Source organism: Mesorhizobium sp. WSM4828 (assembly GCF_055811175.1).
Genome location: NZ_JBVVQK010000008.1, coordinates 55,974 through 113,644, shown reverse-complemented (window position 1 = coordinate 113,644; position 57,671 = coordinate 55,974). Strand labels below are relative to the sequence as shown.

Annotated in this window: 49 protein-coding genes and 2 pseudogenes (1 of these 51 only partly in view); 17 read left to right on the top strand and 34 right to left on the bottom strand. The window is 62.4% G+C overall.

The window, feature by feature from the left end:
• Positions 1–9 precede the first annotated feature (9 nt).
• Positions 10–1,164, bottom strand: coding sequence for a ceramide glucosyltransferase (locus AC0L2X_RS11960; protein ID WP_352488228.1), 1,155 nt, complete (start codon positions 1,162–1,164; stop codon positions 10–12).
• 228 nt (positions 1,165–1,392) lie between these two features.
• Between AC0L2X_RS11960 and apaG the strand changes: the two genes are divergently transcribed.
• Positions 1,393–1,785 (top strand): Co2+/Mg2+ efflux protein ApaG, encoded by a 393-nt coding sequence (gene apaG / locus AC0L2X_RS11955; RefSeq protein ID WP_254816331.1) that lies wholly within the window; start codon positions 1,393–1,395, stop codon positions 1,783–1,785.
• Positions 1,786–1,862: 77 nt separating this feature from the next.
• Here the strand turns inward: apaG and AC0L2X_RS11950 are convergent, their stop codons facing one another.
• The 3 genes from AC0L2X_RS11950 to AC0L2X_RS11940 form a co-directional block, all read right to left on the bottom strand.
• Complete coding sequence (locus tag AC0L2X_RS11950; RefSeq protein ID WP_352488227.1) at positions 1,863–2,873, bottom strand: Hsp33 family molecular chaperone; 1,011 nt, start codon at positions 2,871–2,873, stop codon at positions 1,863–1,865.
• Between the two features lie 162 nt (positions 2,874–3,035).
• The gene (gene argF, locus AC0L2X_RS11945) at positions 3,036–3,947 is read right to left on the bottom strand and encodes an ornithine carbamoyltransferase (protein ID WP_254816329.1); all 912 of its coding nucleotides are present in this window, start codon (positions 3,945–3,947) and stop codon (positions 3,036–3,038) included.
• 14 nt (positions 3,948–3,961) lie between these two features.
• Positions 3,962–5,161, bottom strand: coding sequence for an acetylornithine transaminase (locus AC0L2X_RS11940; protein ID WP_473556291.1), 1,200 nt, complete (start codon positions 5,159–5,161; stop codon positions 3,962–3,964).
• Positions 5,162–5,516: 355 nt separating this feature from the next.
• On the opposite strand from AC0L2X_RS11940, the gene AC0L2X_RS11935 reads away from it, so the two are divergent.
• Complete coding sequence (locus AC0L2X_RS11935) at positions 5,517–6,041, top strand: GcrA family cell cycle regulator (protein ID WP_023677348.1); 525 nt, start codon at positions 5,517–5,519, stop codon at positions 6,039–6,041.
• 145 nt (positions 6,042–6,186) lie between these two features.
• Here AC0L2X_RS11935 and AC0L2X_RS11930 read toward each other — a convergent pair whose 3' ends face one another.
• The 3 genes from AC0L2X_RS11930 to AC0L2X_RS11920 form a co-directional block, all read right to left on the bottom strand.
• The gene (locus tag AC0L2X_RS11930; protein WP_023677347.1) at positions 6,187–7,194 is read right to left on the bottom strand and encodes a magnesium and cobalt transport protein CorA; all 1,008 of its coding nucleotides are present in this window, start codon (positions 7,192–7,194) and stop codon (positions 6,187–6,189) included.
• 116 nt (positions 7,195–7,310) lie between these two features.
• A complete protein-coding gene (gene phoU / locus AC0L2X_RS11925) occupies positions 7,311–8,036 on the bottom strand; it encodes a phosphate signaling complex protein PhoU (RefSeq protein WP_473556293.1) in 726 nt (241 codons plus the stop codon).
• 117 nt (positions 8,037–8,153) lie between these two features.
• A complete protein-coding gene (locus AC0L2X_RS11920; protein ID WP_473556294.1) occupies positions 8,154–9,419 on the bottom strand; it encodes a sensor histidine kinase in 1,266 nt (421 codons plus the stop codon).
• Between the two features lie 198 nt (positions 9,420–9,617).
• Here AC0L2X_RS11920 and ppk2 point away from each other — a divergent pair, with 198 nt between their 5' ends.
• A complete protein-coding gene (gene ppk2 / locus AC0L2X_RS11915; RefSeq protein ID WP_473556295.1) occupies positions 9,618–10,520 on the top strand; it encodes a polyphosphate kinase 2 in 903 nt (300 codons plus the stop codon).
• 24 nt (positions 10,521–10,544) lie between these two features.
• On the opposite strand, the gene AC0L2X_RS11910 is transcribed toward ppk2, so the two are convergent.
• From AC0L2X_RS11910 to AC0L2X_RS11900, 3 genes are all read right to left on the bottom strand, one after another.
• The gene (locus AC0L2X_RS11910) at positions 10,545–11,294 is read right to left on the bottom strand and encodes an enoyl-CoA hydratase-related protein (protein WP_473599829.1); all 750 of its coding nucleotides are present in this window, start codon (positions 11,292–11,294) and stop codon (positions 10,545–10,547) included.
• 15 nt (positions 11,295–11,309) lie between these two features.
• Entirely contained in the window at positions 11,310–11,948 is a 639-nt protein-coding gene (locus tag AC0L2X_RS11905) for an acyl-homoserine-lactone synthase (RefSeq protein ID WP_473556300.1), read from the bottom strand.
• Between the two features lie 97 nt (positions 11,949–12,045).
• Positions 12,046–12,777, bottom strand: a complete 732-nt coding sequence (locus AC0L2X_RS11900) for a helix-turn-helix transcriptional regulator (RefSeq protein WP_023677341.1) — start codon at positions 12,775–12,777, stop codon at positions 12,046–12,048.
• Positions 12,778–13,048: 271 nt separating this feature from the next.
• Between AC0L2X_RS11900 and AC0L2X_RS11895 the strand changes: the two genes are divergently transcribed.
• A complete protein-coding gene (locus tag AC0L2X_RS11895; RefSeq protein WP_473556302.1) occupies positions 13,049–13,900 on the top strand; it encodes a transporter substrate-binding domain-containing protein in 852 nt (283 codons plus the stop codon).
• Positions 13,901–13,914: 14 nt separating this feature from the next.
• Here AC0L2X_RS11895 and AC0L2X_RS11890 read toward each other — a convergent pair whose 3' ends face one another.
• Positions 13,915–14,325, bottom strand: coding sequence for a tellurite resistance TerB family protein (locus AC0L2X_RS11890; RefSeq protein ID WP_473556305.1), 411 nt, complete (start codon positions 14,323–14,325; stop codon positions 13,915–13,917).
• A gap of 246 nt (positions 14,326–14,571) precedes the next feature.
• Between AC0L2X_RS11890 and AC0L2X_RS11885 the strand changes: the two genes are divergently transcribed.
• Positions 14,572–16,227: a lysine--tRNA ligase gene (locus AC0L2X_RS11885; RefSeq protein ID WP_473556307.1), complete on the top strand. Its 1,656-nt coding sequence runs from the start codon at positions 14,572–14,574 to the stop codon at positions 16,225–16,227.
• Here AC0L2X_RS11885 and AC0L2X_RS11880 read toward each other — a convergent pair.
• The 7 genes from AC0L2X_RS11880 to AC0L2X_RS11850 form a co-directional block, all read right to left on the bottom strand.
• On the bottom strand, positions 16,190–17,026 hold the full coding sequence (locus AC0L2X_RS11880; RefSeq protein ID WP_473556310.1) for a thermonuclease family protein: 837 nt from the start codon (positions 17,024–17,026) through the stop codon (positions 16,190–16,192). The two genes, AC0L2X_RS11885 and AC0L2X_RS11880, sit on opposite strands and share 38 nt — an antisense overlap.
• Before the next feature lie 11 nt (positions 17,027–17,037).
• Positions 17,038–17,682, bottom strand: coding sequence for a S24 family peptidase (locus tag AC0L2X_RS11875; protein ID WP_352488213.1), 645 nt, complete (start codon positions 17,680–17,682; stop codon positions 17,038–17,040).
• 81 nt (positions 17,683–17,763) lie between these two features.
• Positions 17,764–19,983, bottom strand: coding sequence for a 3-hydroxyacyl-CoA dehydrogenase NAD-binding domain-containing protein (locus AC0L2X_RS11870; protein WP_473556312.1), 2,220 nt, complete (start codon positions 19,981–19,983; stop codon positions 17,764–17,766).
• A 12-nt stretch (positions 19,984–19,995) separates the two neighbouring features.
• The gene (locus tag AC0L2X_RS11865; protein WP_473556314.1) at positions 19,996–21,204 is read right to left on the bottom strand and encodes an acetyl-CoA C-acetyltransferase; all 1,209 of its coding nucleotides are present in this window, start codon (positions 21,202–21,204) and stop codon (positions 19,996–19,998) included.
• A 31-nt stretch (positions 21,205–21,235) separates the two neighbouring features.
• The gene (locus AC0L2X_RS11860) at positions 21,236–22,405 is read right to left on the bottom strand and encodes an acyl-CoA dehydrogenase family protein (RefSeq protein WP_473556316.1); all 1,170 of its coding nucleotides are present in this window, start codon (positions 22,403–22,405) and stop codon (positions 21,236–21,238) included.
• Positions 22,406–22,644: 239 nt separating this feature from the next.
• Complete coding sequence (locus AC0L2X_RS11855; RefSeq protein WP_473556318.1) at positions 22,645–24,441, bottom strand: acyl-CoA dehydrogenase; 1,797 nt, start codon at positions 24,439–24,441, stop codon at positions 22,645–22,647.
• Between the two features lie 237 nt (positions 24,442–24,678).
• Complete coding sequence (locus AC0L2X_RS11850; protein WP_352488568.1) at positions 24,679–25,140, bottom strand: MerR family transcriptional regulator; 462 nt, start codon at positions 25,138–25,140, stop codon at positions 24,679–24,681.
• Positions 25,141–25,690: 550 nt separating this feature from the next.
• Here AC0L2X_RS11850 and AC0L2X_RS11845 point away from each other — a divergent pair.
• The 4 genes from AC0L2X_RS11845 to AC0L2X_RS11830 all read left to right on the top strand — a co-directional run bounded on the left by AC0L2X_RS11845 (position 25,691) and on the right by AC0L2X_RS11830 (position 32,820).
• The gene (locus AC0L2X_RS11845) at positions 25,691–29,551 is read left to right on the top strand and encodes a peptidoglycan-binding protein (RefSeq protein ID WP_473556320.1); all 3,861 of its coding nucleotides are present in this window, start codon (positions 25,691–25,693) and stop codon (positions 29,549–29,551) included.
• A 191-nt stretch (positions 29,552–29,742) separates the two neighbouring features.
• Complete coding sequence (locus AC0L2X_RS11840; protein ID WP_023676949.1) at positions 29,743–30,666, top strand: sulfite exporter TauE/SafE family protein; 924 nt, start codon at positions 29,743–29,745, stop codon at positions 30,664–30,666.
• The gene (locus AC0L2X_RS11835; protein ID WP_352464879.1) at positions 30,666–31,457 is read left to right on the top strand and encodes a TIGR02186 family protein; all 792 of its coding nucleotides are present in this window, start codon (positions 30,666–30,668) and stop codon (positions 31,455–31,457) included. Before AC0L2X_RS11840 ends, AC0L2X_RS11835 begins: the two co-directional genes overlap by 1 nt.
• Before the next feature lie 106 nt (positions 31,458–31,563).
• Complete coding sequence (locus AC0L2X_RS11830; RefSeq protein ID WP_473556323.1) at positions 31,564–32,820, top strand: Hsp70 family protein; 1,257 nt, start codon at positions 31,564–31,566, stop codon at positions 32,818–32,820.
• A 5-nt stretch (positions 32,821–32,825) separates the two neighbouring features.
• Here AC0L2X_RS11830 and AC0L2X_RS11825 read toward each other — a convergent pair whose 3' ends face one another.
• Positions 32,826–33,728: a LysR substrate-binding domain-containing protein gene (locus AC0L2X_RS11825; RefSeq protein ID WP_473556324.1), complete on the bottom strand. Its 903-nt coding sequence runs from the start codon at positions 33,726–33,728 to the stop codon at positions 32,826–32,828.
• Between the two features lie 281 nt (positions 33,729–34,009).
• On the opposite strand from AC0L2X_RS11825, the pseudogene AC0L2X_RS11820 reads away from it, so the two are divergent.
• From AC0L2X_RS11820 to AC0L2X_RS11810, 3 genes and pseudogenes are all read left to right on the top strand, one after another.
• Positions 34,010–36,939: pseudogene (locus AC0L2X_RS11820) on the top strand (molybdopterin oxidoreductase family protein).
• Complete coding sequence (locus tag AC0L2X_RS11815; protein WP_473556329.1) at positions 36,936–37,670, top strand: 4Fe-4S dicluster domain-containing protein; 735 nt, start codon at positions 36,936–36,938, stop codon at positions 37,668–37,670. Before AC0L2X_RS11820 ends, AC0L2X_RS11815 begins: the two are co-directional and overlap by 4 nt.
• A 10-nt stretch (positions 37,671–37,680) precedes the next feature.
• Positions 37,681–38,616, top strand: a complete 936-nt coding sequence (locus AC0L2X_RS11810; protein ID WP_473556331.1) for a dimethyl sulfoxide reductase anchor subunit family protein — start codon at positions 37,681–37,683, stop codon at positions 38,614–38,616.
• A 2-nt stretch (positions 38,617–38,618) separates the two neighbouring features.
• Here the strand turns inward: AC0L2X_RS11810 and pdeM are convergent, their stop codons facing one another.
• From pdeM to AC0L2X_RS11785, 5 genes are all read right to left on the bottom strand, one after another.
• Complete coding sequence (gene pdeM / locus AC0L2X_RS11805) at positions 38,619–39,335, bottom strand: ligase-associated DNA damage response endonuclease PdeM (protein WP_473556333.1); 717 nt, start codon at positions 39,333–39,335, stop codon at positions 38,619–38,621.
• Entirely contained in the window at positions 39,332–41,854 is a 2,523-nt protein-coding gene (locus AC0L2X_RS11800; RefSeq protein ID WP_473599828.1) for a ligase-associated DNA damage response DEXH box helicase, read from the bottom strand. The genes pdeM and AC0L2X_RS11800 overlap by 4 nt, the downstream gene beginning before the upstream one ends.
• Positions 41,855–41,921: 67 nt before the next feature.
• Complete coding sequence (locus AC0L2X_RS11795; protein WP_473556337.1) at positions 41,922–42,782, bottom strand: C40 family peptidase; 861 nt, start codon at positions 42,780–42,782, stop codon at positions 41,922–41,924.
• 30 nt (positions 42,783–42,812) lie between these two features.
• Complete coding sequence (locus AC0L2X_RS11790) at positions 42,813–43,163, bottom strand: MarR family winged helix-turn-helix transcriptional regulator (protein WP_023676939.1); 351 nt, start codon at positions 43,161–43,163, stop codon at positions 42,813–42,815.
• A gap of 69 nt (positions 43,164–43,232) precedes the next feature.
• The gene (locus AC0L2X_RS11785; protein ID WP_473556340.1) at positions 43,233–44,597 is read right to left on the bottom strand and encodes a leucyl aminopeptidase family protein; all 1,365 of its coding nucleotides are present in this window, start codon (positions 44,595–44,597) and stop codon (positions 43,233–43,235) included.
• 123 nt (positions 44,598–44,720) lie between these two features.
• Here AC0L2X_RS11785 and AC0L2X_RS11780 point away from each other — a divergent pair, with 123 nt between their 5' ends.
• Positions 44,721–45,542, top strand: coding sequence for a tetratricopeptide repeat protein (locus AC0L2X_RS11780; RefSeq protein ID WP_352488566.1), 822 nt, complete (start codon positions 44,721–44,723; stop codon positions 45,540–45,542).
• A 115-nt stretch (positions 45,543–45,657) separates the two neighbouring features.
• Here the strand turns inward: AC0L2X_RS11780 and AC0L2X_RS11775 are convergent, their stop codons facing one another.
• From AC0L2X_RS11775 to AC0L2X_RS11735, 9 genes are all read right to left on the bottom strand, one after another.
• Positions 45,658–46,674 carry a type II secretion system F family protein gene (locus tag AC0L2X_RS11775; protein ID WP_292654024.1) on the bottom strand — a complete coding sequence of 339 codons (1,017 nt, stop codon included), beginning with the start codon at positions 46,672–46,674 and terminating at the stop codon, positions 45,658–45,660.
• A 9-nt stretch (positions 46,675–46,683) separates the two neighbouring features.
• The gene (locus tag AC0L2X_RS11770) at positions 46,684–47,697 is read right to left on the bottom strand and encodes a type II secretion system F family protein (RefSeq protein WP_352488193.1); all 1,014 of its coding nucleotides are present in this window, start codon (positions 47,695–47,697) and stop codon (positions 46,684–46,686) included.
• A gap of 29 nt (positions 47,698–47,726) precedes the next feature.
• On the bottom strand, positions 47,727–49,235 hold the full coding sequence (locus AC0L2X_RS11765) for a CpaF family protein (protein WP_473556342.1): 1,509 nt from the start codon (positions 49,233–49,235) through the stop codon (positions 47,727–47,729).
• 29 nt (positions 49,236–49,264) lie between these two features.
• On the bottom strand, positions 49,265–50,548 hold the full coding sequence (locus tag AC0L2X_RS11760) for a CpaE/TadZ family protein (RefSeq protein ID WP_352488190.1): 1,284 nt from the start codon (positions 50,546–50,548) through the stop codon (positions 49,265–49,267).
• A gap of 55 nt (positions 50,549–50,603) precedes the next feature.
• Positions 50,604–51,338 (bottom strand): CpaD family pilus assembly protein, encoded by a 735-nt coding sequence (locus AC0L2X_RS11755; RefSeq protein WP_473556343.1) that lies wholly within the window; start codon positions 51,336–51,338, stop codon positions 50,604–50,606.
• Positions 51,339–51,352: 14 nt separating this feature from the next.
• Positions 51,353–52,879, bottom strand: coding sequence for a type II and III secretion system protein family protein (locus AC0L2X_RS11750; protein WP_352488188.1), 1,527 nt, complete (start codon positions 52,877–52,879; stop codon positions 51,353–51,355).
• Complete coding sequence (gene cpaB / locus AC0L2X_RS11745; RefSeq protein WP_352488187.1) at positions 52,876–53,691, bottom strand: Flp pilus assembly protein CpaB; 816 nt, start codon at positions 53,689–53,691, stop codon at positions 52,876–52,878. Before cpaB ends, AC0L2X_RS11750 begins: the two co-directional genes overlap by 4 nt.
• A 189-nt stretch (positions 53,692–53,880) precedes the next feature.
• Positions 53,881–54,399 carry an A24 family peptidase gene (locus AC0L2X_RS11740; RefSeq protein WP_473556345.1) on the bottom strand — a complete coding sequence of 173 codons (519 nt, stop codon included), beginning with the start codon at positions 54,397–54,399 and terminating at the stop codon, positions 53,881–53,883.
• 157 nt (positions 54,400–54,556) lie between these two features.
• Entirely contained in the window at positions 54,557–54,727 is a 171-nt protein-coding gene (locus AC0L2X_RS11735) for a Flp family type IVb pilin (protein ID WP_352488184.1), read from the bottom strand.
• Positions 54,728–55,070: 343 nt separating this feature from the next.
• On the opposite strand from AC0L2X_RS11735, the gene AC0L2X_RS11730 reads away from it, so the two are divergent.
• The 3 genes from AC0L2X_RS11730 (at position 55,071) to AC0L2X_RS11720 (ending at position 56,857) form a co-directional block, all read left to right on the top strand.
• Entirely contained in the window at positions 55,071–55,493 is a 423-nt protein-coding gene (locus tag AC0L2X_RS11730) for a pilus assembly protein N-terminal domain-containing protein (RefSeq protein WP_352455128.1), read from the top strand.
• Between the two features lie 152 nt (positions 55,494–55,645).
• Positions 55,646–56,206 carry a TadE/TadG family type IV pilus assembly protein gene (locus tag AC0L2X_RS11725; protein ID WP_352664241.1) on the top strand — a complete coding sequence of 187 codons (561 nt, stop codon included), beginning with the start codon at positions 55,646–55,648 and terminating at the stop codon, positions 56,204–56,206.
• Between the two features lie 30 nt (positions 56,207–56,236).
• Positions 56,237–56,857, top strand: coding sequence for a TadE/TadG family type IV pilus assembly protein (locus tag AC0L2X_RS11720; RefSeq protein WP_023676926.1), 621 nt, complete (start codon positions 56,237–56,239; stop codon positions 56,855–56,857).
• A gap of 89 nt (positions 56,858–56,946) precedes the next feature.
• Here AC0L2X_RS11720 and AC0L2X_RS11715 read toward each other — a convergent pair.
• A pseudogene (locus AC0L2X_RS11715) lies at positions 56,947–57,075 on the bottom strand (phosphate/phosphite/phosphonate ABC transporter substrate-binding protein); the annotation flags it as partial.
• A 160-nt stretch (positions 57,076–57,235) separates the two neighbouring features.
• Here AC0L2X_RS11715 and AC0L2X_RS11710 point away from each other — a divergent pair.
• Positions 57,236–57,671: the 5' portion of a phosphopentomutase gene (locus AC0L2X_RS11710; protein WP_473556445.1), read on the top strand. 806 nt of this gene lie beyond the right edge of the window; 436 of the gene's 1,242 nt are visible here — the first part of the coding sequence; its start codon is at positions 57,236–57,238; its stop codon lies beyond the right edge, outside the window.

Sequence of the window (57,671 nt, the reverse complement as noted above, 5' to 3'; positions counted from 1 at the left end):
ACGCGCCGATCAGGCGCCGGACGGGGTCTCCTCCAGCTCCGCGACGGCCTTGGTCTGGATAGTCATCACATTGCCTCGCCAATCGACGGCGCCGCTCAGCCATCCGCGCGCCCATATCGCCGGCAGCATGCAGTCGCGAACCATCATCGCCGGGATGGTGCGCAGCGACAGGTGCCACCCCTTGGCCGAGGCCAAGGCGCATTCCGGCAGGTAGGCCGCGGCCAGCACGGCGGTGGCGGTGGCCGGCAGGCTGACGCCGGCATCAGCCGCGGCAACCAGCGCAAGCACCAGCGGCGGCGCCGCGCCGATCAGGATCTCGGGGGCAAAGAACAGTGCAAAGGTGACGCGGCGCAGCCGCGCCCAGCGCGCCTGCCGCGACCAGATCTCGCCAAGCGTGCGCCGGCCGAGCGGCTGTTCGAATGGCGAGGCGACAAGATTGACCCGCAGTCCGAGTCGGTTGACGAGCTTGGTCGCGGCGGCGTCCTCGGCGATCTCGGCGGCAAGCGCGCGGATGCCGCCATTGGCGTCGAGCATCGGCTTGTTCCACAACATGCTCTTGCCCTGGGCGAAGCCGAGGCCGAGCGCCTCTCCAGCGTACTGCCAGCGTGCCTGCAGCGTGTTGAGAAAGGCGCATTCGACCTCCCCCCAGAAACCGTCCGGCCGCGAGCCGATCGGCGTCGAGCAGACGAGGCCGGTGTCGTGCCGCCAGGCCGCCAGCAGCTGCTGGACGTAATCGCTCGGCATAAGCACGTTGGAATCGGCAAGGATGACCCAGCGATAATGCGCCGCCTCCCAACCCTTCACGCAATTGTTGAGTTTTGGATTGCCGCTGATGCGGTCGTCACCGACTAGAAGACGGGCGCGAATAGCTGGAAAGCGCGCCATTGCGGCGTTGATCGGCTTGACTACCGGGTCGTCGGCATGGGCGACGCAGAAGATGAGTTCGTAGCGCGGCCAGTCGAGGGAGAAGGCGCGCTCCAGCGTCTCTTCGGCAAACGGCTCGACGCCGCGCGCCGGGATGACGATCGATACCGGCGGCGCGTTGGCCGCGGGCGGTGCAATCTTGGCTGGTCGCTTCAGCTTCAGCGAGGCTAACAGGATGCTGGCGAGATTTGAAAGAAGGAGGGCTATGGAAAGGAGAGCGGCTGCGAATGTCGGTTCCATCGAGATCTGGTCACTCCAGAAATGCCGGCCGCATGACGGCCGTTTTCAACAATTCGACAAAACGCTGAGTCGCCCGGCACAAGCCTGCACACCATCATTGTCATGTGTCACTCAAATGACATTGTTTTTCGGCACCTGCGCTTGAGATCGGGCAAGAAGATGCCGCGCATCGTTGACCAAACTGCGCTGAGCATCGAAAGTTCCATCTACATTGCTTTGGAGCAGTTTATGTACAGCGCCGTCACCCGCAACATCGAAGTGCAGGTCAGGCCGTTCTATCTGGAGGATCACTCCGACCCGCCGCAAAACCGCTATGTCTGGGGCTACCAGGTGACCATCGACAATCAGTCGGACGAGTTCGTGCAGCTTCTGTCACGCTACTGGCACATTACCGATGGCACCGGCAAGGTCGAGGAAGTGCGCGGCCCCGGGGTCGTCGGCGAGCAACCCGGACTCAACCCCGGCGACAGCTATCAGTATACGTCTGGATGCCCGCTCTCGACCCCGTCCGGCATCATGGTCGGGCACTACACAATGCGCAACAAGCGGGGCGAGACGTTCGACGTCGCCATCCCCGCCTTCTCGCTCGATTTGCCGGGCACGCGGCGCACCGTCAATTGACGTTCACTTGGATTCCTCTCCCCGCCTTGCGGGGCGAGGGAATCCAAGTTCTGCGAAGGCAGCCGCACTGACGCTCGTTATTGAGCCGCTGCAAATTCCGCCGGATCGAAGTCATATTGTTTCGAGCAGAATTCGCAGGCCACGTGAATGCTGCCATCCTCGGTGCTGTCCCTGATCTCCTCGGCGGAGAAGCCTTCGAGGATGCCGCGGATCTTCTCCCTCGAGCATGAGCACTGGTCGGCGACCGGCACCCCGCCGAAGACGCGGACGCCATGCTCGTGGAAAAGCCGGTAAAGCAGCCGTTCGGCGCCGATCGTCGGATCGATCAGCTCGGTCGGTTCAATAGTACCAAGCAGCGCCAGCAACTCCTGCCAGGAATTGTCGGTCGGGTCGTGGATTTCCTCACGCGGATCGCCGTCGCCACCGGGAAGGTCGGGTACGCGCATGCGCTCCGCCGACTGCGGCAGGAACTGTGCCAGCAGGCCACCGGCCCGCCATTGCTCGCGGGCACCGCCGACGCCGGGCGTCAGAAGCTTGGCAACCGAAAGCCGGAGGTCGGTCGGAATCTGCTCCGACTGGCGGAAATAGGTGCGTGCGGCATCTTCCAGCGTGACGCCGTCGAGCTGGACGATGCCCTGGTAGCGTTGCGTGTGGGCGCCCTGGTCGATGGTCAGCGCCAGGACACCGCTGCCGAGCAGCGTCTGCGGTGACGTCTCACCGGCAGAAGTCAAAGCCTGCAGCCGGTCGGCATCGAAGCGGGCATAAGCGCGCAGCGCGTGCGGCGTGGAGAAATCCGCGACCAGCATGTCGACCGGCCCGTCGGTACGGGTCTGCAGAATGAACTTGCCCTCGAACTTCAGCGAAGTTCCGAGCAATACCGTCAGCACACAGGCTTCGGCCAGGAGCCGGGCGACCGGCTCTGGATAGTCGTGGCGGCTGAGAATAGCGTCGAGCATCGACCCGAGCTGGACGGTGCGGCCGCGCACGTCGAGCGGGCCGACCTCGAACGGCACGACATGGTCGTCGCCAGCGTAGCCGAATTCGCCGAGCTTGGGTTTATGTTCAGCCAATTGATGAGTTTCCAACATGACAAAGCTCCGGGGCGCGGCGATGCCGCCCTCCGGGGCGCATGCGACGAGACGCGCTCGATTTGCGTGATGCGCCTGAGATAGGCACCACCCACTCCCGGATCAAGGCGGCCCGGATCAACGCGGCGCAGATCAGGCCAGCCCGGATCAAGGCGGCCCTTATCAAGCGCCCAGGCACCAGGCCAAGACCGCCTTCTGGGCATGGAGCCGGTTCTCGGCCTCATCGAACACCACAGAATGCGGTCCGTCGATGACCTCGTCGGTAACCTCTTCACCGCGATGCGCCGGCAGACAGTGCATGAACAGCGCGTCCGGCTTGGCTTTCGCCATCAGTGCCGCATTGACCTGATACGGCAGGAAGACATTGTGGCCGCGGGCACGGTGCTCCTGGCCCATCGACACCCAGCAGTCGGTGACGATGCAATCGGCCTCGTGAACGGCCTCCTCGGGCGAACGGGTGAATTTCAGCTTGCCGCCATTGGCTTTCGACCAGTCGACATGCTTCTGGGCCGGTTCGCTGCCCTCGGGCACGGCGACGTTCAGCTTGAAATGGAAGCGCGCAGATGCCTCCAGCAGCGAATGCAGCACGTTGTTGCCGTCGCCGGTCCAGGCGATCGTCTTGCCGGCCACCGGACCGCGGTGCTCTTCGAAGGTCATGATGTCGGCCATCAGCTGGCAGGGATGGGTCTCGTCGGTCAGCCCGTTGATGACGGGGACCGTAGCGTTTTCCGTCAGTTCCAGCAGCCGGTCATGCGAGGTGGTGCGGATCATGATGGCATCGACATAGCGCGACAGCACCTTGGCCGTGTCGGCAATGGTCTCGGAGCGGCCAAGCTGCATCTCGGTGCCGGTCAGCATGATCGTCTCGCCACCCAACTGCCGCATGCCGACGTCGAACGACACGCGCGTGCGCGTCGACGGCTTGTCGAAGATCATCGCCAGCACCTTGCCTTCGAGCGGCTTGCTGCGTTCGCCGGCCTTGAGCCTTGCCTTTCGCACAGCTGCGTCGTCGAGCATGAAGCGCAGATCGCCTTCAGAAACGGCGGAAAGATCGGTGAAATGGCGAAGGGACATCAGGAATTCCAGGATTACTTCGCAGCGGCAGCGACGATGGCATCCGCCAGGCTCTTGGCGCCGGCACGAATGCGCTCGAGCGCTTCGTGGATCTCGGCGTCGGTGACGGTGAGAGGCGGCAGCAGGCGGATAACGTTGTCGCCGGCCGGAACCGTCAAGAGATGCTGGTCACGCAGTGCCACCGTGACTTTGGTGTTGGGCATCGCGCATTTAAGCCCGAGCATCAGGCCGGTGCCCCTGATGCTTTCGATAACATCCGGAAATTCGTCGGCGACACCGGCAAGCCCCTGCTTCAACAGCAGTGCCTTGCGCCGGACGTCCTCGAGAAAGCCGTCCTCCAGCACCACATCGAGCACGGCGTTGCCGACCGCCATCGCCAGCGGATTGCCGCCGAAGGTGGTGCCGTGCACGCCGGCGGTCATGCCGACCGCCGCCTCGTCGGTGGCGAGGCAGGCACCCATCGGGAAGCCGCCGCCGATGCCCTTGGCCACCGCCATGAGGTCGGGGGTGACACCCGCCCACTCATGCGCGAACAGCTTTCCGGTGCGGCCGACGCCGCATTGGACCTCGTCGAAAATCAGGAGCAGCCCGTGCTGATCGCAGAGCTGCCTGAGGCGCTTCAGCGATTGCGTCGGCACTTGCCTGATGCCGCCCTCGCCCTGCACCGGCTCGATCAGGATCGCCGCGGTCTCAGGCGTGATCGCCTTTTCGGCGGCATCCATATCGTCGAAACCGACCTGGTCGAACCCGTCGACCTTGGGGCCGAAACCTTCCAGATACTTGTACTGGCCGCCGGCGGCGATGGTCGCCAGGGTGCGGCCGTGGAAAGCGCCTTCGAAGGTGATTGTGCGGTAGCGCTCGGGATGGCCGTGGACGAAGTGGTAGCGCCGCGCCGTCTTGATGGCGCATTCGAGCGCCTCTGCGCCGGAATTGGTGAAGAACACCTTGTCGGCGAAGCTGGCATCGGCCAGCCGCTCGCCGAGCCGGCTCTGTCCCGGAATCTCGTACAGATTGGAGACGTGCCAGAGCTTGGCGGCCTGCTCGGTAAGGGCCGCGACCAGATGCGGATGGCTGTAGCCCAACGAATTCACAGCGATGCCGCCGGCGAAATCGAGATATCGCTCGCCGTTGTCGGTGACCAGCCAGGTGCCTTCACCGTGGTCGAAAGCCAGGGGTGCGCGAACAAAGGTCTCGAAAAGCGCCGAACCGCTCATTATATGCGTCTCCGGAACCGGAAAAATCAAAAAGCCGCCAAAGCGGCGGCCCTTGTGGCTTATCGTGTTTTTCGGCCGTGAAGTCAACGAAAAGGTCGCGCAAGGACGTGCGGCAAGCCCTCCAGCATAACGCCGGCTCATAAGTGACCGGGCAAGTTGGGGAAAACCGAAAAAACCGATTCGTGTTGGCCTTGGGACTCTTGTCACCGAGTCAGCGCATAAGGTAATTGTAGTAGAGAAATAACTAGATTTCGTGCGGCGGACCTAATCACCCGATATATGTGGTGTCTGCCCGGCAGAAGCCGGGTCGGGAATGGATTCCGATTGCCGCATGTTTCAGCAGGAGCGCGGTCTCATGAACTGGACTGACGAGCGAGTCGAACTTCTCAGAAAATTGTGGTCGGAGGGCCTCAGCGCCAGCCAGATCGCCGCACAGCTTGGCGGGGTCAGCCGCAATGCGGTCATCGGCAAAGTGCACCGGCTGAAACTGTCCGGTCGCGGACGCACGACCGCCTCACCGGCACGCCAGAAGAAGACGGTACAGGGATCGACGATCCAGAAATCGGTGTCGCGGGCAGCAAGCGCCACCCGCCATGCCACGACGTCGATGTCGATCGGTGCGACCGCGCTCAAGGCGCAGTTCGATGCCGAACCGGTGGCGCGCCACTATATCCGCCCGGTCGAGAACGTCGTCGTGCCGATCTCGCGGCATCTGCAACTTGTCGAGCTCAACGAGCGCACCTGCAAATGGCCGAACGGCGATCCGCTTTCGGAAGACTTTCATTTCTGCGGCAACGACGCCGCCGAAACCGGGCCCTACTGCAAGTACCACGCCCGCGTGGCGTTCCAGCCGGCATCGGAGCGGCGGCGGAGCAGATAGTTAGGGGAGTTAGGGAGTAGGGCAGTACGGCAGTATGTGGTGAATTGCGGAGAAGCGTGCTCGGAAGCGATATCCTACTGCCCTACTGCCCTACTGCCCTACTGCCCTACTGCCCTACTGCCCTACTGCCCTACTGCCCTACCCTTCATAGCCACCCATTCTTGCGAAACCGCCAGTAAAGAAACGTGCAGATCAGGGCAATCGCCGCCAGGACGGCCGGGTAGCCATATTCCATCCTCAGTTCCGGCATGTCGCTGAAATTCATGCCGTAAATGCCCGCGAACGCCGTGGGCACCGCCAAGATGGCGGCCCATGAGGCAAGCTTCTTGGAGATCGCCGTCTCCTGGCTTTGACCGACCAGAAGGCTCGCCTCGAAGGCGAAGGCGAGAACCTCACGCAGGCTGTCGATCTTTTCCTGGACAGTGCGGATGTGGTCGGTGACGTCGCGAAACAGCGGGTGCATGGCTGTGTGGATTTGCGGCAGATCGGCGCTGGTCAGCCGCCGGCAGACCTCCACCAGCGGCAGGGCCGCATTACGCAGGCGCAAGAGATCGCGGCGCAGCATATAAAGCCGTTCGATATCGGAGCCGGTCATCGGTTTCAGCAGAACCTTGTCCTCGATCGCCTCGACCTCGTTTTCGATCTGCTCGAGCACCGGCATGTAATTGTCGACGATGAAATCGAGAATGGCGTAGAGGACGAAATCCTCGCCCTTGGCAAGGGAATGCGGGCAGCTTTCCCAGTGCTGGCGAACGGCTGCGTAGGAGGTCGACGGGCCATGCCTGACGCTGACGATATAGCCGGCGCCGACGAACAGATGCGTCTCGCCGAAGGTGACACGGCTGTCGATCAGCTGCGCCGTGCGGGCAACGATGAACAGGGCATCCCCATATTGCTCGATCTTCGGTCGCTGGTGCGGATGCTCGGCGTCCTCGATCGCCAACTCATGCAGATGGAATTGCGCCTGGACGCGCAGCAACAAATTGCGGTCGGGCTCCAGCAGTCCGATCCAGACCACGTGGCCCGGCTTCCCGGCCCATTCGCCGGCTTCCTCGATCGGAATGTCGGCGATGCGCCGCCCAGCCGTATAGACGCCGCAAGCGATTATGCCCGACATCGGCGGCGCAGGAGCAAACTCGCGGACATATTCCATCGCAGCCTCCTGAAGGCGGGGCCTTCATCGCGGAACTGAGAAGTCGGCGCGTCGAAAGCTTAGCGCAATTTTCTGTCAGGTGGCGAATCCGAAATTCGCATCGGTGTCGGGAGAACTCACTTCGCCGGTGGCGTTGCAGGAAGAATAATCTTGTCCGTCTTGTCGCCCTTTGGACGATCGGCCGGCATCTGATCGCCGGTGACGATATAGTAGATCGTCTCGGCGATGTTGGTGGCGTGGTCGCCGATGCGCTCGATGTTCTTGGCGCAAAACAGGAGATGTGTGCAGGGCGTGATGTTGCGTGGGTCTTCCATCATGTAGGTCAGCAACTCGCGAAACAGCGAGGTGTACATGGCATCGATCTGGTCGTCGCGGTCGCGTACGAAACTGATTTTTTCCACCGACCGCGATGCGTAGACGTCGAGTACTTCCTTGAGCTGGGTCAGTGCCAGATTGGCCAAAGCCTCGAGGCCGCGGAACAGGCTGTTCGGCTGGCGCCCGTCTGCGACGGCAACCACCCGCTTGGCGACGTTCTTGCCGAGGTCGCCTACCCGTTCGAGGTCCGCCGAGATGCGGATCGCGCCGACGATCTCGCGCAGATCCGTCGCCATCGGCTGGCGCTTGGCGATGATGATGATCGCCTTGTCGTCGATCTCGCGCTGTCCCTCATCCAGAACCAGGTCGTCTCGAATGACTTTCTGGGCAAGCCCCGGATCCGCATTGACCAGCGCCGCGACTGCCTGCTCGACCATGCGCTCGGCATGCCCGCCCATCGCCGCGATGCGCTTCGACAGATATTTCAGCTCCTCGTCATAGGCGCTGACGATATGCACGGACTGCATGGACGAAATGCCTTCCCGGGATCTTGTGGTTGAGTCGTTCCCTCGAATCCCCGCTGATACGCTAGCCGGATGACAGAAAAAAGAAACGGCCCATTATGTGGTAGAGATAGTACCGCGTCAGCGAGCCGGCAAATGGACCGTGAACGCCGCACCCTTGCCGAGCTCCGACCTGATGGAGAGCCTGGCGTTGTGGCGCGTCAGGATATGCTTGACGATGGACAGGCCAAGGCCGGTGCCCTTTTGGCTCCGGCTGTTCTCGACGTCGACGCGGTAGAACCGCTCGGTGATGCGCGGGATGTGTTCTTCGGGGATGCCGGGGCCGAAATCCCTGATGGTGACGTCGATGCCCGGTTCGGGATCGCTGTCGCTGAGTATGATCGACACCACGACGCGTCCGCCCGACTGACCATATTTGCAGGCGTTTTCCAGCAGGTTTTCGAAGACCTGGAAAAGCTCGTCCCGATCGCCGGGCACGTCGAGCGGCCCTTCCGCGAAATCACGCTCGATGACGACGCCGTTTTCCTTTGCGAGCGGCCCAAGCGAATCGATGACGCTGTCGATGGCCTGGCGCAGGTCGACCTCGGTTCCCGGCTTGAGATAGGGCTTCATCTCCAGGCGCGACAGCGACAGAAGGTCGTCGATGAGGCGCGCCATGCGGCTGGTCTGGTTCTGCATGATCTGCAGGAACTGCTCGCGCGCCTCGGGGTCGTTGCGGGCCGGCCCGCGCAGCGTCTCGATGAAGCCGGCGATCGAGGCGAGAGGCGTGCGCAGCTCGTGGCTGGCATTGGCAATGAAGTCGGCACGCATTCTGTCGATCCGGCGCGCCTCACTCTGGTCCTTGAACACCAGCACGTAGAGATCCGTGGCATGGCCGACTGAAGACGCGCTCACCCGATAGGCTCGTTCGACCGGCAGCTTTTCTATGTAGTCGACGCTGTCCGAAGCGACGTTGCCTGCCAAGATACTATCCAGCAAGGCCTGCATTTCCGGCGCGCGGAATTTCAGCGACAGCGACATACCGGGGGCAATCCCGCCAAAGGCGGCAAAGGCGGCGGCGTTGGCATGGACGATGGCGGCGGAGCGATCGAAAATGATCAACGGATCGGCAACCGCCGCCGCGAGATATTCGCCGGAAAGCCGCTGCAGGCCGCTCGCCTCGATGGCCGCGGCATTTTCGGTCGATTGACGCGCGACGCCGGCCGGCAGCATCGCAGCGGCAACCAGCAACGCGCCTGCCAGCAGCACCACATAGCCGGACATGCCGGCAAAACCATAGACCATCAGAACCGCAACGAGGCCGGCCGCCAGCAGCCAGCGGCTGTTCCACAGCCGCATGGCGACACATTGCGCCCTGCCTTTCCGCTTTGTGCCGATGTCGGCCATTTGCGCTCCGTCTGCGGCCAACTTCAAGAACTTCCTGCTGGACCGGCGCTAGAGCACAGTGCGTTCAATTGGACGCACAAAGGACGCTCTACCACTTTATCTGCTGCATTGTTCTTTCCGAAAATCGATTCCGATTTCCGGGCCGATGCAGTAAGGCTCCCAATAGCATGAGTCCGGAAGCTGGAAAGGTTCGCCTCGATGAAAAACACCAAGGAAAGTCCGGCCATACCTTCATCGGGTCCGCTGAAGATCATCATCGACGGCAAGGAGCGGGAGTTCGACATCGAGGCCCCGACGCTTCCCGACTGGGTCGAGGACCGCAAGCTGACCGCCGGCGGCTATCCCTACGACAAGAAGATGAAAAGCGGGGAGTATGACGAGAAGCTTGAGAAGCTGCAGATCGAGCTGGTCAAGGCGCAGGCGTGGCTGCAGTCGACAGGCAAGCGGGTAATGTCGCTGTTCGAGGGCCGCGACGCCGCCGGCAAGGGCGGCACGATCTTCGTTTTGCGCCAGTATCTGAACCCTCGCACGGCGCGCAACGTGGCGCTGACCAAGCCAACACCCACCGAGCTTGGACAATGGTACTTCCAGCGCTACGTCGACCACTTCCCGACGTCGGGCGAATTCGTCACTTTCGACCGCTCCTGGTATAACCGCGCCGGCGTTGAACCGGTGATGGGATTCTGCACGCCCGAGCAGCACGAGCAATTTCTGGACGAGGTTCCGCATTTCGAGCGGATGATCCGCAACGAGGGCATACATTTCTTCAAATTCTGGCTGAACATCGGCCGGGAAACGCAGCTCGAGCGATTCCATGACCGCCGCTGGAGCCCGCTGAAGAGCTGGAAGTTTTCGCCAATCGACATCGCCGGCATCACCAAATGGGACGAATACACCAAAGCGCGCGACCTGATGGTCGAGCGCACGCACAAGGAGTTCGCGCCCTGGATCATTGTGCGGGCGAACGACAAACGGCGCGCGCGGCTGGCCGTCATGCAGCGCATTCTCCTTTCGCTTCCCTATGACGGCCGCGACCTCGACGTCATCGGCAAGGAGGACAGGAAGATCATCGGCGAAGGGCCGACTTTCCTCGAAAAATAAGCTCACCTCATCGATACGCGGCTCTCATGCCGCCAGCCGGGCAATCCGCTGCAGTCGCTTCAGCGTTGTGTCGTCCTGCAGCGCCTGCTGGAAAAGCGAGATCTCCTGGTCGATGCGGTCGCAGAGCGCGCCGGTGTCGCCCCTAAGCAGGTCGCGCGTCTGCAGCAGCGCCGCGACAGGCTTCTTGGCGAGTTGCCTGGCTCTTGCCAACGTGGCTTCCTCGACGCTGCCGTCCGTCACGATCTCGCCGACAAGGCCCAGTGCCCTGGCATCTTCGGCGGCGAGCGTGTCGCCCAGGCAGAAGAAGCGGAACGCCCCGGCATAGCCGAGCTTCTGCGGCGCCAGAATACTGGTCGCCGCGTCCGGCACCAGGCCGAAATCGACGAACGGCACCCGAAACGTGCTCTTGCTCGAGGCGATCACCATGTCGCAGTGGAACAGGATGGTGCAGCCGACGCCGACGGCGTCGCCGTCGACACAGGCAAGGACCGGTTTCGGGAACGTCGCCAGCGTGCGGAACATATCGGTGACGGCGTCGATCAGTCGCCGATGTTTGGTGGCGTCGAGAAATTCGGAGAAATCGGCACCGAGGCAGAAGCACCCGGCCAGGCCGCGCAGGACCACAACGCGGACGTCGTCGTCGATGGCGGCTTCATGGAATGTCCTGGCCAGGCTTTCGTAGGCCCGCCTGTCCAGCACCGGGCGGCCGTCACCCGACGATACCGTGACGATCAGCGTGTGATTGCGGAATTCTGCTTTTGAGTGAACGTTCATGGCCTCTCTCCAATCTCACGAGGCGCGTCTCTGTCCGAGCATGTCCGGGTATCCTCTGGCCAGCACCGGCGCAAAGTGGTTGCGGCGCGAACGCACCACGTCGAGCGTGTGCTCGTTGAAGGTGAGCAGTGTGGCGACCACCTGCTGGTTGCCATAGGTACGCTGGTAACCGAGCGGTGTTGCCAGGAAATGCAGCTGCAGAGCGCGAAGCACCCACATCGGCTCGAATTCGATGATCACCTGGTTGACGTTGCGCTTCAGGCCCCACTCGACGAAGCCAGCGATCAGCTCCGTGCCCACCGTCGACACGCCGCGCCGACCGTCGCGGAACCCCGGCGCAACCGCATAGCGGGTCAGTTCATAGACATTCGGGCCCGACGGTGGGGTTCCCTCATAAAGGTCCGCCAGCACATCGGTTAGAAGATGTGCCCGGGTCGTCGGCAACATCCGCTGGTAACCGGCGATCTCGCCATTGCGGATGACGATCTGATGCACTGCCTCGTCGTGGTCGAATTGATCGATCTCGAGACCATCGGGGCGCTGCAGATCGGTCCATCCCATCTCTTCGACGAAAATCTTGTAACGCAAACGATGAACTGACTCCCAGAGGTCGGGCCGTTCCATCAATTCCTGGGTCGTGAGGGAAAAAAGCATCTTGCCGTCTCCTGTTTCAATAGGAAGATACGGCCGTGCTTTCCCAAAAAAATTACGCGATCACGCAAGCAAGAATTTCTAGGCCGGCGCGGCCGACCTAGTTAATATAGCCGCGCCTTATCGCTTCCGCGACGGCCTGGACCCGGTTGACGGCACCGAGTTTGCTTTTGGCGTTAAGAAGGTGTTTCTCTGACGTGTGTTCCGAAATGCCGAGAATTTGTGAGATCTCCCATTCGGACTTGCCAACGGCGGCCCATTGCAGGCATTCGCGCTCACGCGGCGTTAATTCGACATGATCGATGGTTTTGCCCGCCATGGTGTGGAGCTGCATTGCGCGGCCAATCGCATAAGTCGAGACCAGCGACACCAGCCCAAACTCGGCGCTCGACAATTCGACAGCCTCGCCGCCAAGTGACACCATGACGATCTGGCCATCGAGCGTGATTAGCGGGAAGGCCAACCCGTCGCGCAGCTTGAATTCGCCGGCATCGCCCATCACCTCGCCGCCGCTCTTGCCGATGCGGATGCCCTGAGACGCTTCCCGCCACTGGAATGGCGCTTGAAGCTGCTTCATGTGACTGACGACGGGGTCGTGATCGACGTAGTTGCGCGCAACGTAGCGCTCAAGCCATTCAGCCGGCCAGTCGCAAAGCAGCACATGGTCCTTTTGCTGGTTTCTCGGCGTGCCAGGTTGCGGAACCGTGCCGGCCATCAGCGCCGTCAGCCCGAACCCGCTTGTTACCCCCAGCAGTTTTTCGCAGACGGCGGCCGCAGTGCCGGCGTGCTGCAACTGATCTATCAGTTCCAGGGTACGATCGAAATGACCCATCGCAACATCTACCCCATGTTGCCTTCCGCTCTTGAGGCCAATGGCAGTGATCAACCCGCACCACGCCATCAACCCCGGACTGCAAAGCTGCTTCCCCTGTGCGTCCTACTGCTCCTCTTCAGCCGGCATCACGCAGTCATTTGCAAACTCACTAAACAATATCCCTAAATCGTCACGATGAAACCAAAAACCGTTGTACCTGTGTTATTTTCGTACAAAAACCTGTGTTATTTCGTACTAAAGTCGGTGCAAGACCGGGCGGAGTCGTCGCGTGGCGTTTCGGCGCATATCCATTTCATTGATCTCGATACTGATCGGAGCGCAATTGCTTGCGGCTGCTGCGCCCGCCGCGGAGCCGCAGGTGCCGGTGTTTTGGGACGCCAAGGAGCGGCTGCCAAAGCCGGACCTTTCGATGCTGCCGCGGCTGCGTTTCCTGACCACCACGGATTTCCCGCCGTTCAATTTCCTCGATGGGGCAGGCCGGCTGTCGGGCTTCCATGTCGACCTGGCGCGCGCCATCTGCGCCGAGCTCGGCATTGCCGAAAAATGCCAGATCCAGGCGCTGCCCTGGGCCGAGCTCGAAGGTGCGCTCGGGAAAGGCGAAGGCGAAGCGATCATCGCCGGCATCGCCGCGACGCCGGAGTCGCGGTCGAAATACGCGTTTTCACGCTCCTACCTGCAATTTCCGGCGCGCTTCATCATGCTGAAGACAAAGGCACTGACCGAACCAATGTTCGACAGGCTGCGCAGCAAGCGTGTCGGCGTGATCGCCGGCTCCGCGCATGAGCGGATACTGCGCGACTATTTCGGCGACGTCCAAATCGTCCCCTTCGCAAAGCCGGAGGAGCTTTATGGCGAGCTGAAAGCCGGCAAGATCGACGCCGCCTTCGGCGACGGCATGCGCTTCGCCTTCTGGCTCGGCGGATCCGATGCGGCGGGCTGCTGCCGCTTTGCCGGCGGCCCCTATCTGGCGCCCGAATATCTCGGCTCAGGCATGGCGATCGCCACCAGGGCCGACGATCCGGCACTGGCCGCCGCTTTCGACTACGCGCTGCAGGAAATTTCGGTGAAAGGAACGTTCGCCGAGTTCTATCTGCGCTATTTTCCGGTCAGCTTTTTCTGAGCTTGGCTGCCGGCTCAGGTCAGCGTGCGAAGGCGGGCCTTGGCGGCTCGCGCAATGGCGGCGACCGTCAGCGCATCGAGGTCGAGTGCCCGGCGGACGAGCTGCAGCACGCGCACCTCCTCCAGGCGCATCTCGAGATCGACGGCTGCGACCTCGAAGGCGGCCGCATAGGCGGTGTCACGCAGGCGTTCGGGCAGCGCCTCGGCGACACGCGCCAGGACGCCCTCCAGCCCGTCCTTTTCCTGCAGCATTTTCTGGCAGGCCTGGGCGACTTCGACCAGCCGCTCCTGGTTGAAATCCTCAAACACCGGCCAGGATCGAACGACGTCGCCGATCCGCGCCAGTTCGACGTCGGTCATGTCGCGGTCTGACGCCGAGGTGATGACCATCAGGTAGATCATGGCTTCGTGTGGCGACAATGGCATTTACAACTCCTTGAGATGGTCCCGAAGTTAGGAACGAGGGACCGGCGCCGCAAGGAAAAACAGCCGCGATCGTTGGCGCTCCGGTCACACCTTGGAACTTGATCCATCCTGACTATCGGGACGGGGGCTCTTAATCTTCTTGCCTGATCACGGTCCTGCCCGGAAACCGGGTTCCACTTTTCGGGATCATGGTCTAGAGCATGCGGCTGCCAGCATGGATGCCGGCAAAGTTGCAGGAATAGCATCATGGCCGAACAACAGCCGATCGATCTCAGCCCGGAAGTCCTCACCGCCGCCGCCGAAAGCAAGGCGTGGCCATTCGAGGAAGCGAAAAAGATCGTCGCCCGTTACGCGAGCAGCGGCTACCCGGAAACGGTGCTGTTTGAGACCGGCTACGGCCCGTCGGGGCTGCCGCATATAGGCACGTTCGGCGAGGTGGCGCGCACGTCTATGGTGCGCCACGCCTTCCGCGTGCTGACCGAAGACAAGGTCAAGACGCGGCTGCTGTGCTTCTCCGACGACATGGACGGATTGCGCAAGGTGCCGGACAATGTGCCTAACAAGGACATGCTGCGCGCCTATCTCGGCAAGCCGCTGACCAGGATACCGGACCCTTTCTCCAATGAGTATCCGTCGTTCGGCGCCGCCAATAACGCACGGCTGCGCGCTTTCCTCGACCGTTTCGGCTTCGATTACGAATTCGCTTCCTCGACCGACTATTACACTTCCGGCCGCTTCGACGCGACGCTGCTCAAGATGCTCGAGCGCTTCGATAAGGTGATGGCAATCATGCTGCCGTCGCTGCGCGAGGAGCGGGCGCTGAGCTATTCGCCCTTCCTGCCGATCCATCCCAAGACCGGCATCGTCATGCAAGTCGCGATCGACGAGCGCAAGCTCGATGCCGGCACCATCGTGTGGCGCGACCCTGACACCGACGAGCGCTTCGAGACGCCGGTGACCGGCGGTCATGCCAAGCTGCAATGGAAGCCCGATTGGGCGATGCGCTGGGCAGCGCTCGGCGTCGATTACGAGATGTCCGGCAAGGATCTGATCGATTCCGTCAAGCTCGCCGGGCAGATTTGCCGCGCGCTCGATGCTCCGGCACCGGAGGGCTTCAATTATGAGCTGTTCCTCGACGAGCATGGCCAGAAGATCTCGAAGTCGAAGGGCAATGGGCTGACCATCGACGAGTGGCTGACTTACGCGCCGACCGAGAGCCTTAGCCTTTATATGTTCCAGCGCCCGCGAACCGCGAAGAAGCTTTATTTCGACGTCATCCCGAAGGCGGTAGACGAATATTACACGTTCCTCTCTGCCTATCAGAGGCAGGACTGGAAGGAGCGGCTGGGCAATCCGGTCTGGCACATGCATGACGGCAATCCCCCGGCAGTCGACCTGCCGGTGCCGTTCTCGCTGCTGCTCAACCTGGTCAGCGCCTCGAATGCCCAAAACAGGAGCGTGCTGTGGGGTTTCATTTCGCGCCACGCGCCGGGTGTGACGCCGACGACGCATCCCGAGCTCGACCGACTGGCCGAATATGCCATCCGCTATTTCGACGATTTCGTGAAGCCGGCCAAAGTGTACCGTGCTGCCGACACGGTCGAGCGCGAGGCGCTGACCAAGCTTTCGGAAGCTCTCGCCGCGCTGCCGGCTGATGCCGACAGCGAGGCGATCCAGAACGCTGCCCTCAATGTTGCGCGCAAGATCGAGCGCTACCAGGATCATTCCAAGCAGAGCCCGGAGGGCGGACCCGGTGTCTCCGTCGCCTTCTTCCAGATGATCTATCAGGTGCTGATAGGTCAGGAACGCGGGCCGCGCTTCGGCTCCTTCGCCGCGCTCTACGGCATCGCCGAAACGCGCGAGCTCATTCAGCGGGCGCTGGCTGGTCAGCTGGCGGCATGAGGACGCCGTCCTGCTCTTCCAGGATCGAGCTCGGCGCTACAGGCGCGGATCGCGACGCAGCCGGAAGCGGCGGCAGGCCTGAAACGCTCGGCGCCGGCCCGAAGACGCCTTTCTTTGCTGCACGCGCCTTCTCGCCGGCTTCTACGTAAGCGCCGCCCTTGGCGGCGCGCGCCCAGCCGTTTTCGACCAGCCATTGGCCGATATCCTGGTTGCCGATCCGGCACTCGGCGGCGATCAGATCACGGCCGCCTTCGGGCGGCACGGCACAGACCACCGCACGACTACGCAGAAAGGCGCGGAAGGCCGTTCGCGCCTGGATGCCGCAATTCCAGGATTTGCCGCCGTCGGTGCAAGTCTCCTCCTGCTTGACGATGTCGATACCGGAAACTGCAATCGAATAGCCCTTTGCCTCGATGAGCCCGGCGGCCGGCGCAACAGGCTGGAACAGTTTCGTGCCTTTCCAGTCGTCGGGCATTTTCGTTTTTGGCGGCTTGGGCGGTCCGGCCAATGCCAGATCGCTCAACGGGGCGCGCGGCTCTATCCGTTCAAGCTCGTTGGAACCGAGCTGCGGCGGCACCACAATTTCTGGATCGATTGCCCTCGAATGCGCCGCCTGCTTGGCCGGCTCTGATTTGGGGATAGCCGACGTAGCCGGCGCGACGGGCTGCGGTTCAGCGCTGACCTGGATTTGCTTCCAGGGGCCGCCGCTTTCGCTCTGGACGGCGCGGCCGCCGGCGACAATTGCCGTGGCCATCGCGGGGATCGCCAGAACAGCCAAGGCAAGGTGAGGCAGACGCACCGGCCCCGCGCCTACTGGCTTGCCCAGACAATCCGCGCCACCCATTCGACATCGCGCATGGGGATGTCGCGGTCCGGGTGATCGGGATTGAGGGAGACCAGCGCGATCGACCTCGGTGTCTGGCGGTCGAGCACCTTGGCCATCACCTCGCCGGCATTGGTCTTGACGACGACGCGATCGCCCTTTCGTATGGCAGCCCCCGGCTCGACGATCAGGACATCGCCATTGCGATAGAGCGGCAGCATGGAATCGCCCTGGACCTTCAAGGCATAGGAGGTTTCGGTTGCCCTCGCCGGAAGCTCGATCAGGTCCCATCCCTGCCCCGCCGGAAACCCAGCGTCGTCGAAGAAGCCACCGGCGCCCGCCTGGGCGAAGCCGAGCAGCGGCACCGACGATCTCTGCACGGGCAGTGCGCCGGAATTACCCCGACCCTCGACCAGCCCCGCAAATTCATCCAGCGAGGCGCCGGTCGCCTCGATGATCTTGGCCAGCGATTCGGTCGACGGCCAACGCGGCCGCCCATCCGAGGACAGCCGCTTCGATTTGTTGAAGGCGGTCGAGTCGAGGCCAGCGCGCCTGGCCAGTCCGGAGGCCGAAAGCGAATAACGCTCGGCAAGAGCGTCGATGGCGGCCCAAACGCGGTCGTGCGAGAGCACCTTGCTCTCCTTCGAAACAGGAAAAAATACCTTCCCTGTTCTACCCCTCGGCCGCCATCTTGTCCACCGCCGAAGACGGCGTCACGCTGCCTCCTTGGCCTCGTCCCTGGTATAGGGATCGAAGCGCTCGTAGAAGGTCTCGCCCTTCTCGGCCATATCGAGCAGCAGCTTCGGCGCCCTGAACTCGGTGCCGTATTTCTTCTGCAGGCGCTTGGAGAGTTTCACGAATTTCTTCGCGCCGATGCCGTCGATGTAGGACAGTGCACCGCCTGTATAGGGCGCGAAGCCGAAGGCCAGGATCGAGCCGACATCGGCCTCGCGTGGGTCGGTAACGATGCCCTCTTCCATCACCCGTACCGCCTCAAGCGCGATGGTGACCAGCAGCCGCTGCTTCAGTTCCTCATAATCGACCTGCTCCGGCGCCAGCTGCGGGTAGAGATCCCTGAGGCCTGGCCACAGCTTCTTCTTGGCCGGTTTTGCCGGATAGTCATAGAAGCCCTTGCCGTTCTTGCGGCCCAAGCGACCATGCGTGTCGACCATCGTGTTGACCAGCGCCATCTGCTTCGGATCGACCGCCTTGTCGCCGAGGTCGCGCATGGTCTGCTTCATGATCTTCTGGGCAAGGTCGATCGCCGTCTCGTCGGTCAACGCCAAAGGGCCGACCGGCATGCCGGCGGCCTTGGCCGCGTTCTCGATCATTGGCGCCGGAACACCTTCGATCAGCATCTTGTAGGCTTCCGACATGTAGCGCAGCACGCAGCGATTGACATAGAAACCGCGCGTATCGTTGACGACGATCGGCGTCTTCTTGACGGCGCGGACAAAGTCGATCGCGGTGGCCAGCGCCTTGTCGCCGGTCTTCTTGCCGAGGATGATCTCGACCAGCATCATCTTGTCGACCGGCGAGAAGAAGTGGATGCCGATGAAATTCTTCGGCCGCGCCGAATTCCTGGCCAGCGATGTAATCGGTATGGTCGACGTATTCGAGGCGAAGATCGCCGACGGTTTGAGTACAGCCTCGGCCTGTTCGGTGGCACCCTTCTTTACGGCCGAATCTTCGAATACCGCCTCGACCACAAGATCGCAGCCGGCGAGATCCGCATAGTCGGCCGTCGGCGTGATTAGCGACAGCAACTGATCCTTGTCCTGCGGCTTGGCACGGCCCTTCTTCACCTGATCCGAGATCAGGTTGTCGGAATGCGCCTTGCCCTTGGCGGCGGACTCCATGTCGCGGTCGAGCAGCACCACCGGAATGCCCGCCTTGGCCGTCACATAGGCTATACCGGCGCCCATGAAGCCGGCGCCGAGTACGCCGATCTTCTTGAACTTCGTTTCCGGTACTCCGGCCGGGCGGCGCGCGCCCTTGTTCAGTTCCTGCAGCGACACGAACAGCGAACGGATCATCGCCGCCGCTTCCCTGGTCTGCATGATCTCGGTGAAGTAGCGTTGCTCGATCCGCAAGGCGGTGTCGAATGGCACCAGCAAGCCCTCGTAGACGCATTTCAGGATGGCGGCAGCGGCGGGATAATTGCCATAGGTCTCGCGGCGCAGGATGGCGATGGCCGGCGGCCACAGATTGGCACCGGCCATCGAATAGATCGGAGCGCCGGGCAGCTTGAAGCCTTTTTCGTCCCAGGGCGCCACCGGCTTCAAGCCGTTCCTGATCATCGCCTTGGCGGTTTCGACCAGTTTGTCCGGCTCGGCAATCTCATGGATCAGGCCCATCGACTTGGCCTTCTGAGGCGACAGCGTCTGGCCGGACGTCAGCATTTGCAGCGCCTGCTGCTGATCGGTCAGCCGTGGCACGCGCTGGGTGCCGCCGGCGCCCGGAAAAATGCCGATCTTCACTTCGGGAAGCGCCATCCTCACGTTGTCGGAATCGGCCGCGACACGGCCATGGCAGGCGAGCGACAATTCGAACGCGCCACCCATGCAGGTGCCGTTGATCGCCGAAACCCACGGCTTGCCCGAGGTTTCCAGGTTACGGAACAGGCCATTCATGGTGCCCGCATTGTCGAACAACGCCTTGGTCGCCTTCTCCGGGTCCTTCGCCTTGTCGGCGGCGAAGGCCGCCAGCATCTTCTGCAGCATGGTGATGTCGGCGCCGCCCGAGAACGTATCCTTGCCGGAGGTGATGACCGCGCCCTTTATCGCTGCATCGCTCGCCACATTGTCGACGATGGCGTTCAGTTCGAGCATCACCTCCTCGGTGAAGACGTTCATCGAACGGTCCGGCATGTCCCAGGTGACCAGCGCAATGCCATCGGCGTCGATGTCGAGGGTGAAATTGGTGTAGCTCATCATCTCTCTCCGTCAGACGCGTTCGATGATCGTTGCAGTGCCCATGCCGGCGCCGATGCAAAGCGTCACCAGCGCGGTGTTGAGGTCGCGGCGTTCCAATTCGTCCAGCACCGTACCGAAGATCATCGCACCGGTGGCGCCGAGCGGATGGCCCATGGCTATGGCACCACCATTGACGTTGATCCGGTCATGCGGAATGTCGAAAGCCTGCATGTAGCGCAGCACCACCGAAGCGAAGGCCTCGTTGAGCTCGAACAGGTCGATGTCCGACAGCTTCATCTTCGCCCGCTTCAACAGCTTCTCGGTGACGTCGACGGGGCCGGTCAGCATCAGCACCGGTTCGGAGCCGATGTTGGCGAACGCACGGATGCGCGCGCGCGGCTTGAGGCCGAGCGTCTTTCCCGCCTTTTTCGAGCCGAGCAGCACGGCCGCCGCGCCGTCGACGATGCCGGAGGAATTGCCGGCATGGTGGACGTGGTTGATCTCTTCCACCTCGGGATGCTTCTGCACGGCGACGGCATCGAAGCCGCCCATTTCGCCGGGCATGACAAAGGACGGATTGAGCGCGGCCAGCGACTGCATGTCGGTCGAAGGCCGCATGTGTTCGTCGTGGTCGAGGATGGTCAGGCCGTTCTGGTCCTTGACCGAGATCACCGAATTCTTGAACCGGCCCTCGCCCCACGCCTTGGCAGCACGCTTCTGGCTCTCGACCGCATAGGCATCGACGTCGTCGCGCGAAAACCCGTATTTGGTGGCGATCAGATCGGCCGAGATGCCTTGCGGCACGAACCAGCCGGGCAGGCCGACCGACGGGTCCATGAACCAGGCACCGCCGGAGGCGCCCATGCCGACGCGCGACATCGATTCGACGCCACCGGCAATCACGATCTCGTCGGCGCCTTGCGCGATTTTGGCGGCGCCGAAATTGATAGCGTCGAGGCCCGAGGCGCAGAAGCGCGATATCTGCATGCCAGGCGCCTTGGTGTCGTAGCCGGCCTCGAAAGCAGCGGCACGTGGAATGACCGCACCCGCCTCGCCAACCGGATCGACACAACCGAAGATGATGTCGTCAACAGCGGCGGTGTTCAGTCCGTTGCGGTCGCGGATGGCCTCGAGCACCTTGGCGCCGAGCCGCACCGCCGGCACTTCGTGCAGCGAGCCATCCTTCTTGCCTCTGCCGCGCGGCGTGCGTACGGCGTCATAGACATAAGCTTCGGCCATTTTCCTGCTCCTTGGGTTTGCTGAAACTCGCTCAGAGCGAGCGCCCGATCAGCAATTTCATGATCTCGTTGGTGCCGCCGTAGATGCGCTGGACGCGGGCGTCGCGGAACATCCGCGCAATCGGATATTCATTCATGTAGCCATAGCCGCCATGCAATTGAAGGCATTCGTCAACGACTTTTCCCTGCAGGTCTGACAGCCAGTATTTGGCCATAGACGCCGTCACCGGGTCGAGGCCACCGTTAATGTGGCGGGCAACGCAGTCATTATAGAAGACGCGGCCGATGGTCGCCTCGGTCTTCAATTCGGCAAGCTTGAACTGGGTGTTCTGGAATTCGATGATGGCCTTGCCGAAGGCCTTGCGCTCCTTGACGTAGTCGATGGTAAGCGCCAGAGCCCGCTCGACCATGGCGATAGCAGTGGTGCCGATCTGCAGCCGCTCCTGCGGCAATTGTTGCATCAACTGGACGAAGCCCTGGCCTTCGTCGTCGCCGAGCAGGTTCGAGGTCGGCACACGTACGTCGTTGAAGAACAGTTCCGACGTGTCGTTGGCCTTGAGGCCGATCTTGTCGAGGTTACGGCCGCGCTCGAAACCCTCCACCTCGTCGGTCTCGACGACGATCAGCGAGATGCCCTTGGCGCCCTTCTCAGGATCGGTCTTGGTAACGACGATGATGAAATTGGCGAGCTGGCCGTTGGTGATAAAGGTCTTCGAGCCGTTGAGCTTGTACCGGTTGCCGTCCTTTTCGGCGCGCGTCCTGACGCCTTGAAGGTCGGACCCCGCACCCGGCTCGGTCATGGCGATGGCGCCGATCAGCTCGCCGGTCGCCAGCCTCGGCAGCCACTTCTTCTTCTGCTCCTCCGAGCCGTAATGGAGGATGTAGGGGGCGACGATCGAATTGTGCAGGCCAATGCCGAACCCGTCGACGCCGACATGGCCGATCGCCTCGATGATGGCGCTCTCATGCGCGAAGGTGCCGCCCGATCCGCCATATTCCTCCGGCATAGAAGCGCAGAGCAGGCCGGCAGCACCCGCCTTCAGCCAGCTTTCGCGGTCGACCATCTCGTTCTTCTCGAACTCGTCGTAACGCGGCGCGATCTCTTCCGACATGAAGCGGTGCGCCATGTCGTAAAGCATGCCGACTTCGTCCGCCGCCCAGGCGGGCTTCGGAAGGCCAAGGATTTCGGCGGGGTGGGTCATGTCTTCTCCCTCGCGCCGACGTTCCCCTCCCCCTCGAGGGGAGGGTGGCCGCGAAGCGGCCAGGTGGGGTCGCCGATGACGTGCTCGACCTTATCTTTTACAACCTGCGCCATGTCCCACGGCATTGCGATCGTTTTCCTCCCAAGGCATGCACCAGAATGGAGGTCGGCGCACTGCACGCAGGACCCCTCCCGGCCCTTCGGGCCACCCTCCCCTCAAGGAGGAGGGGAACGCCGAACCTAGAACGCTTCCGCCGGCAGTGCCATCAATGTATCGGCACCGCTGGAGATGCGGGCAAGATGCGCCGACGTCTCCGGCATGATCCGCTCTATGAAGAAGCGCGCCGTCACCAGCTTGTTGTCGTAGAAAGACGAAGCGCCGTCGGCGCCATCAGCCAATTTCGCTGCGGCCACCTTGGCCATCCGGGCCCACATATAGCCCAGCGCCACCAGGCCGAAGAGATGCATGTAGTCGGTCGAGGCGGCACCGGCATTGTCGGGCTTGGCCATGCCGTTCTGCACCAGCCACATCGTCGCCGCCTCCAGATCGTTGAGGCCCCTCTTCAGCGCCTTGGTGAAGGGCGCCATCTTCTCGTCGGTGCGGTTCTCCTCGCAGAACTCGCCGACTTCCCTAAAGAAGGCCTGCACCGCGCGACCACCATTCAAGGCCAGCTTGCGGCCGACGAGGTCGAGCGCCTGGATGCCGTTGGCACCCTCATAGATCATGGCGATGCGCGCATCGCGGACGAACTGGCTCATGCCGTGCTCTTCTATGTAGCCGTGGCCGCCGAAGACCTGCTGCGCCATTACCGCATGATCGAACCCCTTGTCGGTGAGCACGCCCTTGACCACCGGCGTCATCAGGCCGGTATAGTCGTCTGCGACCTGGCGATCTTTGTCGTCACCGGAGCGGTGAGCGATGTCGGACTTGATCGCCGTCCACAGTGCCAGCGCGCGGCCGGCCTCGTTGAACGCCTTCATGGTCATCAGGCTGCGGCGGATGTCCGCATGGACGATGATCGGATCGGCCTTCCTGTCCGGCGCCTTCGGTCCTGACAGCGAGCGGCCCTGCAGACGATCCTTGGCGTAGGAAACCGCATTCTGATAGGCGACCTCCGATAGCGAGAGCCCCTGCAGGCCGACGCCAAGCCGCGCCTCATTCATCATGGTGAACATTGCTTTCAGCCCGCCATTGGCCTCGCCGAGCAGCGTGCCTTCAGCGTCGTCGTAATTCATCACGCAGGTCGAGTTGCCATGGATACCCATCTTCTCCTCGACCGAGCCACAGGAGACGGTGTTCTTCTCGCCCGGATTGCCTGAGGCATCGAGCTTGAGCTTCGGCACTATGAACAGCGAGATGCCCTTCACGCCATCCGGCGCGCCCTCGATACGGGCCAGCACGAGGTGGACGATATTGTCCGACATGTCATGCTCGCCGGCCGAGATGAAGATCTTCTGGCCGGAGATCCTGTAGGTGCCGTCGCCATTTGGGACGGCCTTGGTGCGCAGCAGGCCAAGATCGGTTCCGCAGTGCGGCTCGGTCAGGTTCATGGTGCCGGTCCAGGCGCCCTCGACCAGCTTCGGCAACCATGTTGCCTTCTGCTCTTTGGTGCCATGGGTGATGATCGCAGCGATCGCGCCTTGCGTCAGGCCGGCATACATCATCAGCGACATATTGGCCGACACCATATATTCGGCGACCGCGGTGTGCACCGCGTAGGGCAAGCCTTGCCCGCCAAACTCGACAGGTGCGGCGAGCCCCATCCAGCCGCCTTCGCGATACTGGTCGAAAGCTTCCTTGAAGCCTTTCGGCGTCGTTACCGAACCGTCGTCATGGCGCACGCAGCCTTCCACATCGCCGACACGGTTCAGCGGTTGCATAACGTTTTCGGCGAGCTTCGCGCCCTCGGCAAGGATGGCCTCGAGCACATCCGGCGTCGCGTCGGAAAATCCGGGAAGATTGGAATAGCGCTGATATCCCAGCACTTCGTTCAGCACGAACAGCGTGTCCCGGACCGGCGCTCTGTAGATCGGCATGCGTTTCCTCCACCATGCGGTCTTGGCCCCGAACTCAGCCCCAGCATATGAGGATGGCAGACGGACCAACGTTACGGCCGAGATAACAAATATTGACGTTTGCGTAAACGTCAATTCTGCGGTGCGGCAAATTTTCTCCCGCGCGCCAAGGCGGCAAACGGCGAAGGACGGTAAACGACGAAGAACCGCGCAGCGAAAGCCACGCGGTTCTCATTCGCCGGAAATCTAAAGCTTAGTTTAGCTCGCCACGCTGGCCTGCGGCGTCGAGCGCTCGACCAGCATTTGCCGGACGGTCGTCATCGAAGCACTCAGTTCGCTGATGGCATCGTCGATCAGCGCCCGCTGCTTCTGCAGACGGGCAAGCTGCTTCTCCGACTTGTCGAGCGCCAGCCGCAACTGCTTGGTGTTGGAGCCGTTCGGATCATAGAGGTCCATCATCTGCTTGACGTCACGCAGCGAGAACCCGACCTTGCGGCCAAGCAGGATCAGCTTCAGCCGGGCCCTGTCGCGGCGTGTATAGAGACGGGTCGATCCGTCGCGCTGCGGGTTGAGCAGACCCTTGTCCTCATAGAAACGCAGCGTACGCAGCGTCACTCCGTATTTCTTGGCCATTTCGCCGATGCGGACAAGCTCTTCACCGGCTTCGCTCGACATATCGTTGGTGTTGGCCGCGGCCTGGCCGGGCGAAATAAGTTTCATGGTCACTGGCTTTCCCCGTCTGGTGGCGTCGCGGTCGCGGACCTTGCGTCGCCTGAGTGAAAGCGGGGGCGTGCTTCCACTCGTGGTTTCAACAAACAAATCGCAAACGGCGTAATCCGCTCATTTACGTTTACGTCAATTCTATATCGATAGCCGCCTCACCACGCAAGAGCGTTCTAGTCTTGCAACTTTATGCCGCAGCACCAGCGGATAGCCCAAAAATCGCGGTCGACTTCGGAAAGAACCCTGCGGCAGATCAAAATTCTACAGCGTCCTTTCTGCGTCCAAAGGGACACGCGACGCCGTCGGCAGTCAGGCGACAAAGTTGCAACTTCTTAAGCTTGGTTAACGCGTTGTTTACCACGTTGGGGCGAAATGTGCGCATGTCGGTTGCCCGTGTCTATCCTGTATTGAATTTTTCACGGTTTTTCGGAGCGCGGATGAGACCCGGGAAGCTCGTCTTCCACTGCAACAAGCCAAGCAGTCGCCTTCGTCCCGGCTGGACTTTGGGAACCTGGTGAAAGCCAGCAATTCTGAAACGGGCGCATTGATGAACAGCAAGCGGTCCTACCTCGATACACTCAACGCCGGCAGGCAACGCCGGCCGCACACGACGCTTGAAGAGCTCAACCGCTCCCTGGAAACGCTGGAGCAGCGACTGGAGCGGACGCGCGAGGAAACGGCAAGCCACCCCGATCCGCGCCGACCAGCGGCAGAACCGCGCTATCCCAGCGCCCAGCCCTATGGCCAGCAGCGCCGGTATGAGGATCCACGCGCGCAGCGGCCGAAAGGCCCAGCAGCGGCTTTCGACCAGAATTACCAGGCGATCGCCCGCGATATAGACCGGGTGCGCGGCCAGGAGGACGGCGTCGCCCTAGCTGGCAAGATCGCCGGGGAATTGCGCGGCCTGCGCGAAGAGTTGCGCCAGCAGATGACCTCCGGCCTGCAACGCGAGTTCGAGGTACTGCGCAAGAATATTGAGCGAGCCTTCCAGTCAAATGGCGGCGGCAAAGGCAGCGCCGAACTCAACGTCGAATTCGAGCGGCTTTCCGGCGCCATCCAGACGCTGGCCGAAAAAAGCGACGACAGAAGCGTCAATATGCTGCGGCTCGAGCTTGAGCAGGTCAAGGCCGCGCTCGATACGCTGGCGCGCGAGGAGAGCGTGCAGGCGGTCGGACGCCGCTGGGACGATTTCGACCGCCGCTGGAACGCCTTCGAGGACCGCGTCGAGGCCGATCAGCGCAAGCGTTCCGATGCACCCGGCCTGTCGGCGCTGACGGAGCGGCTCGAACAGATCAGCAATGCCGTCAGCAATCTGCCGGAGTCGCTGTCGCTGCGCTCGCTCGAGGAAAAGGTCCGCACGCTTGCGGGAGCGGTCGACCATTTCGCCCGCCAGCAGGACAATCGCGGCGGCGACACATTCAGTCAGATCGACGAGCGGCTCGACGAGATTTCCCGCGCGATCGTCGCCTCGACGGTTGCCGCGCAAGCCAATTCGTTCGACCCCGAGCCCTTCGAACGCATCGAGAAGCGGATCGATTCACTGGCCCAACAAATCGAAGAAGTGTCGCAGGATCGTCCGGGCCGGGAGGTCGTCGATCGTCTCAACACATTGTCGAGCCGCGTGGATGAGCTGGCCGGCCGAGCCAATCTGCCGGAACAGGCGATGGAGCGCCTTGCCAGGCAAGTCGCGCTTATTGCCGACAAGATCGACCACGCACCTGCCATGCCCGACGCGGACTACATCTTCCAGGGGCTCGAGCAGCGCTTCGACGTGCTGTCCAGCATGATGGAACGTCGCCAGGGCGACGCCATCGAACAAGGCAACATGCTGTTTCGCGACCTTGAGCGCCGGTTGGACGAGGTCGCCGACAGGCTGGACCAGCGCATGCCGCAGGTCGACAGCGCCGGCATCATGGATGCCATCGATGCCCGCTTCACCGCGCTGGCCAAGCGGATGGAGACGCGCGTTCCGGATCCTGCCAACGAGGCGGCGATCCGTGGCCTGGAGACCCGGCTCGAAGACATCTCAAGCCGGCTGGATTCGTCCGCGGCACAGGTCGCCAGCATCGACCCGGCGTTGATCCGCAGCCTTGAAGCGCAGGTCGCCGGCCTGACGGCGCATCTTTCCAGGCCCGGCACGCCGCTGCCGGAATTCGACGACATCAGCCCGCGTCTCAACGAAATCGAGAAGTCGCTGGCCGGAACCCGCGATTCCATCCTCGGCGCGGCACGCGAGGCGGCTGAGAGCGCCGTCCGCTCGCTGGCCGGATCAAGCGCGAACACGGCGGCCGTTACCGGCCTCGCCCAGGACCTGAAGACGCTCGAGGCACTGACGCGCCGTTCGGATGAGCGCAATTCGAGGACGTTCGAGGCTATCCACGATACGCTGCTCAAGATCGTTGACAGGCTTGGTTCACTGGAGACCGGCGAACCGGCAAGCGCGGAATTGAGCAAGCGCTTCGGCCGGGCATCCAAGATCTCGGTGCAGGACGCACCGTCGATGGACCTCGACCAGCCGCTGCCGTTGACGGGCAGCATGGCCGATCTCGACGGCCGCGCCGCGGCGCTCGCGCGCGACGAGCCAGGTCCGCGTACGCCGGCTGAGGCCGCCGCAGCAGCAGCCCTGGCGGCTCTCGGTTCAGACACGACGCGTGAAAAAACCGAGCAAGGCGGCGGCAGGAAATCGATGTTAGGCGGGCTGGCGCGCGCCTTGAAGGGCAAGAAGGAGGCCGAGATGCCGCCGCTTGCAGGCTCGGCGCCGAGCGCCGAGATACCGAGCGTCGATCTCGACGAGCCCCTCGACCCCAAGCTCGCCAACCGGCCACTGGAACCGGGCTCCGGCGCACCCGACCTCAGCGCCATCATGAAGCGCGTGCGCGACGAGCGCGGGCAGCCGGCCCGGGAAGGCGGCGCCGAGGCGGCGAAATCGGACTTCATCGCGGCAGCCAGACGGGCTGCGCAAGCGGCGGCCGCCGAGGCGGACGCCCTCAAGCGCCAGTCGACGATGAAAGGCCCGGTCAAGGCACTCAGGATCGGCGACCTGCTCAAGGCGCGGCGCAAGCCGATCCTGATGGGGGCAATCGCCATCATGCTGGCGCTTGCCGGCCTGCAACTGGGCAAAGCCTTTTTCTCCGACCCGGTCGAAGTCGCCAACGATGAGGCGGTACCCGCCGTGGCCGTACAGCCGGTGGAAACCGCATTGGCCAGCGTTGCCAGCCAGCCGAAGGCGGACGCGCAGACGACAACACAGGAGAGCGCGCCCTCGCCCACCGTCAGGCAGGCAGAGCCATCCGCATCAATGACCAAGGACGACACGGCGGCGCAAACCGGCCCCGCCACACCGGCAACCGAGGCATCGACGGCGCCCTCGGCTTCCGCGGTGTCCGCTGATCTGGCGGCGCCAGACACCACGGCCGCAGTGCCCGCGCCGGCAGCGACGACGGTCAGCGACGCCGAGCCAATGGCTGCCGCGCCTGCTACCACCACCGCTGCTGCGCAGGACACGACCGGCACGGTGCCGCTAGCGGATGCTGTCGCGGCAGGCGTTGCCAAGATCGACGTTCCGGCCGATGCCGGTCCGGCCGCCCTGCGCGATGCAGCGGCCGGCGGCGACGCCAAGGCGCTGTTCGAGATCGGCTCGCGCTACGCCGAGTCGCGCGGCGTCAAGGAAGACATGGCGGCGGCGGCCAAATGGTATGAGAAAGCTGCCGAACTCGGTTTCGCACCGGCAGAATACCGCATCGGCAATTTCTACGAGAAGGGCATCGGCGTCGCACGCGACATCAAGAAAGCGAAGACCTGGTACCAGCTTGCCGCAGAGCAGGGCAATGCCAGCGCCATGCACAATCTGGCCGTGCTGTTTGCGATGGCGGCGGATGGGGTGACCGACAATGAAGCGGCCGCGCGCTGGTTCCAGGCGGCGGCGGATCTCGGTGTCAAGGACAGCCAGTTCAATCTCGGCATTCTCGCGGCAAAGGGCGTCGGCATGAAGCAGAACCTCGAGGAGAGCTACAAATGGTTCGCGCTCGTCGCCAAGACCGGCGACAAGGATGCGGCGGCCAAGCGCGACGAGATCGCCAAGGCACTGAGGCCCGAGCAGCTGGAGCGTGCGCGGGCCGCGGCTGAACTGTGGAAGGCCAAGCCGCTCGATCCAGCTGCCAATTCGGCCGACATTCCTGAATCGTGGCAGGACGGCACACCACAGACAACCGCCGGCATCGATATGAAGAAAGCGGTCCAGAACATCCAGCGCATTCTCAACAAGAACGGCTACGAGGCCGGCAATCCCGACGGCATGATGGGCCAGAAAACCAAGAACGCGATCATGGCCTTCCAGGCCGACAACGATATGAAGGCAACCGGCGCGATCGACGAAAAGCTGGTCAAGGCGCTGCTCGCGCGTAAATAACGGCAGATGCGTCGTTTCCGCGACGCCCTTGCCACAGATTTGCCTGTTAACTGATTGAGTTGTTTTTTGTTTCGGCGGCGCGGCGAAGTTTGACTTGACCGCCCGGCCGGCGCAAGAACGAAATAGTCTTTTGGCGCAAGATGCCCGCAACGGTTGCATTCGCCAGGAGGCAAACTGATCGAGACTGACGGGTGGGCATCTATCTCCCGATCGCGGAAATTTCCGTCAACATCTTCGTACTGCTGGCCATGGGTGCGGCGGTAGGTTTCCTGTCGGGCATGTTCGGCGTGGGCGGCGGCTTTCTCATTACGCCGCTGCTGATCTTCTACAACATACCGCCGGCAATCGCGGTCGCCACCGGCGCCAACCAGGTCATCGCTTCCTCCTTCTCCGGCGCCCTGTCGCACATGAAGCGCGGCACGCTCGACTTCAAGCTCGGCGGCGTGCTTTTAGCCGGCGGCATCGTCGGCTCGACCGGTGGTATCTATGTCTTTGCGCTCCTGCGCCGGCTCGGCCAGCTCGACCTGTTCATCTCGCTGCTCTACGTCGTGCTGCTCGGCACCGTCGGCGGACTGATGCTGGTCGAGAGTGTCAATGCACTGCGCGCCACTCGCAGCGGCGCCGCACCGGTATTGAAGAAATCCGGCCAGCACAACTGGATCCATCGTTTGCCGCTAAAGATGCGGTTCAGGGCCTCGAAGCTCTTCGTCAGCGTCATTCCGGTGCTTGGGCTAGGCGCGGCGATCGGCTTCCTGTCCTCGATCATGGGCGTCGGCGGCGGCTTCATCATGGTGCCGGCCCTGATCTACCTTTTGAAAGTGCCGACCAACGTCGTCATCGGCACCTCGCTGTTTCAGATCATCTTCACCTCGGCCTACACCACGCTGGTCCACGCCACCACCAATCAGACGGTCGACGTCATGCTCGCCTTCCTGTTGATGGCAGGCGGCGTCGCCGGCGCGCAATATGGCGCCAAGGCTGGTCAGAGGCTGCGGGGCGAGCAACTCAGGGCGCTGCTGGCGCTGCTGGTGCTGGCGGTAGCCATCCGGCTTGCCATCGATCTTTTCGTCACGCCGCCCAATCTCTATTCGCTGTCCGGCGTGGGCCTGAGCTGATGGCTGGCTTGAGGACGCTCGCGGCCGCCGCCTTGCTGTCGCTGCTGGCCATTGCGCCACCGGCGAAGGCGCAGACGCCATTAACCGAAAACATCCAGATCGGCCTTTCCACCGACAATGTCTCGATTACCGCCGGCTTTTCCGGCGCCGACCTGACCATCTTCGGCTCGCTGGAAAATGCGGATCCGCTTGTCGCGCGGCAAGGGCGCTACGACGTGATCGTCGTGCTGGAAGGCCCGGCCCGACCGGTCGTCGTGCGCCGCAAGGACCGGGTGCTCGGCGTCTGGGTCAATCTGGAGTCGGAGACCTTCAAAAACGTACCCGTCTCCTATTCGGTGGCGACGACGCGGCCGCTGCAGGACGTCACCGATCCGAACAGCTACAAGCAGCTGTCGCTTGGCGCCTCCAATCTCTATTTGCAGCCGGCCGACGCCGAGGACAGTCCGGCGACGATCGAGGAGTTCACCGCCGCGCTGCGCGAACGCAAGGCGGCGACAGGCCTCTACAGCGAGAATGTCGGCGGCGTGCAGTTCCTGTCGCAGAACCTATTCCGCGCCACCGTCAGGCTCGCCCCAAACGTTCCGGTCGGCACCCACAAGGCCCGCGCCTTCCTGTTCAAGAGCGGCCTGTTCATCAAGGAAAGCTCCGCCCAGCTCGAAATCCGCAAGTCCGGTTTCGAACAGTCGATCTTCCGTGTCGCGCACGACTATTCCTTCCTCTACGGTGTCTTTGCCGTTTCGCTGGCCATGCTGACCGGCTGGCTCGGAAGACTGGTCTTCAGGAAAGACTGAACTCGTAAAAGTGGTTTCCCTTTCCGAGGGTATGGGTTAGACCGCGACCCCCGGCCCGACCGGACACGAGCTGCTGCTCCCCAAATCAGAAATACAGGAACGCACGATGCGACCAGCATTTGCCGGGATCGACTTCGGCACTTCAAATTCCACCGTGAGCGTGGTCAGGAACGGGCAGCCGCGGCTGGTGGCGTTGGAAGACGGCCAGGTCACGCTGCCCAGTGCGGTGTTTTTCAATTTCGAGGACAACCGCACCTATTTCGGGCGACGCGCCATCGCCAACTATACGGACAGTATCGAAGGCCGCCTGATGCGCTCGCTGAAGAGCGTGCTCGGCAGCTCGCTCGCTCACGAAAAGACGCGCGTCAAGGCGCGCTCGATCGGCTTCATGGAAATTGTCGGCCTATTTGTCGGCCACTTGAAAAAGAAGCTCGAAGAAAACGCCTTCGACACCGTCGAAAGCGTCGTGCTCGGACGGCCGGTGCAGTTCGTCGACGACGACGCCGGGGCCGACGCCGAGGCCGAGCACGAACTCGAAAACGCCGCTCGCGCCCAAGGCTTCAAGCACATCGCCTTCCAATTCGAGCCGATCGCAGCGGCACTCGATTACGAACAGAAGGTGACGCGCGAGGAACTGGCGCTGATCGTGGACATGGGCGGCGGCACGTCCGATTTCTCGATCGTGCGGGTTTCGCCCGAGCGCGCCCGCTCGCTCGACCGCAAAGACGACATCCTGGCCAGCCGTGGCATCCACATCGGCGGCACCGATTTCGACCGGTTGCTGAGCATCGCCCATGTGATGCCTCAGCTCGGCTATCTGACGCCGACCAAGGACGGCAAGCGCAATCTGCCGGCGAGCTACTTCATCGACCTGGCGACATGGCAGCGCATCAACCTGGTCTACACGGCAAGGGCGATGACGCATCTGCGCCAGATCCGCTACGAGGCGGAGCGCGCAGACCTGGTCGAGCGCTTCATCCACATCGTCGAGCATCGTTACGGCCACGCGTTGGCGGCGCTGGTCGAAAGGGCCAAGATCGAGCTGACGGACCGATCGTCGGCCAATATCGAGGTCGCGCTACCGGAGGTGAGATTCATGGCAGAGATCACGCGCGAAGGTCTCGAAGCCACTATCGCTCGGGATATTGAGCGCGTTGCAGCTACCGTCGAGCAGACCGTCTGCGACGCGCAGGTGAAGCCCTCCGACATCACGGCGGTGTTCCTGACCGGCGGATCGACTGCGATCCCGCTGGCCAGGCAGCAGATCCTGGCTCTGGTGCCGCAGGCGTCGGTAATCGAAGGCGATGTGTTCGGCTCGGTCGGGCTTGGGCTGGCGCTCGACGCGCAGCGGAAGTTCCGCTGATCGGCTTAAAGCGGCGCGGCTCTCTCGGCTTTGCCGCCGAGATGCGCCTTGAGCGCCATCTGGGCCAGGCTTGGCTGCCGGTCGCGATGCGTGATCATGGCAAATTCGCGTTTCGGCAGATCGATCGGCACGGAACGCAGGCTGCCTTCGGCGACCGCGCGCGCGACGACGAGTTCCGAAATGATGCTGGCGCCGGCGCCGGCCTCGACTGCCTGGCGAATCGCCTCATTGCTCGGCAATACCAGGAATATCTGCAGGTCCGCGAACGAAATCCCGTCGCGTCGGGCAAGGTCCTCCAGCGCCTCGCGCGTGCCCGACCCGCCTTCGCGAATGATCCAGCGAAGCCCGCCAAGGTCGGGATGTCCAGGCGAAACTTCCGCGATCTCTGGGTGCGAGCGCGCCACGACCAGCATCATGCGATCGATATCGACCTTGGCACGCCGCAAAATGTCGGATTCGGTGCGCCCCTCGACCAGGCCAAAATCGGCTGCGCCATCAAGTACATTGGTCTCGACCTGCCTGGTGTTGCCAATGTTCACGCTCAGCCTGACGGCAGGATAGGCTTCGTGGAAAGAGGCAAGCCGGCGCGGCAGCCAATAGCTGGCGATGGTCTGGCTGGCAGCGATCGAGAGACTGCCTGATATCGTCTGCGAGACATGCTCCAGCACATTGTGGGCGGCCGCAGCCCGCTCGAGGACCGCCTTGGCCTCGGGCAAGAATCGGCGTCCGGTCTCGGCGAGCTCGATATTGCGGCCCACTCGGTTGAACAACTGGACGCCGTGCTGCTGTTCGAGCGAGCGGATGGCGGCGGACGCGGCCGACTGTGAAATGCCTAACAAGTCGGCCGCTTTGGTCATGTGCGCCCGTTCGGCGACGGCGACGAAGATCCGCAATTGGTCCAGAGTCATGCCGGCATTAAGAAGCAAATCCGATTAGAATTACAAGAGCAAGTTGTTAGACAGATTGATTGCTTTGTTCTAAATTTTCGCTCGAAATTGGAAAAAAGTCGCGCCAGAACAGTCGAGGGTAGAAATTTGGTGAGGCTGTTCAAATCCGTGTTCACGCACTGGTCCCGCAGTCTGCGGTGGCGGCTCGTCGGTGAACGCTATCGTCCGGAACAGCATTACATGCGCGGGCCAGGCCCGAAGACGAGAGCCAAGGCCGCGGAACGCAAAAACATCGCCGGATCATGACAAACAAACCGCTGCGCGGCGCCAACTCAGCACCATCCCAACGGCCGCTTGCCGATACGCGCGCGCCCGCTGAAGGCGACGGCGTCGATACTTCGCCCGATGTCTCCGATAGCGTCGCCAAGACGACCTGCTATATGTGCGCCTGCCGCTGCGGCATCGACGTCCATATCAAGGACGGCAAGGTCCGCTACATCAACGGCAACAAGGATCACCCGGTCAACCGCGGCGTGCTGTGCGGCAAGGGCAGCGCCGGCATCATGCAGCATTACAGCCCGGCCCGGCTGAAGAAGCCGTTACTGCGCACCGGTCCGCGCGGCTCGGGTGAGTTCCGCGAAATCGAGTGGGAGGAAGCCTTGTCGATCGCGACAGAACGGCTTTCGAACATCCGCCGAACCGATCCGAAGAAACTCGCCTTCTTCACCGGGCGCGACCAGTCGCAATCGCTGACCGGCTGGTGGGCGAGCCAGTTCGGCACGCCGAACTTTGCCGCCCATGGCGGCTTCTGCTCGGTCAATATGGCGGCCGGCGGCCTCTACACGATTGGCGGCTCGTTCTGGGAGTTCGGCGAACCCGATTGGGACAACACCAAATATTTCATGCTGTTCGGGGTTGCCGAGGATCATGATTCCAATCCGATCAAGATCGGCCTCGGCAAGCTCAAGGCGCGCGGCGCCAAGGTGGTCTCGATCAACCCCTGCCGCACCGGCTACAACGCGATTGCCGACGACTGGGTCGGCATCCGGCCCGGCACCGACGGCCTGTTCGTATTCGCCCTCATCCATGAATTGCTGAAGGCTGGCCGCGTCGATCTCGAGTACCTCTTGCGCTACACCAACGCCCACATCCTAATCGTTCAGGAGCCTGGAGCTGTCGATGACGGGCTGTTCATGCGCAATAGCGACGGCAATCCGCTGGCTTGGGACAGGGTGGCGAAGATGCCTGTCGATGCCAGCGATGCCGACGCGAAGCCCGCATTGACCGGCGGCTTTCTCGTCGACGGCCGCCGTTGCGTGCCGGTCTTCCAACTCGTCGCCGACCGCTATCTGGATGAGAGCTATTCACCGGACGCCGTCGCTGACCGGTGCGGCATCTCCGCCGACACCATCCGACGCATTGCCGCAGAACTCGCTCATGTCGCCTTCGAACAGCAAATTGAATTGCCGGTGGCCTGGACGGATTGGGCCGGCCGCCGGCACGAGACCATCAAGGGCCGCCCGGTGTCGATGCATGCGATGCGTGGCATCTCGGCCCATTCGAACGGTTTTCAGTCTTGCCGCGCCATTCATCTGCTTCAGGTGCTTCTCGGCACGGTGGACGTGCCGGGCGGCTTCCGCTTCAAGCCTCCCTATCCGCGGTCCGCGCCGCCGGGCCCCAAACCAGCCGGCAAGAATGTGAAGCCAATGACGGCGCTCGAGGGCATGCCGCTCGGCTTCGTCTGCGGACCGGAGGACCTGCTGGTCGATGAAGGCGGCAAGCCCATTCGTATCGACAAGGCCTACTCCTGGGATGCGCCGCTTGCAGCACACGGCCTCATGCACACGGTCATCCGTAACGCCTGGGCCGGCGATCCCTACACGATCGACACACTATTCATGTACATGTCGAACATGGCCTGGAACTCGTCGATGAACACGGTCGAGACGATGGCGATGCTGACCGATGTGGATGCATCGGGTGAGTACAAGATCCCGTTCATCATCTATTCCGACGCTTATTATTCAGAGACCGTGCCTTTTGCCGATCTGGTGCTGCCGGATACGACCTATCTCGAGCGTCATGACTGTATCAGTCTGCTCGACCGGCCGATCAGCCACGCCGACGGGCCGGGCGACGCCATCCGCCATCCCGTGGTCGAGCCGGACCGCGACGTCAGGCCGTTCCAGTCGGTGCTGATCGAGCTCGGCGCGCGGCTCGGCCTACCCGGTTTCGTCGACGACGATGGCGCCGCCAAATATCGCGACTATGCCGACTACATCGTCAATCACGAGCGCACGCCAGGTGTCGGTCCGCTCGCCGGCTGGCGCGGAAAGGACGGGACCTCGGTCGGCAAGGGCGAGGTCAATCCCGACCAGTTGCAGCGCTACATCGATAATGGCGGCTTCTGGCACCAGGATTTCGCCGCCGATCAGCGCTACTACAAAATGGCCAACCGCTCGTATCTCGAATTCGCCGAGAGCATGGGCTTCATCCCGAAGGCCGAGCCGATCGTGTTCCAGCTCTATTCCGAGCCGATGCAGCGCTTTCGCCTCGCGGCGCGCGGCCATGGCGGGGTGCTGCCGCCGAAGGCAGAGCGCAGCCGCATCGAGACCTATATGGATCCGCTGCCGTTCTGGTACGCGCCCTTCGAAGAGGCTGCGGTCGATAGCCAAGCCTATCCGCTGCACGCGCTGACGCAGCGGCCGATGCACATGTACCATTCCTGGGGCGGGCAGAACGCCTGGTTGAGACAGATCACCAGCCAGAATCGGCTGTTCGTGCACCAGCGGACCGCCGCCGGCCTCAGGCTTGTCGATGACGACTGGGTGTGGATCGAGAGCATCAACGGCAAAGTCAAGGGGCAGATCAGGCTGATCGACGGCGTCAACGCCGATACGGTGTGGACCTGGAACGCCATCGGCAAACGGCGCGGCAGCTGGGGGCTCAAGGATGACGCGGCCGAATCCAATCGCGGCTTCCTGCTCAACCACATCATCGGCGACAGACCTCCGCCGATACCAGCGGCAAACGCTATTCGAATTCCGATCCGGTGACCGGCCAGGCGGCGTGGTTCGACCTGCGCGTGCGCATCGTCAAATGCGCGCCCGAAGAAGCTGGCTTCACCGAACCGCAGTTCGAGCGGTTCCGGCAGCCGCCGGGCTTCGAGCCCTCGCCCGACAAACTCAGTTTCGGCGCCGAATTTCGCCGGGAAAGAGAAGCTGCCGAATGACCTGCCTTCCCGCCCATACCGACAAGAAGCTCGGCCTTGTCATCGATCTCGACACCTGCGTCGGCTGCCAGGCCTGCGTTACCGCCTGCAAAGAATGGAACACCGGCGGCCATATGGCGCCGCTAACCGACATCGACCCCTATGGCGGCAATGCCGACGGCGTCTGGTTCAACCGCGTGCACAGTTATGAGCACATGACGGAGATGGGCGGACGCACGGTGAACTTCCCGCGCTCCTGCCTGCACTGCGAGACACCGGCGTGCGTCACGGTCTGCCCGACCGGCGCCTCCTACAAACGGGCGTCGGACGGCATCGTGCTGGTCGACGAGGACAAGTGCATCGGCTGTAAATTGTGCAGCTGGGCCTGTCCCTACGGAGCGCGCGAATTCGACACCGATGTTGGCGTGATGAAGAAATGCACGTTGTGCGTCGACCGCATCTACAACGACAATCTGGCGGAAGAAGATCGTGTGCCGGCCTGCGTCGCCGCCTGTCCGACCAGCGCGCGGCATTTCGGCGATCTGGGCGATCCGGAATCGGCTATCTCACAATTGGTGGCCGAGCGCGGTGGCGTCGACCTGATGCCGGAGATGGGCTACAAGCCGACCAACAAATATCTGCCGCCACGTGCCCACACCTCTCGCGCCGTATCGGTCTCCGCCCCGGGGCTAGAAGCGGTGCGGGCGGAAGGCGGCTTCCTCGGCTGGGTCGACCGCATGCTTTCGAACTGACCCGCGTCTCATGCATCCAGCATTCTCGGTCGTCTTTTTCACCACCGCCACGGGCGCCGGTTACGGCCTGCTCGCGCTGCTTGGCGTGCTCGCCGGACAGGGCTTTATCCCGCCCGATTTCTGGCTTGGCCTCATCGGCATGGGATTGGCGCTTGGCCTGATCTCGGCAGGCCTGCTGTCGTCAGCCGGCCATCTCGGCCGGCCCGAACGCGCCTGGCGTGCCTTCTCGCAATGGCGAAGCTCATGGCTGTCGCGCGAAGGCGTGGCGTCCGTCGTCACCTTCGTGCCGGCGGGACTGTTCGGCATCGGCTGGGTGGTCCTCGGCCGTACGAGCGGCTGGGTGGCTGTCGCCGGGCTGCTCGCTGCCATCGGCGCGGCCGCCACCGTCTGCACCACCGGCATGATCTACGCGTCGTTGAAGCCTATCGCCCAATGGCACAGCCGCTTCACCCTGCCCGGCTATCTGATCTTTTCGGCGATGACCGGCAGCGTACTGCTCAACGCCCTGCTGCAGGGATTTGCCGCAGGCTCGAGTGCGCTTCTGGTGGCTGCCCTGTTGCTGACTGCGCTCGGCTGGGGTTTGAAGCTGGCGACCTGGCGATACAATGACAGGCTGGAGATCCCGACCAATGCCAACACCGCAACCGGGCTCGCCGGCGGCACGGTGCGGTCGATCGAGTGGCCGCATACGGAAGAAAACTATCTGCTCAAGGAAATGGGTTTTCGCATCGCGCGCAAGCACAGCGCTAAACTCCGCCAGATCACGCAGGTGCTGGCCTTTGCTTTGCCCGCGTTGCTGCTGGTCGCGGCGTTCGCCTTGCCGTGGCCCTATGCGGCAGCACTGTCGATACTCGCCGCAATCGCCCAACTCGCCGGAATGCTGGTCGAGCGCTGGCTGTTCTTCGCCGAGGCCAAGCACACCGTCACTTTGTACTACGGCAGGTAGGTTCAGCCCGGCCTGAGCATCGCGTGCGAAATCGCGAAGATGCGTTCGGCGCCAAGCATGTAGGCCATCAGCGTTTCGCGCTTGAACAGTCCCAGATAGGCGCGATCGAGCACGTTGAGCGAGCCGGTATAGGCGCCGAAAGCCGGCATGATCATGCGGCTGCCATCACCGGCAAAGCAGCGCCGCCGCACGGAGCGGCCTTGCTGCACGATGCGGGCGCAAGGGTGCAGGTGGCCTGATATCTCGCCTTCCACTCTCACCGCCGAAGGCTCGTGCCGGAAGAGTAGTGAGCCTATGGCCAGCTCGCGCACGGTCTCGCCGGGCAGGTCGGCCGGTGCTTCAGGATCATGGTTCCCGGCGACCCAGAACCAGTCGCGCCCGACCATCAGCCCTTCCAGCCTTTCGCGAAAGCTCGCGTGCATACGCGCTGCGCCGCCGCCATCGTGAAAACTGTCGCCCAGGCTGATGACGATCGCGGGCTGATAATCGGCGATCACCGCCTGCAGCCGCAGCAGCGTCGCGCCGGTGTCGTAAGGTGGGACCAGCGTGCCGCGCCTGGCCAGTGATGAGCCTTTTTCCAGATGCAGGTCGGATACCGCCAGAAGCCGGAATTCGGGAAAATAGAGCACGCCGCGACAGTCGCAGATCGCGCGTTCGCCGGCGATACGGACAGCGCCCGCATCCGCCAGAGGCGCAGCCATGGCGAGCGCGACAGTCATTTCGTCCCCATGGCCTCCTCGACCAGCGTGGCTGCATCCATCAGCAGCGTGTCATCGGCCTCGCCGTGCACCGGCATTTTGCCGATCTCGAGCATGATCGGCACGGCGAGCGGCGATATCTGCTCGAGGTTCTTATGCATGATTCGACCTTGGACGCGCGAGAGCATCTCGGCAAGTCTGCTGACATCCAAGAGACCGGTCGCGGCATCGGCCCGCGTCGCCTGCAAAAGGATATGGTCGGGCTCGTGGCTGCGCAGCACGTCGTAGATGAGATCCGTCGACACGGTTACCTGGCGGCCGCTCTTCTCCTGCCCCGGGTGGCGTTTCTCGATCAACCCCGAGATCAGCGCGCAATTGCGAAAGGTGCGCTTCAAGAGCCAACTGCCGGCGAGCCAGGCTTCGAGGTCGTCGCCCAGCATGTCCTGATCGAATAGCTGAGCCAGCGACGGTTTCTTCGCCCTGAACATATGGCCCATATCGGCCAGCGACCATATGGCAAGCGCATAGTCGGTGGCGACGAAGCCGAGCGGCTTGGCTCCCGCCCTGTCGAGGCGGCGGGTGAGCAGCATGCCGAGCGTCTGGTGCGCCAGCCTACCCTCGAATGGATAGGCCACCAGATAGTAGCGGTTGCCACGCGGAAAGGTCTCGATCAGCAGATCGTCGCGTTTCGGCAGTACCGACTTGTCGGCCTGGAAGCGCAGCCAGTCTGCGACCTGCTCCGGCAACTTCTTCCAGCGCTGCGGATCGTCCAGCATGGCGCGGACCTGTTCGGCCAGGTACGTCGAAAGCGGGAATTTGCCACCACCGTAATACGGCACCTTGGCGTCGCTGCCGGGCGCGTTCGAGACGAAGCACTCATTCTCGCGGATGCCTTCGAAACGCAGCACCTTGCCAGCGAACATGAAGGTATCGCCGTGCGTCAGCGTCTCGAGGAAGGCCTCCTCAATCTTGCCCAGAACCCGGCCGCCACGCGAAGCCGCGCCTCTGCTGCCAGCCTGCACGTAGCGGACGTTGAGCGCCGGCACTTCGATGATGGTGCCGACATTCAGCCGGTATTGCTGGGCGACGCGAGGATTTGAGACCCGCCACAGCCCGTCCCTGTTGAGACGAATACGGGCGTAGCGTTCGTAGTTCTTCAGCGCATAGCCGCCGGTGGCGACGAACTCGACGACGCGATCGAATGTCGGCCGATCGAGATCGGCATAGGGTGCAGCCGTCCGCACTTCCTCGAACAGCGCATCGGCATGGAACGGCGCACCACAGGCGCAGCCCAGCACGTGCTGCGCCAGCACGTCGAGACCGCCGTTGACCAGCGGCGGCGTATCCTGGGCACCGAGATAATTGGCGTCGAGCGCCGCCCTGCATTCCAGCACCTCGAAGCGGTTGGCCGGAATCAGGATCGCCTTGGACGGCTCGTCCATACGGTGGTTGGCGCGGCCGATGCGCTGCGCCAGCCGGCTGGCACCTTTCGGCGCGCCGACATGGACGACCAGGTCGACATCGCCCCAGTCGATGCCGAGGTCGAGCGTCGATGTGGCGACGATGGCGCGCAGGGCGTTTTCGCCCATCGCTTTCTCCACGCGCCGGCGCTGGGCGACATCAAGCGAGCCGTGATGCAGCGCGATCGGCAAGGTGTCCTCGTTTACCCGCCACAACTCCTGGAACAGCAACTCCGCCTGGCTGCGCGTGTTGACGAACAGCAGGGTTGTCTTGTGGCGCTTGATCTCGTTGTAGATCTCCGGTGTTGCGTAGCGGGCCGAATGTCCCGCCCACGGCACGCGCTCCTCCGAATCGAGAATGGAGATCTCGGGCTTGGCGCCGCCAGTGACGATGATCAGTTCGGCCATCGGCCCCGGTGGATTCTGGCTGACCAGCCAGCGCCGCAATTCGTCGGGCTCGGCGACCGTCGCCGACAGGCCTATCGTCTGCAGGGCGGGCACAAACGAGCGCAGCCGGGCCAGCCCGAGCGACAGGAGATGCCCGCGCTTGGAGGTCACCAGCGAATGCAATTCGTCGAGCACGACATAGCGCAGGTCCTCGAAGAAGCGCCTGGCATCGGGCGCGGCAATCAGCAGCGCCAATTGCTCGGGCGTGGTCATGAGAATGTCGGGCGGTGCCAGCTTCTGCCGCTGGCGCTTGTGTGCGGGCGTGTCACCGGTGCGTGTCTCGACGGTGACCGGCAGCCCGATTTCTTCGACGGGTTTGCCGAGATTGCGCTCGATGTCGACGGCCAGCGCCTTCAGCGGCGAGATGTAGAGTGTGTGGATGCCTCGGTGCGCCTGCCCCGGCCTTCTCCTCGGCCGGCCAGCCAGTTCGGTCAGCGATGGCAAGAACCCGGCCAGCGTCTTGCCGGCGCCGGTCGGCGCGATCAGCAATACCGACTGCCCGCTCTGGGCCTTGGCCAGCAAATCGATCTGGTGGGCGCGCGGCGACCAGCCCTTTTCCGCAAACCATTTGACAAATGGCTCGGGCAGGACGACGGCGGCATTCTGTTCGGCAAGGCGCGGCTGCTCTGTCACGCGCCAGAGGTAGCGCGGTGACGCGCAATCGCCAAGCAGAATCAGAACAAAAGGTGATCGATTCGCATTACGGCCGGCGAAACCCGGTCGGTCCGCCATAGAGATAGCCGATACGGGCGACCGCCTCCCTCAGTCCTTCACGCGACACCAGCATGGTGTGGCCGTTGGCGTGGATCATGGTCTCCGGGTCCGTCATGATCGCGACGTGGCCTTTCCAGAAGACCAGGTCGCCGCGCCGCAACCCGGCAAAATCCGGCCCGGGGTCGAGCGGTTCACCAATGGTCGCCGCCTGCATGTCGGTGTCGCGCAGCACTTGCCTGCCAGCCATGTGCATTGCAAGTTGCACGAGACCGGAACAATCGATGCCGAATCCGGAGACGCCGCCCCACAGATAGGGCGTGCCGAGAAACGCCTCGGCGACCGCAACATAGTCGGCGGCGGCCTCGGCGACCGGCCTGAGGTGACCCGAGATGACCGCTTGGCCGGACGGCAACAGCGCATAATGCGTGCCGCGCGTTTCGGCTGAGCCCGTCACCGCCACCAATGACCCCATCGAGAGCTGCCCGCTCACCGGGAACCGCAAATCCGGTCCCGGATAGAGGAAAGTGCGCGGCACCGAGATAACATGGGTAGGCGCATGCTCCCGATCGCCCAGCACGGTGTCCGCGACATAGCCGACATAGCCGTCGCGCTCGGCCTGTATCCAGGCCCAGCCCTCAACGTCCTCGAAGACAAGGACGTCTTCGCCGAACAGAAGCTGGGTATCGACGCCGGCGTCCGGCCGCGGCGCCTTGCGGATGTCGGCGACGGAGGCGGTGATGCGAGCCGGCCGGCCGGCGACGAAACGGTCGGCGGAAACCTCGCCTCTCAGCCTGGCGTCGGCGAGATCGGAGCGGAAGGCATGGAGGCGGGCATCCCTGGCGGTCAAATCGGCAACTCGTTCAAATGGGCAACTTGGTCAAATGGGCAACTCTTGGGCTCTGGCAATGATAACATCGCCAAAGCGCTCGACAAAGAGCGCGCCTTCGACTGTGCGCCTGACCAGCACGTTGCGCTTGTCGAGCTCGTCGCGATGGCGCGACACCAGTTTCAGCGCGCCCATCGTATCGAGCGCACGGGTGATCACCGGCTTCGTGACGTTGAGGCGGGCGGCGAGCCCGCGCACCGTGTGCGGCGGCGGATCGAGATAGATGGTGAACAGGATCGCCGTCTGGCGCATGGTGAGATCAGGCGCGTCGTCACGCACCTCGGACAGCACCACCTGTTGCCATAGTCGCAAGGCCTGGCTTGGACGCATGATAATCGACATCCGTCCAGCATGACGGAAAATTGTTTCGGTTCCGTTTCAGTCAATACCTTCGTCGGCTATGCCCGAGAATCAGCCGTAGCGGTTCGAAATGACCTGCTCCAGCGCCCGGATGCCTTGCGCTTCGCCACCGGCAAGGCCGTGCGGGCGATCGGACGGGTTCCAGGCGAAGATGTCGACATGCGCCCAAGCGGCGGTCTTTTCGACGAAGCGCTTCAGGAACAACGCCGCGGTGATCGAGCCGGCGAAACCGTCCGACGTGACGTTGTTGATGTCGGCCACCTTCGACGCCAGCTTGGCGTCATAGGGCTTCCACAACGGCATGCGCCATAGCGGATCCTCGACCGCAACGGAGGCGTCCGCCAGCTCGGATGCAAGCGCCTCGTCACCGGTATAGAACGGCGGCAGGTCGGGACCGAGCGCAACACGGGCAGCGCCTGTCAGCGTCGCCATATCGACCAGCATCTGCGGCTCTTCGTCATCGGCCAAGGCCAAGGCATCGGCGAGCACCAGCCGCCCCTCGGCGTCGGTGTTGCCGATTTCTACGGTGATGCCCTTGCGGCTGGCCAGCACGTCGCCGGGCCGGAAGGCATTGCCGGCAATCGAATTCTCGACTGCGGGGATGAGCACGCGCAGCCGGACCTTCAGCCCGGTGGCCATGATCATGGAGGCGAGGCCAAGCACGTTGGCAGCGCCACCCATGTCCTTCTTCATCAAAAGCATGCCCGAGGAAGGCTTGATGTCTAGACCGCCTGTATCGAAGCAGACGCCCTTGCCGACCAGCGTTATCTTGGGGGCATTCTTCGGCCCCCAAATCATGTCGATCAGGCGGGGCGCGTCGGCCGAAGCTCGACCGACGGCGTGGATCATCGGAAAGTTGGCGGTAAGAAGATCGTCACCTTTGGTCACCGATATTTCGGCCTTGTGCGTCGCGGCCAAGGTCCTGGCGGCCTTCTCCAAATGCCCGGGGCCCATATCGCTGGTCGGCGTGTTGACCAGATCGCGCGCCAGAAAAATGCCATCGGCGAGGCGGCGGATGCGGGCGCCGTCGGTGCCTGCCGGCAGCGCGAGGCGAAGCGTCTTGCCTGGCTTCTTGCCGTAGCGGGTGAAGACATAGCCGCCGAGCGCCACGGCGAGTGCCGTAAGCTCGGGCTTGGCCGGTGCGGACGCAAAATGCCAGTCGCCTTCGGGCAAGGCTCTCGCTAGTGCGCCGATGGCCAGTGCGCCCTCGCCATCACCGGTGCCGAACAGGGCTCCGGTAATCGCACCGTTGTCGCCAGGCACGATCAGCGTCCTGCCGGCCTCGCCGGAAAAGCCGTTGGCCTTGGCCCAGGCGACCGAGGATGGCGCAAGGCCCGCCGCCGCCAGAGCACCCTTGGCCACCAGATGGACCGGCAGCGCACTGCTCAATTCTTTCTCGACGAGTTCGACAGGCATTCGCTGGTCTCCGGGCTTCCGAGTCGGCGTTTCTTAACACTCCGTTAGGGTTAACAGAATATTTCTGCGGGAGGGAAGATGACCACGCAAATGGTCACGCGCATAAACGGAGCCCTGGTGCCGATGCCGACCAACCGCAGGATGAACGCCAGTGCACATAGGCTGATCACCACAGCGTTGATGATGGTGCTTGCCGCAGGCGTCGCCGGCTGCGGAACCAGCAAATTGACGACTGGCTCGATTTCTCGTCCAAGCGGCAAGCCGCTGGAAACAATGTCGGCGGGCGAACTGCACAACGCTACGATGGCGCTCGGCCAGTCCTATTCGAAAAACCCCAGCGACAAGCGGACCGCGACAAACTATGCCGCGGCGCTGCAGATGGACGGCGACGCAGACCAGTCGCTTGCGGTGATGCGCAAGCTGGCGATCGCCTTGCCGAAGGACCGCGACGTGCTCGCCGCCTATGGCAAGGCGCTAGCCGCCAACGGTCAGTTCGAGCCGGCTCTCGATGCCGTGCGCCGCGCCCAGACGCCCGAATATCCTGACTGGAAACTGGTATCGGCCGAAGCTGCCATTCTCGACCAGCTCGGCCAAAAGGACGAGGCGCGCCAAGGCTATCGCAAGGCGCTTGACCTCAGGCCGAACGAACCGTCGATCCTTTCCAATCTCGGCATGTCGTACGTGCTGGAAGGTGATTTGCGCACGGCCGAAACCTATATGCGCTCGGCCGCCCAGCAGCCGAATGCAGACAGCCGCGTCCGCCAGAACCTGGCGCTGGTCGTCGGTCTGCAAGGCCGTTTCGACGAGGCCGAGAAGATCGCCTCGCAAGAGCTGTCGCCGGATCAGGCGCAGGCCAATGTCGCTTACCTGCGCCAGATGCTGGCGCAGCAGAATGCCTGGAGCCAGCTCAAGGACCAGGACAAGGCAAAGCCCGCCACCAACTGACCGCTTCGAGCGCCGAACCGGCGCGAGAATTCCGCAACATGTCAAACGCAAAGAGCCGCGCTGCACCGGCAGCGCGGCCCTGAATCATATCAGCTTTGTGGCGACGCCGCTGGCGCTACTCGCTGCTGGATTTCGGCTGGTCGCCAAAGATGCCGCGCTGGCTGACCTGGATGCCGGCGGGACCCAGAATGATGGCGAACAGCACCGGCAGGAAGAACAGGATCATCGGCACGGTGAGCTTGGGCGGCAAGGCCGCGGCCTTCTTCTCGGCGGCATTCATGCGCATGTCGCGGCTTTCGGCGGCCAGCACGCGCAGCGCATGCGCCACGGGCGTACCGTAGCGCTCAGCCTGAACCAACGCCTGGGACACCGACCTGACGGATTCGAGGCCAGTTCGGCTTGCAAGGTTCTCGTAGGCCTGCTTGCGCTCCTGCAGATAGGAAAGCTCGGCGTTGGTCAGGATGAACTCTTCCGCCAATGCCACCGATTGCGCGCCGATCTCATCGGCGACCTTGCGGAGCGCCGCTTCCACCGACATGCCGGACTCGACGCATATCAGCAACAGGTCGAGCGCGTCCGGCCACGCCATCTGAATCGACTGCTTGCGCTTGGTAGCGCGGTTGTTGACGTAGAGCACCGGCGCGTAGAACCCCGCATAGGCTACCACGATGCACACGAACAGCTTCACGAAAAGCGGCTGCTCGGGCAATCCTCCGAGCACGAACAGATACATCGCCGCCAATGCAAAGCCGATGAAGGGCAGGACGAGACGGAAGAAAAGGAAGCGTGTCAGCGGATTTTGCCCGCGAAAACCCGCCACTTTCAATTTCTGCAAGGTACCTTCATCCGCCAGCGCACGCCTGAGATCCAGGCGATCGACAATATTGCGCATGCCGACCGACTGTTCTTCGCGCAGGCCCTTGCGTCGGCGGTCGGCTTCGACTGCCAGCCGCGCACGCTGCTTGGCGCGCAGCTCATCGCGCTCCAGCGCCACGGATTTCATGCGCGCCTTGAGCTGGTTTCCGCCAAAGGCGGGCAGCAGCGTGAAGACGGTCGCAAACACCGCAATGCCGACCAGCAGTGCGATCAGCAGAGACGGATCGGTGAGAGTTCTGATGACGTGATCGGTCATACGCGAGTCCTAGACTTCGAAGTTCATCATCTTGCGCATTACCAGGACGCCCATCGACATCCAGATGCCGGAACAACCGAGGATCAGATGGCCGGTGCTGGTGGTGAAGAGGGGCATGATGTAGTTCGGGCTCGTCAAATAGACGAGAAAGGCGACGACGAAAGGCAAGGCGCCGATGATCACGGCGGATGCCTTGGCTTCCATGGACAACGCCTGGACCTTGGCTTTCATTTTCTTGCGGTCGCGAAGCACGCGCGATAGATTGCCCAGCGCTTCGGAAAGATTGCCGCCGGCCTGAGACTGAATCTGGATGACGATGCCGAAGAAGCTCGCCTCGGTGCACGGCATCGTTTCTGGCATGCGCATGGCCGCGTCGGGGATCGACAAACCCATTTGCTGCGAATCGACGATGCGGCGGAACTCGGTCTTGACCGGCTCGGGGGACTCGTTGGCGATCAGGCGCACGGCATCGTTCAGCGGCAGACCGGATTTTACCGCACGCACGATGATATCGAGCGCGTTCGGAAATTCGTTGAGGAACGCCTTGACGCGGCGCGCGCGGCGAAACGAGACGAACCAGCGGGGCAGACCCAAGACGCCGACCAGCAGCGCAGCCGGCAAGACCAGCAGTGGTGCGCCGATGAAATAGACAACAGCCGTCAAGACGACGCCGCAGACCGCCGAGTAGACATAGAAGCGCTCAAGCGAGATCTTCATGCCGGCCTGACGGATTTGGATCTTCAGCGGTGGCTTCTTGACCAGGCTCTGATTGGACTTTTGCTTTTGATCGAGATCTTTCAGCGAATCCTGGACGGACTTGCGACGCTTGGCCGCTTCCGCCACGCGATCACGCGAAGCCTTGACGACGGAACGATCCGTCTCGGCGGTCTTGATCGAATCAAGCCGCTTGCCGACCTGCTTCTCGGTGCTGATCCGGTTGAACAGGAAAGCATAGGCGACAGCGCCGGCGCTGAAGCCGGCGAGCACGACGAATGCCAATACAGTGCCGTCAATTCCGAACATCGACCCTGGCCCTCACGCTTCCAGACGGATCAGTCAGCGCGTTTCTCCATCGCCTCGAGCGCAACCGCGAGGCGCTGCTCCTCACCGTAATAGCGGGCGCGCTCCCAGAAATGCGGACGGCCGATGCCAGTCGACACGTGCTCGCCCAGCAGCCTGCCGTTCGCGTCCTCGCCCTTGATGTTATAGAGAACGATGTCCTGGGTGATGATGACGTCGCCTTCCATGCCGATCACCTCGGTGATGTGGGTGATACGCCGCGATCCGTCGCGCAGGCGTGCAGCCTGTATGATCACGTCGATGGAGCCGACGACGATTTCGCGCACGGTTTTTTGCGGCAGCGTATAGCCGCCCATGGCGATCATCGACTCAATACGGTTGAGGCATTCGCGCGGGCTGTTCGAGTGGATCGTTCCCATCGAGCCGTCATGGCCGGTGTTCATCGCCTGCAGCAGGTCGAACACTTCGGGTCCGCGCACTTCGCCGACGATAATGCGTTCGGGGCGCATGCGCAGACAGTTCTTGACCAGGTCGCGCATGGTCACTTCGCCCTCGCCTTCGAGGTTGGGCGGACGGGTTTCGAGACGCACCACATGCGGCTGCTGCAATTGCAGCTCAGCTGAGTCTTCGCAGGTGATGACGCGTTCCTCGCGGTCGATATAGTTGGTCAGGCAATTGAGCAGCGTCGTCTTGCCTGAGCCGGTACCGCCCGAGATGACAATGTTGCAGCGGACACGGCCGATGATCTTGAGAATCTCGGCCCCTTGCGGCGAAATCGAGCCGAACTTGACCAGCTGGTCGAGCGTCAGCTTGTCCTTCTTGAACTTGCGGATGGTAAGTGCGGTGCCGTCGATAGCCAGGGGCGGTGCGATGACGTTGACACGGGAGCCATCAGGAAGACGCGCATCGCAGATCGGGCTTGATTCATCGACGCGGCGGCCAACCTGGCTGACGATACGCTGGCAGATGTTGAGGAGCTGCTGGTTGTCGCGGAAACGGATGCCGGTCTGCTCGACCTTGCCGTTGACTTCGATGTAGACGTTCTTGGCGCCATTGACCATGATGTCGGCAATATCGTCGCGGGCAAGCAGTGGCTCCAGCGGCCCGTAGCCCAAAACGTCGTTGCAGATATCCTCGAGAAGCTCTTCCTGCTCGGCGATGGACATCGCGAAATTCTTGATCGCGATGATGTCGTTGACAATGTCGCGGATTTCCTCGCGCGCGCTTTCGGGATCGAGTTTGGCCAGCTGCGACAGATCGATCGTATCGATGAGTGCGGCGAAGACCTGGCTTTTGGTGTCGTAGTAGGTTTCACTCTTTTGGCGCTGGATAGTTTTCGGCTCCGGGGCCAATGGCGGCGGCTCGACCGCACGGCGAACCGCCGGCGCGGCAGGCGCGCCGGATGGCGGCAGCGCCGCCGGCCTGGCAGTTACAGCCGCTTCCACAGGGTTGGCGGCCGCCGGCGCAGCAGGTGCGGGTGCTGGCTGACGGAATTCCGGAATGGTCCGGTTGCCGTCGTCGCTGCCTCTTTTACCAAACATGATCGCTTACCAATTCCACCGCTGAGGCATCACTTCTTGTTGCGCGAAAGCTTGCCGATCAGGTTGCCGAGGCCAGCCTTTTTCTTCACCTTGATTTCGCTGCGCCCTGTCAGCACATGGGCGATCTCGTTGATCGTGGCGACGACCGGACTCTTGGCATCCATTTCACCGAGCATACGTCCATTATTGGCAGCATTTCCGAACAAAAGCGGCTCGAACGGGATGATCGACATCGGCGAAAGGCCGAGCGATTCGGAGAAGTCGGACGGCGTAATCTCGGGACGTTTCGGCACACCGGCCTGGTTTATTACAAGCTTTGGCGCAGGATCGTTCGGACGAAGCCGCTTCAGCATGTCGACCAGGTTCTTTGTGTTGCGCAGATTGGCCAGTTCGGGCGTCGCCGTGATGACGATCTCGTCGGCCTTGACCAGCGTGTTCTTGGTCCAGCCGGCCCAGACGTGGGGAACATCAAGCACGAGGAGCGGCGCGCTACGCTGGGCTATGTCGATAAGCTGGGTGAAGGCGTCAGGATCGAAATCGTAGACCCGCTCCAGGGTCGAAGGTGCCGCAAGCAGCGACAAGTGCTCGGCGCATTGGGCGAGCAGCCGGTCGAGATAGACCTCGTCGACGCGTTCCGGCGAGAAGACCGCCTCGGCAATGCCTTGCGCCGGGTCCTGGTCGAAATTGATATTGGCCGTTCCGAAGGCGAGGTCGAGATCGGCGACAACCACTTCGGATTTGAAAAGGGACGACATGGCCCAGGCCACATTATGGGCTATGGTTGAGGAGCCGACGCCGCCCTTGGCGCCGATGAACGCAATCGAGCGGCCGATCGGCTCAGCTTCCGGATCAACGAAGATCGAAGACACCACGCTGACGATGTCGGCCATCGATACGGGCGCGATGACATATTCGGAAATGCCCGAACGGATGAGTTCGCGGTACAGGCCGACATCGTTGTAGTGGCCGACAACCACCACCTTGGAGGTCGGATCACAATGCTCGGAGAGCTGTGCGAGTTGTTCCAGCAACAGCTTCGGCTCGCTGCGCGATTCAAGCAGGATCAGGTTCGGTGTCGGCGCCGACTGATAGAATTCGATGGCGGTGGGGATGCCCCCCATATGCACCTTCAGATGGGCCTTGGCCATGCGGCGATCCTCGCCGGCGCGCTCGACCGGATTGGCTACGCCTTCGGTCTCGCAAAATGCCTGGATCGAAATGCGCGGGATCGGCCGCAACGCCTGCATCGCGGCAATATCCTGCTCCGAGGTTTCGCCGCCCGGTACCTCTGTGTCATAGGCAAGATTGCTCATTGTCATCACTTTCCGTGACTTGCGCGGCTTAGGGTTTGTTGAGCCTCAACACTCGTTAATATTCGACTTCCGAATTGCCGAGGAATTCGTCCGAGATACCTCTGTCACGATAGACGTCGATCACCGCGCCGCGATTTTCCGCGTCGATCGGCGTCGGCTTGCGTGGCCCGATCAGATCGGACGGATTGGCCATCTGGGCAGCCAGGTTGTTCTGATACGAACAGCCGAAATCGGCATAGTGCTTGTTTTCCGAAGTCTGCAGCAGGTCTTCGGGCCAGCGCCCGCATTTATCCGTCTGAGCCTTCACCGAGACGTAGGCAACACGGACCGGTGCGGACGCTTCGGCCGAGACAGACTGATAGGACCGCAAGGCGATCCGCTTCCGGCTGATGCCGCTGGCTATGGCCAGCCTGGCGAAATCGCGGCCGGCCGCTGCCGCTGCGATTTCGTTGGCTGAGCCGCTCGGAATCTCAATCGTCAGCACCGGGGCCGCGCTCCTGTCGTATCCGTCCAGGAAGCCCAGGAGTGTGTCACGCTGGGATCTGGTCATACCACGGTCGCCGGCGCCGACCGGAAGATCGATCTTCTGTATCTTCTCGGCTATGACGATCGGATGGGTGGTGCGATAATCGTCCGGTATGGCACCTACCGTGACGCTGTCGCGATTGGCGCAGCCGGCCAGCAATGCCGCCACCGCGATCGCTATTATGGGAACGGCCGGCCGCCAGATTCGCGAATGGACTGACCGCGTCGCGGTGATCGCCTGCGCCTTCGATGTTGCCTTAGACATGACCGCTTCCCCGCTTACTTGTAGATAAAGCCGACAACGCCGTGGTAACGGCCGTTGGGCTTGTCGGTCTGCATGGTGCCGTAGACACGGTTGACGCGGCCAAGGAAAATGCCGGCGCCATCGCTGGCGGCGTTGAAATTGTCATCCGGCTTGGCAAGATCGTTGCGCGCCACCGGCTTCACCAGATAGGGCGTTATGATGATGACGAGCTCGGTCTCGTTGCGAACGAAATCCCTGCTGCGGAACAGCGCGCCAAGCACTGGAATCTTTGTCAGACCGGGCAAGCCGTTGACGGCTTGCCTGAGATCATCGCGGACAAGGCCGGCAATCATCATCGAGCCGCCCGAAGGCAGTTCCACTGTTGTGTCGGCCAAGCGCTTGCGGAGCGACAGGGCATTCATGCCCGGGCTTGTTACACCTTCGGACAAAGACACAGACCCCTCCGTTGTCGGCTCGGAAACCGAGGTTCTGACTTTCAGGCTGATACGGCCGGGAGACAGCACCACCGGCTGGAATTCCAGGCCAATGCCGTATTCGATCTTCTCGATCGAATACGTCTTCAGACCGGTCTGGTTATCGTTTGATACGGCTTGGGAAACGCTGGTCACCATGTTGTATTCGCCGCCAACCTTGAAGGTCGCCTTCTCGCCGGATACGGCCGTCAATGTTGGTTCGGCGAGGGTTTTCATGACGCCGGACTGTTCCATGGCATTGATGTAGGCCTGCAGCGTCGAGCTCCCGATAGCGAGGCCCGAGTTCGACAGCGACTTGCCCAAACCAGTGAAATTGTCGCTTACCGCGCCCCAGCTGATGCCGTTGCTGCTGCCGTTGCCCACCATGTTGACGCCGAGCTGCTTCATCACCGAGCGGCTGACTTCCGCGACCGTCACCTTCAGCGTCACTTGGTCGTCGCCGATAATCTGCAGCAGGTTGACGATCTTGCTGACGCGGCGCTCGGCATCCGGGTTATCGATCGCGACGCCGGCTTCAGCCGAACCGCCGGCAGCGGTCTGCGAATATTGACCCGTGGTCGCCTCGCCGCCGGACACGAAGATGTTCGCCAGATCAGCCGCGCGCTTGGCGTCCAGAGGAGTGTCAACGGTTCCGGTCAGAACGACGTTGTCGTTCAGCAACTCGACCTTGACCTCCGATGACGGGATGAAGCGCTTGATGTAATCCTCCAGCCCGGCGACGTCACGTTCGACCGCTAGGTCAAGGCTGACGATCTGCTCGCCATTCGGGCCAAAGACGAAGATATTGGTCTCGCCGACCGCCTTTCCAAACAGATAGATGCGCCTGGCGGTGCGGGTCACCGCGTCGGCTACAGCGGGGTTGGCGACGAGAATGTCGTAGGCATCACTCGGGAGGTCGATGACCACCGACTTGTTCAGTCCAAGCTTGACCCGCTGGGTGGCGGTCGAAGCCGTAACCCTGGCATTGCCCGCCGCACTGGCATCGAGGATGCCATATGCATTCGTTCCAAGGAGAAACAGGCCGATCGCCGCAGCCAGCGTGAGCGGCAGTTTGGTTTTTAGACTCATTTCCTTGCCCCCACTTCGGAAACTTCGCCCGACTTGATCAACCGCACCGTTCCGCGCCGGCCATTGCCGGAAACCAGGTAGTCGGCTTCGCCCACATTCTTGTCCTGGCTATCCTTGATCGAGCGCAGCGCCAATGTCAGGCGATCTGCCATCTGCTGTGCGACGGTGATGATCTCTGACTGCTGCGGCGTCAATTCCAGGGTGGCGGTCTGGCCCACCCTGGTCTTCTTGCCTTCCTCGTCTTCCTGAATGGTCTGGTCGATCGCCAGGACGCGAATATTCTTGAGAATAGTTTCGGTCGTGAAGCCCGAACCACCGCCATTGGCGGGATCGGCTCTGCGGGTCATGATGACGTCGACGAAATCGTTGGGAAGAATAAAGCCACCGGCCGAGGTGTCGGCCGAGATGCTTGTGGCAACAGCCCGCATGCCGGAGGGCAGGATCGACGACATGAAGCTTTGCCCCTCACCGATCAGCTTCGAGCGCCGCAGCGGTTCGCCGGCGTAGAGCGCCACGCGGGCGACGGCGCCCTTCAGCTTGTCCAGCGCTTCAGGCTCGGCGGCGCGGGTGATGAAATTTGCGTTGATGCCGGCGGACGGCCATGACTCCCAGGAAATGTTGTTTTCAAGCGGACTGCCCATCGGAACGTCGCCGGAAAGAACAAGCACATCCTGCAGTGCGATCGTCGGCGCCTGAGGACCGGAATCGACAACCGGAGGCGGCGGAGCCACGACCATGTTCTTCGCGACATAGCCTGCACCACCGGCCGCGGCTATCGCCACGCTCAGAATAATCAATCGGGATGCTGGCATCTGTCCGAACCTCGCCTTGGCAAACCACGTAGCCAAGCGGGACTTTGCAGCGGCAATCGTCAAAACAAGGTTAATGTTATACTTACGATCGTGATTAATTTAACGTTTACATAAATTAGATCGACAAGCCCGGCCCGAAGGAAAACGTGGCCAACTCGCCTGCTCGGCGCCAACGGCGTAAAGCGAAATTCAGCCCGCCAGCCTGGTAAGTGCCCAGGCCATCAATGGCGAGTCGGAATAGGTGAGCAGACCGCCAACGCCAAGCGCGATGCCGTACGGAACGCCGGTCGCCTCATCGGCGAAATGGCGCAGGAACGGATTGTGGCTTGTGACGGCGGCAAGCGGCGACTTTCGATAGGCGAGGATGGCTAGCGTCAGCAGGCCGCCGATGAATGTCGAGGCGACGAGGTACTCGATGAGATGGATGTTCAGTCCCATCCACATAGCAGTGGCAGCCAGAAGCTTGGCGTCGCCACCGCCCATGCCGCCCAGCGCGAACAGGCCGAACGTCACCGCGAGAACCAGGCCGGCGGCGGCGAAATGCCAGCCATAGGTGACCCAGTCCATGCCGGTCAAAGGCGCAGCCAAGGCGAACACAACCACAAGCAACACCGGCACGCGATTGGCGATCGTCATCGAAAGCATATCGGAGATCGCGGCAAAAAGCATGCAGAACGGAAACACGACGAAGATCACGGCTTCAAGCATCGGCGCGCCTGTGGTCAAATTGCATCTGGCCCTCAGCCTAGTCACATTCGCTTAACGATTGATGAGGCCCGAATTTCAAATCGTGCCGGGACTAAAGACTAAATAAGGGCCGCCAGTGCGGCGGCCCTTATTTGGAGAACAAGCGAACCTGTTACGATCAGCTACCGCTCACCTTAGTGGAGATGGTGCTGAACTTGGCGTTCAGCGCGTTGCCGAGCGAGCCGGCGCCGACCATGATGGCAAGCGCGATAAGGGCGGCGATCAGACCGTATTCGATAGCGGTCGCGCCGGATTCGTCCTTCACAAAACGTGCGATGAGGTTAGACATTCGAGCTCCTACTCCAATTGTTACAGCACTTCCGTCAACTTCTCTTGGTGGCTGATCGGATACTGCGAATCTAAGGAGAAGCTGTTTCAATCGGCTTAATAAACAGGCTTACCGATTCCTTTCCCGCTTCGACGACATTGCGTGGTTAACCCAGAACTAAAATACCCGCCGCTGGGCCCACGGGCTGACAAAAGGCGCAAAAGGCGCAATTCGGCAAAGACGTTCCAGCCGTGCCGGCTGGGCCCAATGCCGGTTCCGGCTTAATCCTGAACTCCAGCCGCTTAACGGTTGGTTCACCAATCTCGTTCATGTTCTGTTGAACAGTTTGCCAGGGGGCGCCTCAATGGCCGGGCCGAGATCATCATTTCCAGTTGCCGTGCTTTTTGCCGCAGCGGCTTTCGCCTTTCCAGCCAAGGCCGGCGCCGGCATCGAGGTGACGATGAACCAGGCAAAAATTATCAAATTGTCGCGCGCCGCCGATACGATTGTCGTCGGCAATCCGGCGATCGCCGACGCCTCCGTGCAGGACGCATCGACCATCGTACTGACCGGCAAGGGATTTGGCGTCACCAATCTCGTCGTCCTCGACCAAGAGGGTAACCCGATCGTCGATGAGCAAATAACCGTCGTGCGCCAGGCAGCATCGTCGGTGCGCATCTATCGGCGTTCCGAAGTACAGACCATGTCCTGCGCGCCATATTGCGAAAGCTCGTATAAGAGCGATGCCGAGAAGGCCTCTGAAGCCGAAATGAGCGCCGGGCATTAGCTAGCCGACGTCTCCGCCTTTGACGGGAACGTGCTTCGGTTATCGCCGGGTTAAGGCCTTCCCATTGAATTTAACGGTCATTCCAACCGGACTTCAATCGGTTCCGACTAAGGGTGGGACCGATACAGAAGCGGCATCGGCGGGCAGAGGACATGAGCAAGGCAGGACGAGCAGGTTTTCCAAGACGGTTTCTGGGCGACCGCCGCGGGAGCACGGCGATCGAATTCGCCATGCTTGCAATTCCTTTCGCGCTTCTTGTCTTCGCCATCCTGGAGAGCTGCATTTCTTTTGCCGCACAGGAAGTGATGGCAAACGCCACCGACGACATCGCGCGCCAGCTGCGTACCGGCCAACTAAGACCGACCGATGTGTCCGGTACCAAGCTGCGGGATATGATCTGCACCAAATTGGAGATCATGGTCGCCAAGACCTGTCCCGGATTGCTGGTGGACTTGCGCGAATATCCGACCTTCGCCGATGCGGCGCTGGCCGGTTTCAAGATTCAGGATGGCGACGTCGTGCTGACCAAGGGCACGAGCACACAGACCTTCACCGTCGCACCTGGCCTGGCGGAGTCGAGAAACATGCTGCGGGTTTTTTACAAATGGCCGGTGATGACCGACTTCATGGCCAAATCGATGGCCAACCTGAAGGACGGCAAAACGCTGCATTTTGCTTCGATCACTTGGCAGAACGAGCCGTTCGACAACTGAACCACATAGTCGCTGGAAAAGGGCAAAGCCATGATTCGTGCGGGGGCACAGCTGGGCATCGCAGGGATTTGTACAAGAGCAGTCCGGCTTTGCTCGGACCGCCGCGGTATTGCGGCTGTCGAGTTTGCCCTCATCGTGCCTGTCCTGTTGATCATGTACTTTATGACAATGGAGGCCTCGCAAGCCATCGAGACCAGCAAAAAGGTCAGCCGCATCGGCAGCATGGTAGCGGATCTCGTCACGCAGCAGCAGACCGTCAAGGCGGCCGATGTCGATGCCATCATGGCGATCGGCAGTTCCACGCTGCAGCCCTACAACCGCTCGAAACCGAAGATCATTATCACGGCGATACAGGTGACGAACGAGACGACGCCGAAAGTCCTGGTCGTATGGTCGCGCAAACTGGTCGATGGCGTCTCTAGCGTCGACGCGGTCAAGGATTCCACCACAACTGTCCCGAGCGCGCTCAAGATCAAAGGCACTTTCCTCATTCGGGTCGAAAGCGATCTCGCGTACAAGCCAATCATCACCTGGTCGGCGGACGGCCAAAGCCGGTTCGGGTTGAGCTCGGTCTTCAATTCGATATCGATGGCGGAAACTTACTATCTGCGGCCGCGCAGGAGCCCGACCATTCCGTGCAGCGATTGCTGACGCCTGAAGCCCGCTAACGGGCTGTTGCTATTGCTTGCGACCGCGGGCCGAGACTAGAGCGGCCAGCACATAGTCCCTCGGACCGGCAACGGTTCGGCGACGATATCGATACGGAACGTTCCGATAACATCGCGCCAATCGGCTCGCGCCAGGTTTGCGCAAGACGCATCCAGCAGCAAAGCCAGTACGGCGGCGAATGCGTTCAGGGCAGGCCTCATGCGAGCTTCACGCCGCGCATTTCCATCGGCAGATCGACCATGCCGCGATTCGTCTCTCCCGGGCCAGCACGCCAAGCCGTGCCGTTCGGGTTTCCGAATTGCCAATGGCGGCGCGGAACCCTATGTCTGAGCCAACACGCAGGCAATGATGAACCATTCGATGGCACGCGCCTTCCTTTTTGTCCTCGACTCCTTCGGCATCGGCGGCGCGGCCGATGCCGAACGTTATGGCGATACCGGCTCCAATACGTTCGCACACATCGCGCGGGCCTGCGCGGAAGGCCGCGCCGATCGCGAAGGCCTGCGTGACGGGCCCCTTCTTGTACCAAACATGCTCGCGCTCGGCCTCGGCCAGGCCGCGGCAACGGCGACGGGTTTCAGGTTCGAGAATGGCGGCAGTGCCCCGCTTGCCACCGCCTTTCACGGGGCGGCCCAAGAGGTTTCGAGCGGCAAGGACACGCCATCGGGCCATTGGGAAATAGCCGGCCTGCCGGTCCGTTTCGACTGGGGTTACTTCCCGGACACGATTCCCGCCTTTCCAGCCGAATTGACCGAAGCAATGGTGCGTGAAGGGAAGGTGCCCGGCATCCTCGGTA

Coding starts and splice junctions, on each gene's coding strand:
- AC0L2X_RS11780 (WP_352488566.1), top strand. CDS start 44,721: ATGCCGACCAACCGCAGGATGAACGCCAGTGCACATAGGCTGATCACC.
- AC0L2X_RS11890 (WP_473556305.1), bottom strand. CDS start 14,325: ATGCCATTGTCGCCACACGAAGCCATGATCTACCTGATGGTCATCACC.
- AC0L2X_RS11810 (WP_473556331.1), top strand. CDS start 37,681: ATGCATCCAGCATTCTCGGTCGTCTTTTTCACCACCGCCACGGGCGCC.
- AC0L2X_RS11755 (WP_473556343.1), bottom strand. CDS start 51,338: ATGTCTAAGGCAACATCGAAGGCGCAGGCGATCACCGCGACGCGGTCA.
- AC0L2X_RS11775 (WP_292654024.1), bottom strand. CDS start 46,674: ATGACCGATCACGTCATCAGAACTCTCACCGATCCGTCTCTGCTGATC.
- AC0L2X_RS11735 (WP_352488184.1), bottom strand. CDS start 54,727: ATGTCTAACCTCATCGCACGTTTTGTGAAGGACGAATCCGGCGCGACC.
- cpaB (WP_352488187.1), bottom strand. CDS start 53,691: ATGCCAGCATCCCGATTGATTATTCTGAGCGTGGCGATAGCCGCGGCC.
- AC0L2X_RS11910 (WP_473599829.1), bottom strand. CDS start 11,294: ATGAACGTTCACTCAAAAGCAGAATTCCGCAATCACACGCTGATCGTC.
- AC0L2X_RS11845 (WP_473556320.1), top strand. CDS start 25,691: ATGAACAGCAAGCGGTCCTACCTCGATACACTCAACGCCGGCAGGCAA.
- phoU (WP_473556293.1), bottom strand. CDS start 8,036: ATGCAGTCCGTGCATATCGTCAGCGCCTATGACGAGGAGCTGAAATAT.
- AC0L2X_RS11750 (WP_352488188.1), bottom strand. CDS start 52,879: ATGAGTCTAAAAACCAAACTGCCGCTCACGCTGGCTGCGGCGATCGGC.
- pdeM (WP_473556333.1), bottom strand. CDS start 39,335: ATGACTGTCGCGCTCGCCATGGCTGCGCCTCTGGCGGATGCGGGCGCT.
- AC0L2X_RS11905 (WP_473556300.1), bottom strand. CDS start 11,948: ATGCTTTTTTCCCTCACGACCCAGGAATTGATGGAACGGCCCGACCTC.
- apaG (WP_254816331.1), top strand. CDS start 1,393: ATGTACAGCGCCGTCACCCGCAACATCGAAGTGCAGGTCAGGCCGTTC.
- AC0L2X_RS11720 (WP_023676926.1), top strand. CDS start 56,237: ATGATTCGTGCGGGGGCACAGCTGGGCATCGCAGGGATTTGTACAAGA.
- AC0L2X_RS11885 (WP_473556307.1), top strand. CDS start 14,572: ATGGCCGAACAACAGCCGATCGATCTCAGCCCGGAAGTCCTCACCGCC.
- AC0L2X_RS11855 (WP_473556318.1), bottom strand. CDS start 24,441: ATGCCGATCTACAGAGCGCCGGTCCGGGACACGCTGTTCGTGCTGAAC.
- AC0L2X_RS11960 (WP_352488228.1), bottom strand. CDS start 1,164: ATGGAACCGACATTCGCAGCCGCTCTCCTTTCCATAGCCCTCCTTCTT.
- AC0L2X_RS11940 (WP_473556291.1), bottom strand. CDS start 5,161: ATGAGCGGTTCGGCGCTTTTCGAGACCTTTGTTCGCGCACCCCTGGCT.
- AC0L2X_RS11765 (WP_473556342.1), bottom strand. CDS start 49,235: ATGTTTGGTAAAAGAGGCAGCGACGACGGCAACCGGACCATTCCGGAA.
- AC0L2X_RS11785 (WP_473556340.1), bottom strand. CDS start 44,597: ATGCCTGTCGAACTCGTCGAGAAAGAATTGAGCAGTGCGCTGCCGGTC.
- AC0L2X_RS11835 (WP_352464879.1), top strand. CDS start 30,666: ATGGCTGGCTTGAGGACGCTCGCGGCCGCCGCCTTGCTGTCGCTGCTG.
- AC0L2X_RS11870 (WP_473556312.1), bottom strand. CDS start 19,983: ATGAGCTACACCAATTTCACCCTCGACATCGACGCCGATGGCATTGCG.
- argF (WP_254816329.1), bottom strand. CDS start 3,947: ATGTCCCTTCGCCATTTCACCGATCTTTCCGCCGTTTCTGAAGGCGAT.
- ppk2 (WP_473556295.1), top strand. CDS start 9,618: ATGAAAAACACCAAGGAAAGTCCGGCCATACCTTCATCGGGTCCGCTG.
- AC0L2X_RS11770 (WP_352488193.1), bottom strand. CDS start 47,697: ATGTTCGGAATTGACGGCACTGTATTGGCATTCGTCGTGCTCGCCGGC.
- AC0L2X_RS11815 (WP_473556329.1), top strand. CDS start 36,936: ATGACCTGCCTTCCCGCCCATACCGACAAGAAGCTCGGCCTTGTCATC.
- AC0L2X_RS11740 (WP_473556345.1), bottom strand. CDS start 54,399: ATGCTTGAAGCCGTGATCTTCGTCGTGTTTCCGTTCTGCATGCTTTTT.
- AC0L2X_RS11860 (WP_473556316.1), bottom strand. CDS start 22,405: ATGACCCACCCCGCCGAAATCCTTGGCCTTCCGAAGCCCGCCTGGGCG.
- AC0L2X_RS11725 (WP_352664241.1), top strand. CDS start 55,646: ATGAGCAAGGCAGGACGAGCAGGTTTTCCAAGACGGTTTCTGGGCGAC.
- AC0L2X_RS11830 (WP_473556323.1), top strand. CDS start 31,564: ATGCGACCAGCATTTGCCGGGATCGACTTCGGCACTTCAAATTCCACC.
- AC0L2X_RS11730 (WP_352455128.1), top strand. CDS start 55,071: ATGGCCGGGCCGAGATCATCATTTCCAGTTGCCGTGCTTTTTGCCGCA.
- AC0L2X_RS11930 (WP_023677347.1), bottom strand. CDS start 7,194: ATGGAATATGTCCGCGAGTTTGCTCCTGCGCCGCCGATGTCGGGCATA.
- AC0L2X_RS11850 (WP_352488568.1), bottom strand. CDS start 25,140: ATGAAACTTATTTCGCCCGGCCAGGCCGCGGCCAACACCAACGATATG.
- AC0L2X_RS11760 (WP_352488190.1), bottom strand. CDS start 50,548: ATGAGCAATCTTGCCTATGACACAGAGGTACCGGGCGGCGAAACCTCG.
- AC0L2X_RS11950 (WP_352488227.1), bottom strand. CDS start 2,873: ATGTTGGAAACTCATCAATTGGCTGAACATAAACCCAAGCTCGGCGAA.
- AC0L2X_RS11825 (WP_473556324.1), bottom strand. CDS start 33,728: ATGACTCTGGACCAATTGCGGATCTTCGTCGCCGTCGCCGAACGGGCG.
- AC0L2X_RS11920 (WP_473556294.1), bottom strand. CDS start 9,419: ATGGCCGACATCGGCACAAAGCGGAAAGGCAGGGCGCAATGTGTCGCC.
- AC0L2X_RS11935 (WP_023677348.1), top strand. CDS start 5,517: ATGAACTGGACTGACGAGCGAGTCGAACTTCTCAGAAAATTGTGGTCG.
- AC0L2X_RS11900 (WP_023677341.1), bottom strand. CDS start 12,777: ATGGGTCATTTCGATCGTACCCTGGAACTGATAGATCAGTTGCAGCAC.
- AC0L2X_RS11865 (WP_473556314.1), bottom strand. CDS start 21,204: ATGGCCGAAGCTTATGTCTATGACGCCGTACGCACGCCGCGCGGCAGA.
- AC0L2X_RS11790 (WP_023676939.1), bottom strand. CDS start 43,163: ATGTCGATTATCATGCGTCCAAGCCAGGCCTTGCGACTATGGCAACAG.